This window comes from Paenibacillus sp. GCM10027626 (genome assembly GCF_042676285.1).
Classification (GTDB): domain Bacteria; phylum Bacillota; class Bacilli; order Paenibacillales; family Paenibacillaceae; genus Paenibacillus_Z.
This window is the reverse complement of sequence record NZ_JBHTHC010000025.1, coordinates 1-57,671: the sequence shown is the minus strand read 5'-3', so window position 1 is coordinate 57,671 and position 57,671 is coordinate 1. Positions and strand designations below refer to the sequence as shown.

Annotated in this window: 39 protein-coding genes and 1 pseudogene (1 of these 40 running past the window's edge); 34 read left to right on the top strand and 6 right to left on the bottom strand. The window is 48.1% G+C overall.

Annotated elements, in window-relative coordinates; genetic code table 11:
* From ACFQ0N_RS32135 to ACFQ0N_RS32100, 8 genes are all read left to right on the top strand, one after another.
* Positions 1-572, top strand: the 3' portion of a protein-coding gene (locus ACFQ0N_RS32135; protein WP_379334203.1) for a Gfo/Idh/MocA family protein. 442 nt of this gene lie to the left of the window's left edge; the window shows 572 of its 1,014 coding nt (coding positions 443-1,014); its start codon lies off the left edge, out of view; its stop codon occupies positions 570-572.
* 19 nt (positions 573-591) lie between these two features.
* The gene (locus ACFQ0N_RS32130) at positions 592-3,855 is read left to right on the top strand and encodes an alpha-mannosidase (protein WP_379334202.1); all 3,264 of its coding nucleotides are present in this window, start codon (positions 592-594) and stop codon (positions 3,853-3,855) included.
* 72 nt (positions 3,856-3,927) lie between these two features.
* On the top strand, positions 3,928-4,965 hold the full coding sequence (locus ACFQ0N_RS32125) for a zinc-dependent alcohol dehydrogenase (protein WP_379334201.1): 1,038 nt from the start codon (positions 3,928-3,930) through the stop codon (positions 4,963-4,965).
* 33 nt (positions 4,966-4,998) lie between these two features.
* Positions 4,999-5,991: an ABC transporter permease gene (locus tag ACFQ0N_RS32120; RefSeq protein ID WP_379334200.1), complete on the top strand. Its 993-nt coding sequence runs from the start codon at positions 4,999-5,001 to the stop codon at positions 5,989-5,991.
* A 10-nt stretch (positions 5,992-6,001) separates the two neighbouring features.
* Entirely contained in the window at positions 6,002-6,889 is an 888-nt protein-coding gene (locus ACFQ0N_RS32115) for a carbohydrate ABC transporter permease (protein ID WP_379334199.1), read from the top strand.
* A 110-nt stretch (positions 6,890-6,999) separates the two neighbouring features.
* Positions 7,000-8,625: an extracellular solute-binding protein gene (locus tag ACFQ0N_RS32110; RefSeq protein ID WP_379334198.1), complete on the top strand. Its 1,626-nt coding sequence runs from the start codon at positions 7,000-7,002 to the stop codon at positions 8,623-8,625.
* Positions 8,626-8,742: 117 nt separating this feature from the next.
* Positions 8,743-9,762, top strand: a complete 1,020-nt coding sequence (locus ACFQ0N_RS32105; protein ID WP_379334197.1) for a LacI family DNA-binding transcriptional regulator — start codon at positions 8,743-8,745, stop codon at positions 9,760-9,762.
* Positions 9,763-9,862: 100 nt separating this feature from the next.
* A complete protein-coding gene (locus tag ACFQ0N_RS32100; protein ID WP_379334196.1) occupies positions 9,863-10,885 on the top strand; it encodes a LacI family DNA-binding transcriptional regulator in 1,023 nt (340 codons plus the stop codon).
* A gap of 72 nt (positions 10,886-10,957) precedes the next feature.
* On the opposite strand, the gene ACFQ0N_RS32095 is transcribed toward ACFQ0N_RS32100, so the two are convergent.
* Positions 10,958-12,376 (bottom strand): glycosyl hydrolase family 28-related protein, encoded by a 1,419-nt coding sequence (locus ACFQ0N_RS32095; protein ID WP_379334195.1) that lies wholly within the window; start codon positions 12,374-12,376, stop codon positions 10,958-10,960.
* 340 nt (positions 12,377-12,716) lie between these two features.
* On the opposite strand from ACFQ0N_RS32095, the gene ACFQ0N_RS32090 reads away from it, so the two are divergent.
* The 4 genes from ACFQ0N_RS32090 (at position 12,717) to ACFQ0N_RS32075 (ending at position 17,447) form a co-directional block, all read left to right on the top strand.
* A complete protein-coding gene (locus tag ACFQ0N_RS32090) occupies positions 12,717-14,123 on the top strand; it encodes a sialate O-acetylesterase (RefSeq protein WP_379334194.1) in 1,407 nt (468 codons plus the stop codon).
* Between the two features lie 36 nt (positions 14,124-14,159).
* The gene (locus ACFQ0N_RS32085; protein WP_379334249.1) at positions 14,160-15,650 is read left to right on the top strand and encodes an FGGY-family carbohydrate kinase; all 1,491 of its coding nucleotides are present in this window, start codon (positions 14,160-14,162) and stop codon (positions 15,648-15,650) included.
* A gap of 92 nt (positions 15,651-15,742) precedes the next feature.
* Entirely contained in the window at positions 15,743-16,426 is a 684-nt protein-coding gene (locus tag ACFQ0N_RS32080) for a D-lyxose/D-mannose family sugar isomerase (protein ID WP_379334193.1), read from the top strand.
* Positions 16,427-16,439: 13 nt separating this feature from the next.
* Positions 16,440-17,447, top strand: coding sequence for a class II fructose-bisphosphate aldolase (locus tag ACFQ0N_RS32075; protein WP_379334192.1), 1,008 nt, complete (start codon positions 16,440-16,442; stop codon positions 17,445-17,447).
* Positions 17,448-17,714: 267 nt separating this feature from the next.
* On the opposite strand, the gene ACFQ0N_RS32070 is transcribed toward ACFQ0N_RS32075, so the two are convergent.
* On the bottom strand, positions 17,715-18,293 hold the full coding sequence (locus ACFQ0N_RS32070; protein ID WP_379334191.1) for a TetR/AcrR family transcriptional regulator: 579 nt from the start codon (positions 18,291-18,293) through the stop codon (positions 17,715-17,717).
* A gap of 446 nt (positions 18,294-18,739) precedes the next feature.
* On the opposite strand from ACFQ0N_RS32070, the gene ACFQ0N_RS32065 reads away from it, so the two are divergent.
* From ACFQ0N_RS32065 to ACFQ0N_RS32020, 10 genes are all read left to right on the top strand, one after another.
* Entirely contained in the window at positions 18,740-20,359 is a 1,620-nt protein-coding gene (locus ACFQ0N_RS32065; protein WP_379334190.1) for a response regulator, read from the top strand.
* Positions 20,346-22,199, top strand: coding sequence for a cache domain-containing sensor histidine kinase (locus ACFQ0N_RS32060; protein WP_379334189.1), 1,854 nt, complete (start codon positions 20,346-20,348; stop codon positions 22,197-22,199). Before ACFQ0N_RS32065 ends, ACFQ0N_RS32060 begins: the two co-directional genes overlap by 14 nt.
* Before the next feature lie 183 nt (positions 22,200-22,382).
* On the top strand, positions 22,383-23,324 hold the full coding sequence (locus ACFQ0N_RS32055; RefSeq protein ID WP_379334188.1) for an ABC transporter permease: 942 nt from the start codon (positions 22,383-22,385) through the stop codon (positions 23,322-23,324).
* Positions 23,325-23,354: 30 nt separating this feature from the next.
* Entirely contained in the window at positions 23,355-24,245 is an 891-nt protein-coding gene (locus ACFQ0N_RS32050; protein ID WP_379334187.1) for a carbohydrate ABC transporter permease, read from the top strand.
* Between the two features lie 109 nt (positions 24,246-24,354).
* Positions 24,355-26,133: an extracellular solute-binding protein gene (locus ACFQ0N_RS32045; protein WP_379334186.1), complete on the top strand. Its 1,779-nt coding sequence runs from the start codon at positions 24,355-24,357 to the stop codon at positions 26,131-26,133.
* 103 nt (positions 26,134-26,236) lie between these two features.
* The gene (locus ACFQ0N_RS32040; RefSeq protein ID WP_379334185.1) at positions 26,237-31,732 is read left to right on the top strand and encodes an S-layer homology domain-containing protein; all 5,496 of its coding nucleotides are present in this window, start codon (positions 26,237-26,239) and stop codon (positions 31,730-31,732) included.
* A gap of 107 nt (positions 31,733-31,839) precedes the next feature.
* Positions 31,840-32,430, top strand: a complete 591-nt coding sequence (locus tag ACFQ0N_RS32035) for a glycosyl hydrolase family 28-related protein (protein ID WP_379334184.1) — start codon at positions 31,840-31,842, stop codon at positions 32,428-32,430.
* A 96-nt stretch (positions 32,431-32,526) separates the two neighbouring features.
* Positions 32,527-33,552, top strand: a complete 1,026-nt coding sequence (locus ACFQ0N_RS32030) for a hypothetical protein (RefSeq protein WP_379334183.1) — start codon at positions 32,527-32,529, stop codon at positions 33,550-33,552.
* Between the two features lie 251 nt (positions 33,553-33,803).
* Positions 33,804-36,398: a winged helix-turn-helix domain-containing protein gene (locus ACFQ0N_RS32025; protein ID WP_379334182.1), complete on the top strand. Its 2,595-nt coding sequence runs from the start codon at positions 33,804-33,806 to the stop codon at positions 36,396-36,398.
* A gap of 186 nt (positions 36,399-36,584) precedes the next feature.
* Entirely contained in the window at positions 36,585-39,536 is a 2,952-nt protein-coding gene (locus ACFQ0N_RS32020) for an S-layer homology domain-containing protein (protein ID WP_379334181.1), read from the top strand.
* 409 nt (positions 39,537-39,945) lie between these two features.
* On the opposite strand, the gene ACFQ0N_RS32015 is transcribed toward ACFQ0N_RS32020, so the two are convergent.
* Positions 39,946-40,818, bottom strand: a complete 873-nt coding sequence (locus ACFQ0N_RS32015) for an ImmA/IrrE family metallo-endopeptidase (protein WP_379334180.1) — start codon at positions 40,816-40,818, stop codon at positions 39,946-39,948.
* A pseudogene (locus ACFQ0N_RS32010) lies at positions 40,812-41,135 on the bottom strand (helix-turn-helix domain-containing protein); the annotation flags it as partial. The pseudogene ACFQ0N_RS32010 and the gene ACFQ0N_RS32015, both read right to left, overlap by 7 nt.
* A gap of 151 nt (positions 41,136-41,286) precedes the next feature.
* Between ACFQ0N_RS32010 and ACFQ0N_RS32005 the strand changes: the two are divergent.
* From ACFQ0N_RS32005 to ACFQ0N_RS31980, 6 genes are all read left to right on the top strand, one after another.
* Positions 41,287-43,035: a sensor histidine kinase gene (locus ACFQ0N_RS32005; protein WP_379334179.1), complete on the top strand. Its 1,749-nt coding sequence runs from the start codon at positions 41,287-41,289 to the stop codon at positions 43,033-43,035.
* Positions 43,028-44,710 carry a response regulator gene (locus tag ACFQ0N_RS32000; protein WP_379334178.1) on the top strand — a complete coding sequence of 561 codons (1,683 nt, stop codon included), beginning with the start codon at positions 43,028-43,030 and terminating at the stop codon, positions 44,708-44,710. The genes ACFQ0N_RS32005 and ACFQ0N_RS32000 overlap by 8 nt, the downstream gene beginning before the upstream one ends.
* A 116-nt stretch (positions 44,711-44,826) precedes the next feature.
* Positions 44,827-46,521 carry an extracellular solute-binding protein gene (locus ACFQ0N_RS31995; RefSeq protein WP_379334177.1) on the top strand — a complete coding sequence of 565 codons (1,695 nt, stop codon included), beginning with the start codon at positions 44,827-44,829 and terminating at the stop codon, positions 46,519-46,521.
* An 85-nt stretch (positions 46,522-46,606) separates the two neighbouring features.
* Positions 46,607-47,518 (top strand): ABC transporter permease, encoded by a 912-nt coding sequence (locus ACFQ0N_RS31990; RefSeq protein WP_379334176.1) that lies wholly within the window; start codon positions 46,607-46,609, stop codon positions 47,516-47,518.
* Between the two features lie 20 nt (positions 47,519-47,538).
* The gene (locus tag ACFQ0N_RS31985) at positions 47,539-48,423 is read left to right on the top strand and encodes a carbohydrate ABC transporter permease (RefSeq protein ID WP_379334175.1); all 885 of its coding nucleotides are present in this window, start codon (positions 47,539-47,541) and stop codon (positions 48,421-48,423) included.
* 49 nt (positions 48,424-48,472) lie between these two features.
* Entirely contained in the window at positions 48,473-50,908 is a 2,436-nt protein-coding gene (locus tag ACFQ0N_RS31980; protein WP_379334174.1) for a DUF4832 domain-containing protein, read from the top strand.
* A 44-nt stretch (positions 50,909-50,952) separates the two neighbouring features.
* On the opposite strand, the gene ACFQ0N_RS31975 is transcribed toward ACFQ0N_RS31980, so the two are convergent.
* Entirely contained in the window at positions 50,953-51,654 is a 702-nt protein-coding gene (locus ACFQ0N_RS31975) for a hypothetical protein (protein ID WP_379334173.1), read from the bottom strand.
* 288 nt (positions 51,655-51,942) lie between these two features.
* On the opposite strand from ACFQ0N_RS31975, the gene ACFQ0N_RS31970 reads away from it, so the two are divergent.
* The 3 genes from ACFQ0N_RS31970 (at position 51,943) to ACFQ0N_RS31960 (ending at position 53,896) form a co-directional block, all read left to right on the top strand.
* On the top strand, positions 51,943-52,494 hold the full coding sequence (locus tag ACFQ0N_RS31970) for a class I SAM-dependent methyltransferase (protein ID WP_379334172.1): 552 nt from the start codon (positions 51,943-51,945) through the stop codon (positions 52,492-52,494).
* A gap of 71 nt (positions 52,495-52,565) precedes the next feature.
* Entirely contained in the window at positions 52,566-53,258 is a 693-nt protein-coding gene (locus ACFQ0N_RS31965; protein WP_379334171.1) for a phosphatase PAP2 family protein, read from the top strand.
* Positions 53,255-53,896 carry a phosphatase PAP2 family protein gene (locus tag ACFQ0N_RS31960; protein WP_379334170.1) on the top strand — a complete coding sequence of 214 codons (642 nt, stop codon included), beginning with the start codon at positions 53,255-53,257 and terminating at the stop codon, positions 53,894-53,896. Before ACFQ0N_RS31965 ends, ACFQ0N_RS31960 begins: the two co-directional genes overlap by 4 nt.
* 170 nt (positions 53,897-54,066) lie before the next feature.
* Here the strand turns inward: ACFQ0N_RS31960 and ACFQ0N_RS31955 are convergent, their stop codons facing one another.
* On the bottom strand, positions 54,067-54,354 hold the full coding sequence (locus ACFQ0N_RS31955) for a hypothetical protein (RefSeq protein WP_379334169.1): 288 nt from the start codon (positions 54,352-54,354) through the stop codon (positions 54,067-54,069).
* Positions 54,355-54,738: 384 nt separating this feature from the next.
* Between ACFQ0N_RS31955 and ACFQ0N_RS31950 the strand changes: the two genes are divergently transcribed.
* The 3 genes from ACFQ0N_RS31950 (at position 54,739) to ACFQ0N_RS31940 (ending at position 57,437) form a co-directional block, all read left to right on the top strand.
* A complete protein-coding gene (locus tag ACFQ0N_RS31950) occupies positions 54,739-54,993 on the top strand; it encodes an SGNH/GDSL hydrolase family protein (protein WP_379334168.1) in 255 nt (84 codons plus the stop codon).
* 122 nt (positions 54,994-55,115) lie between these two features.
* Positions 55,116-55,649 (top strand): hypothetical protein, encoded by a 534-nt coding sequence (locus ACFQ0N_RS31945; RefSeq protein ID WP_379334167.1) that lies wholly within the window; start codon positions 55,116-55,118, stop codon positions 55,647-55,649.
* A 363-nt stretch (positions 55,650-56,012) separates the two neighbouring features.
* Positions 56,013-57,437, top strand: coding sequence for an ABC transporter substrate-binding protein (locus ACFQ0N_RS31940; RefSeq protein ID WP_379334166.1), 1,425 nt, complete (start codon positions 56,013-56,015; stop codon positions 57,435-57,437).
* Positions 57,438-57,671: the final 234 nt, after the last annotated feature.

The following is a 57,671-nucleotide window of genomic DNA, read 5'->3' as shown; positions in this document are numbered from 1 at the left end:
CGATGCCGGAATCGAGCTGGCCACTCATTTCTGGTCACTTGAGTCAACATCCAGATGCGCCGATGGATGGTGTGTTCGTCAATTCGGGCAGTCATATGCTGGATTTGCTACTTCAATTCGCAGGTCCGGTCAAAAAGGTGCTTGCTGCGCGAATGCAGTACCGTGAGGGCTGTTACCCGAAAGTGGATCAAATGGCTCATGCACTGTTGGAAATGGAGAACGGAGCCTCGATTATAATTGAGTGTGGCTGGCTTCCGCTGTCTGGAGTGGGAAAACGGGACAATGGCTGGGATGAGCTCATTGAACTTCGGGGAGAGAAGGGATTAGCTACACTACATACGACTTGGTGGGAAAGGCCGCAATTTGAATCGCCGGTAGCTGAACTGTGGGACGAAACGAGCAAAACGAAAGAAAGCTTTAACGCCGGGATGTTTGATAATTTTCAGGAAGAGTACCGGTGGATTGAGAAAGCGCTGTCAGGCGAACAAACTCCACTGGCTGACGTTGCCGAGGCACTGGCAGTCGATCGGCTGATTGACGATATTTTTACTGCTGCAGGCATTCAAGTTTAGCGAAGGGAGTATTGAAGAAATGAGCTTAAATCAGGATGCAGTTAGGAGCGGTTGGAAAGCAGGCCTTGAGCGTACAAGGGAAGCACTGAAAGTCAAATGCGAGTTGCTGACGAATGCCTTCAAGCTCAATGTTTGGCGAACACAAACGGGAGTCATTGCGCCGGAGCAGGCAATTGAGCAGCAGAGCGGCTGGCCGGAGCAGCAGCTTGTCTATACGTGGGCACCTCGTGACGGAGACAGAATGTTTTATCGCCAGATTCAAATTCCTGCTTCTTATATGGGCATATCGCTGCTGGCTTCTGAAGTTACCTTAGAGATCTGGATGAATACCGGGGCAACGGTATATGTCAATGGCAAGACGGCTTATCAGGCTAATTATTGGGCAGATACACAGGTAGTGCCAATCGAGCTGACGAAGTCAGCGGGCGAGGATGAGAGCTTTCACTTCTTTATACAGTGCAGGCAGGGAGATGGCTTTGGCTACTTCCCGCTGGCTGAAGTCCGCATCGCGGCAATCGATGAATGGATTTTTCAGCTGGATACGTTTCATGAAGAACTGGGGTTTATACAGTTTTTGATCGAGAATGGAGATATCAGAGATGAGGCGATTATTTCATCTTTGGATGCAGCCCTTGATGCATTTGATTATGAAGCGCTTGATCGGAATAATTGGGAGAGGGTGCAATACAGCATAGAGCAGGCGCGATCCAAGTTGGCTGTCGTTCAGCCGTATGCGAAAGCTTATCAAATTCACCTTATCGCGCATGCCCATATCGATATGAACTGGCTGTGGCCGTGGAGCGAGACGGTCAGTCTGATCATCCGCGATTTTGAAGCGATGCTGGACATTATGGAGCAATATCCTCAAGTCTGCTTCTCGCATAGCCAGGCGGCGACTTACCGAGTCGTGCAGGAGCTAGTTCCGGATTTATGGGATCGGATGATGCGGCAAGTGAAGCGGGGAGCATGGGAGGTGACCGCTTCCACCTGGGTCGAAGGCGATTTGAACATGTCGGGCTACGAAACGCTTATCCGGCAATTTGTTGAAGGGAAGACGTATGCCCGGCAGCATCTGGGTGTAGACCCGATCGTGTGTTGGGAACCGGATACGTTCGGTCACCCGGCTACAATGCCACATGTGCTGACCCGGGCAGGGATCAAATACTACTATCATACGCGTGGCGGCAGGGGGATGCCGCTTTATTGGTGGGAAGGGGCGGAAGGCTCGCGTGTCCTTGTGTTCAATGATCCAAGTTCGACCGGATACAACGGACGAATTTTCGCCTCGCATATTGTATCCGGCTCGATAGAGATGCGGCGAAGCACCGGCTTGAAGACAAATATGTATGTATACGGTATTGGAGATCATGGGGGCGGAGCGACCCGCCAGGACGTTATTCGCGCCATCCGGCTCGATGAGAGCCCACTGCTGCCCCGGTTTACGTTCAGTAAAGCGGTCGATTTTTTTTGTGAAATCGAGCAATCCGGCTGTGCGTTCCCTGTCTTCTCGGGTGAGCTGAACCCGGTATTTGCAGGCTGCTACACAAGCCATGGAGACATCAAGCGGGCGAACAGGCAGACGGAGCATGCGCTGGTTCGGGCGGAGACTTTAGCTGCCATTGCCGATACTTACAGTCTTGTCCAAGGAAAGACTCTTCAAGGCGGGTGGAACCAGGAACCCGGAGTGCACGCTTTGCGGGAGGCGTGGCGCAGGCAGTGCTTTAACCAGTTTCATGATATCTTGTGCGGCTGCTCCATCAAGTCAACCTATCTGGAGGCGCTGCCTGCGGCAGAAGAAGCGCGCCTCACAGCGGAAGGGATTAGCTCACAAGCAATACGGAGCATGCATCCTGCCGCATCGTCAACTGGGCGCACAGCAGCAACACTGGAGCCTGCCATTGTCGTATACAACACCTTATCCTGGAAGAGGACAGACGTAGTTGTACTCCGAAGGGAAGAATATCCGGAAACGGAGGCTTGGCAGGATGGAGACATGCTTGCGGACCCCGACGGCCGGACCGCCGAAATTCAGTGCACCGGCAATGAGATTATATTCGTGGCCCGGAATGTGCCAGCCTGCGGCTTTGTTGTTTACCGGTATTGCGGACCTGCCGACAGTCCGCAGCCGAAGCAGCCAATTCAATGGTCATTCTATAAAAATCCGGTGCTGGAGATAGGCCGGTACCGGGTAGAGGTCGACCATGAATCCGGGACAATTATTGATTTGACAGACAAGAATCTGAGCAAGCAATATGCCTATCCGAATGAGTGGACAGACAGGTTTCCCAAGGGAAAGCTGAATGTGCTGGAAATATACGATGAAGTGCCGCACGGGATGTCAGCCTGGATCATAGGGACTGTGTCTGCAACCGAACGGCTGATCTCCGGCGCTCAGGTCCGTGTGCTGCACGAGGGACCGGTATTTCAGTCTGTTGAAGTAATCCATCGTTGCAGAGAATCGGAGATTCGGCAGGAAATTCGGGTTTACCGGGAGTTGGACCGTATTGACTTTCCAACTACAGTAGAATGGAACGGGCAAGGTTCGGGAACGAAGCAGGCGCCGATGCTCAAAGTACTATTTACCCCCGCAGTGAGATCTGTGCAGCATACGGCGAATATTCCATTCGGAGCGATTGAACGTCCGGCGGATGGCTCAGAGATGCCGGCCTTGCATTGGATCGACGTATCGGAAGGGAAAGACGGCCGAACCTTTGGAATGTCATTGCTCAATAACAGTAAATACGGGCATTCCATTCAAGGCAATACAATGGCGATAACACTAATTCGCAGCTCCTATGAGCCGGATAATACGCCGGATATCGGTCATCACCAGTTTACTTATTCGGCGTACCCTCACGCCGGAGACTGGAGAGAGGCACATACCGACCGAAGAGGCTGGGAGTTGAATCAGCCGCTTACAGCAGCCGCGGCTATGACGCCGGGCAGTCTGGAGGCAGGGCAAGGATCATTCAGTGCTTTGTGTCTGGAAGAGCTGACTGCTCATGGCTGGGAGGAAGCATCGGGGACTATTGTCACGGCATTCAAGCCTTCCGGGTACAGCGGGAGCGGGGAAGCGGCCACATTGATCCGGCTTGCCCGGATGCACGGCAATGCCGATCGCCTGCGAATTGTTATGCCTGCCCAAATTGCAAGAATAGAAGAAACAGATTTGCTGGAGACCGCATTCCGGACGATCGGCCATGGCGCGGACGGCAGTATAGACATCGGAAGCATGAAGGAAGGCGAAATTCGTTCTTTCCTCGTATATAACAAACCCTTTTAAATAATCAAAGAATGTAATGGTCCAACTGTTTCTCGTAGCAATCGCTAAATTTATGAATAAAGGAGAATCACGATGCAGATTCGAAGCGCATTTCTGAAGTCGCCCTGGAATTGCTCCTTGCGCACGATTGACCTGCCGGATTATGTGCCTGATGAACATGTACTAATACGTGTCGAAGCCTGCGGCATTTGCGGCACGGACCTCAGCAATGCAGAGGATAAGCTGGGGGATTGGCAGCCGTTTGGCCATGAGATTGCGGGTGTGATCGAGCGTCTGGGCGAGCATTGCCCCGGCTTGAACGTGGGCGACAGAGTCGTTCTGGAATCCTCCAGCTACTGTGGACGATGCGATATATGCCGGAGCGGACGGGTGGATTTATGCAATAAAGCACCCCAGTTCTGGATGGCAGGGCCTTCCATGGGCTTCGCTGATTATTTATTTGCCCCTGCTTGCTGTGTAGTCCGCTATGACGGCCTTACGCCGGAAGCGGCGAGTCTTGCAGAGCCGGCAGGTGTAGCTTATGACATGGTGAAGACAGCAGACATTCAGCATGGCAACCGGGTCTGTCTGATCGGTCCCGGGCCGATCGGGTTAATGGCCATTCCGATGGCATTGCGCAGTGGTGCGGACCAGGTCGTGTGCATTGGCAGGAGCAGCACCCGCCCCAGGCTTGAGGCTGCTGCCCAGTTAGGGGCAAAGCCGGTTGCCTGCGATCGGCCGCTAACAGAATATCCGGAGCTTCAGCAACAATTTGACCGGATACTGCTAACAGCCCCGGTGCAGGTGATACCTGAAGCGTTGTCATTGCTTGCCTATGGGGGCATTCTAGCCTACATCGGCATTGGAAGCGGATCTGGCATGATCAGTTTTGATGCCAACGATTTTCACTTCAGGAAGCTGCAGCTGAGGGCAAGCTTTGCAAGCCCAGCTCTGTACTACCCCATTGTGCTGAAGATGCTCAAGAATGGCACGATCCCCGCAGATCTCATCATTTCGCACCGCTTGCCGTTAAGCGGAATTGAAGAAGCGATGACGATGTGCAGAGAAGAGAAAGCCAAGACCATCAAGGTTGTCATTGTGCCGGACGAAGAATCAGGCAAGAATGATTAGAACGAGCTGAACCAAGCAACTGGAATGAATGGAATGGCAACTCATGTTGCAGCGTCGAAAACCGGCGGTTACCGGATCGGGGGGGATCATGTGGCAGGTGCAGTACAGAACGAACGACATCCTGCTTTAAAGCGTCGCAAACTTTGGAAGAATTGGCAATTATATTTGTTTATCGCGCCTACACTGGCCTATTTTATCATTTTTAGCTATTTTCCGATGTACGGGGTGCAAATTGCCTTCAAGAAATTTGTCGCCAGCAAAGGGATTTGGGGAAGTGAATGGGTCGGGCTGGATCATTTCTACCGTTTTTTTAATTCCTATTATTTTTGGGACTTGATTAAGAATACGATGGGCATCAGCTTATATGAGCTGGCTGTCGGGTTTCCCGTACCGATCGTGCTCGCGCTGGCTTTGAATGAATTGAAGAAGTCGTTGTTTAAAAACACGCTGCAGACGATAACCTATGCGCCTTATTTTATTTCGACGGTTGTCATGGGCGGACTTATTATTGCCTTCCTGTCTCCGCAAACCGGAATTATCAACACGATGGTCAAAGCATTTGGAGGCGAGCCGATTGCCTTCCTCTCGGATCCGGCCTGGTTTAAAACCGTTTATGTGCTGTCCGGGGTGTGGCAGGGAATGGGGATGGGAACGATTATTTTCTTGGCTGTCCTCTCCGGCATTGACCCTGGCTTGCATGAAGCGGCTATCATTGACGGGGCGTCCCGCTTTCAGCGGATTCTGTACATTAACCTGCCCGGACTTGCACCGACGATGATCATCATTTTGATTTTGAATATGGGCAATGTTTTATCGGTTGGCTATGAGAAAATATTTCTGCTGCAAAATTCCTTGAACATGGAGTCATCCGATGTCATCTCGACCTATGTGTACCGGAGCGGGCTGCAGCAGGCGCAGTACAGCTTCTCGGCAGCAGTTGGCTTGTTTAATTCCGCCATTAATCTGGTCATTCTGGTGCTTGTCAACTGGATTGCCAGACGAACGCAAAAAGTAAGTCTATGGTAGGGGGAGCGGCATGATCAATAACACGGCTTCGGATAAAGTGTTTATCTCAATCGTGTATCTTTTACTTGGCATCATACTCGTTGTAGTGCTCTACCCGCTTATTTATGTGTTAAGCGCTTCCATTAGCAACCCGATTTATGTGGGCACAGGCGAAATGTGGCTGTGGCCCCGGGATATCACCTTTGCAGGCTATGAGCGGGTGCTGCGCAACATGGACATTTGGACCGGGTTCCGCAATACGCTGATGTATACCGGGCTAGGCACCACGATTAATTTGCTGCTGACGATACCTTGCGCATACGCGCTGAGCCGCAAAGATCTGGCCGGACGAAACATCATTATGGGCGTGCTGGTCTTCACTATGTTTTTCAGCGGGGGGCTGATCCCGACCTATTTGATTATTAAGCAGCTGGGGATGCTCAACACCATCTGGAGTGTCGTGATTGGAGCGTCGGTCTGGAACATTATCATTACCCGCACTTATTTTCAGACGACGATCCCAAGCGAGCTTGTGGAGGCTGCGGAAATTGACGGATGCTCAACCTTCCGGTTATTCCTGCGCATCGTTCTGCCGCTATCGGCACCGATTATTGCGGTGATGGCGCTGTTCTACGGAATTGGCCATTGGAACAGCTACTTCGGCGCCATGATTTACTTGTCGGACCGGGAGCTGTTTCCGCTGCAGCTCATTCTGCGCGAAATACTGGTCATTAATGAAATGAACGATTCAGCGATGATGACCGGGACGGAGATGGAAACCTTGAATGAACAGGCCAAAATTTCCGGCATTATGAAGTATGCGGTAATGGTTGTATCAGCTGCCCCGGTCATCGTCATCTATCCATTTCTGCAAAGATACTTTGTGAAGGGGGTGATGATCGGCTCGTTGAAAGGGTAGGGAAGCTCAGGTGCTTTCGATTCTTGGGATTAGAGGAAGGCTGGTTGTATGATCACAGTTCATGTTTGACGGCCATGTTGCAACAACTTAACACTAAACGGGGGATTCCAATGAAAAAAATAAGTGTAGTGCTGCTCATGATCATTTCAACCGCGGTCCTAGCTTTGTCGGGCTGCAGCGGGGAGAAAGCAACAAATGGAACGAAAGAAGGAAATGGAGCAAATGGGACTACAGAGAAGACGACGTCCGGCAACTTCAATGAGACGGGTTACCCGATCGTGAATGAAGCGATTTCCTTGAAAATTATGGGACCCAAGCATGCTGTTCAGGCTCCGTGGAAGGACATGGTGTTTTTCCAGGAGATGAGCAAGATGACCAATATGAATTTTGAGTTCGACACCCCTACAGGTGAAGCCTATGCCGAGCGGAAAAATTTGGCGTTTGCCAGCGACCAGCTGCCGGACATCTTTTTTGGCTATGCGCTGAACACGGCGGAGGAGGTCAAGTACGGCAGTGAGGGGAAGCTGATCCCGCTTGAAGGGCTGATCGAAAAGTATGCCCCTAATATTCAAGCGATGTTTGAAGCGATGCCTGAAGTCAAGAAATCCATTACGGCGCCTGATGGCCATATTTATTCACTTCCTTCGATTAACAGGGCGCCTGTTGCCATTTACAATCCGGTGTGGGTCAACGGAGATTGGCTGAATAAGCTGGGCATTAAGGAGCTGCCGACGACAACCGAAGGCTTCTATGAACTGCTCAAGAAGTTTAAGGAAGGAAGCCCGGGCGGAGCTGACAGTGTTCCGTTCATGTCCTGGTTAGGCGGGGCCGATCTGGCCTGGTTCCTGATGCCGGCATTCGGACATCTGTCGACCGGTACAGAGGTTGTGGACGGTAAAGTCCAATATGGCGCGTTGAGTGACGGGTACAAGGCGTACTTGAAATTTGTTAACCGGTTGTGGACAGAGAAGCTGATCAACCAGGATATGTATAATATCGGCTTCACCGAGCTGTCTGCAAGAGGCAAGGACAACAAGTTTGGCATGGGCTATATGTGCTGTGCCAATGTGCTGTACAACGTCGTGAAGCCGGAAGATATTTTGAAGCATAAAGTGCTCCCACCACTGACAAGCGAGTTGAATGCAACGCCGATGTATCCGGGAGGAACGGGCATCACGACTGGCGTATTCGCCATTACGAGCAAGAACAAGTATCCGGAGGCGTCCATTCGCTGGGTAGACTATCTGTATTCGCCGGATGGGAGTATTTTTGTCCAGTATGGGCCGGAGGGAACAACGTGGGAGTATGCGGATAAAGAGAAGAAAATCCGTAAAACGATTCCGGTTCCTGAAGGAGAGGATGTATCGCAGCGTCAAGGGAAGCTGACCCCGGATGCTGGCTATCCGGCTCCTAAGTGGACGCGTGACGACACGGAGAAGGACTGGCAGGATGTCATAAACCAGCATCGTTACGCAGAAATTGACGGCAAGCTTACCAAGGCCGCGCAGGCTCCGTATCCGCTTGTTTACAATACCGATGAGGAGCAGGAGAGACTGAGCGCCCTGGGCACGGATATTGGCAAGTACCAAAGCGAGATGGAAGCAAAGTTTATTACCGGCCAGTTGCCGATTGATGAGAACTGGGATAAATTCGTCTCCACGATGAAGAAGATGGGCGCGGACGAGATTGTGGACATTGCGACCCAGGCTTATGACCGCTGGGCTGCATCCAAATAAAAAGGCGCGGATATGGCAATTTCAGAGAGATTTAAGAAGGGAATAAAAGGTTGACATCTGAAAAACCGAGGTCTACACTTGTTTTAATGCGAAAGCTTTAAACAAAGGTGAGATCGAATGTCCATTCATGAAATTGCCAAACGGGCCGGTGTCTCGATTGCTACCGTGTCCTATGCGCTCAATAACAAGAAGAAAATAAGCAAGGAAAAGAAGGAACTGATTCTCCGGATTGCTGAGGAGATGAACTATGTTCCGAATTCGCTGGCGAAGGGGCTTCTGGCTAAACGAACGAGTATTATCGGCTTGATTGTCCCGGATATCTCGATGCCCTATACACTCGCGATCATCCGTCATATGGAGCATTATGCACGCCAAAATGATTTGTTTTTACTGCTCGGTCATACGAATGGTCAAATGAGCACCATGCGAAGCATCGTAGACAGCTTCATCAGCAAAAACGTAGATGGTATGATCCTGGCCACCGGCCTGGGTGCAGCCGATCATAAGGAAATGATCAAGATTGTCTCGCGCATCCAGAAGTACAAGGTGCCGAATATTATTATTTCTCCTATGCAGCCGGTTACGGCGCCTTCCATGAATTACGTGGTGCCGGATCTGGAGGAGGGGGAGTATCAGATTACCCGATATCTGCTCAGCCAGGATATCAAGCGGCTAGTATTCATCGGCGGCCAGGACAGCGATTATGTAGCTGCGATTCGCCGCAATGGCTTCAGACGAGCGCTGGCAGACTACAAGCTCCCCGCCCCTGCAGAGTTGTTCTGTGATTGCGGCTATCAATTTCAAGACGGATATCAAGCCATTCTTCGGCTGCTGGATAGCGGACGCGAGGTCCCGAAGGGAATTGTAGCGATCAATGACTCGGTAGCGTTCGGTATCTTCAAAGGATTGAGGGAGCGCCATTTGCGTGTGCCGGAGGATGTCTCGCTCGTCGGTTATGACGACATCGAGCTGCCAACACTGGATTTTATCCCGCTTACCACAGTCAAAATTCCCGTGGAGGAAATTTGCAGGCTTTCTATTGAGGGGCTAATGAAATGCCGGGAAGGCATCGATATGACCTTCCAGTATTCGCTTAAACCACAAGTGATCTTCCGTGAATCGGTCTTGGCACAATAGGCCGGCTGTGCAGGCTGTCCCGAACGGCGGGGCAGCCTGTCAAATAGCGTGGCTGGACAGTAATTTATTTAAAGCTTTAAACTAAAGGTTGTGTGATTCGATGTCCATACATGAAATTGCCCGCAGAGCGGGTGTATCGATCGCTACTGTCTCCTATGCGTTGAACAACAAAGGTAATGTAAGCAGCCAGAAACGAGAACTGATTGCCAGAATCGCAGAGGAATTGAATTATGTGCCGAACTCGCTGGCCAAAGGGCTGCTCAGCAAGAAAACAAGCATCATTGGCTTGATCGTACCGGATATCTCAATGCCTTATACGTTGGCGCTGATCCGGTATTTGGAGCTGCATGCGAGAGAAAATGAGCTTTTTCTGCTCCTTGGTCATACGGATGGCAATATGAAGACGCTGATGGGAATTGTAGATAGCTTTATTAGCAAAAATGTGGATGCCCTCATCATCGCCACAGGGTCCGATTTCAGTGAGGCCGATATGAGCGAAGCAATCAGCCATATTGAAAAATTCAAGGTGCCTTCGATTCTCATTTCGCCGAGCCATCATTTCCAAGGGATGAAGATGAATTATGTGATTCCGGATTTGGAGGAAGGCGAGTACCAGATTACCCGCTTTTTACTGGCCAACGGTCATCGCCAGCTTCTCTATGTGGGCGGTGAACGTCATAATTTCGTGACAGAAATTAGACGACGAGGATTTGTACGGGCGCTTGAAGCAGCGGGGATTGAGGTGCAAGAGGATCAATACCGGGATTGCGGGTACACGTTCCAGGACGGGTATTGTGAAATCATCCGTTTTTTGGAAAGCGGTTCGCCGCTGCCTTCAGCGTTCGTCGCTATCAACGATTCCGTAGCGCTTGGCATTTATAAGGGCCTCAAGGAACGGGGGATTCGTGTACCAGAGGATGTCTCGCTGGTTGGCTATGATGACATCGAGCTGCCAACACTAGATTTTATCCCGATGACAACCGTGAAAATCCCAGTGGCAGAAATGAGCAGGCTCTGTATGGATGGATTAATGCGGTATTGGGAAGGACAAAACTTCACATTTCAATATTCACTCAAGCCTGAGCTGGTGATCCGTGACTCTGTAAAGATCCTGCCAGAGTAGTTTGGACAGGGGATGGGTATCAAAAAACTCCGGCTCTGAAATTGTTGTAGAGCCGGAGATTTTGGCCTTGTATCATTCCTCACATTCATAGGACCCTGTTAGAACGAGAATCGCCCCGTCAACGCCGGGATAGCTGTTATCGTAGTTTGTAATGTCTAGATTAAGGCTTGCGGCGGAGGTGGCAGCAAGCATCTTGCCGCCTACGGCGATCTCTCTGCCGGAGGCCATAGCATAGGAACGCGGTTTGACCGGGAGCGCAGCAGTAAGTGCCCCTGCACCGGTTCCGTTCGTTGTAATGGTAATCGCTATCTCAAATTGCACCGTATTCCGGTCTTTCCGGTACCGTCCGGTTGCACTCTTCGCGGGAATATGCCCGATTTGCGATGAGACCGCCGGTGTATATCCGACCCATACTCCGTCGCCTGCAATATTTCCATAATTGCCATTCGTATTGTGGAAAGCTTTGGCATAGGAGGAAACCCGGCTCGCAGCTTCAGCGGCATAAATGCCGTAGCCCTCATTATTAAATATGTAGGTGGAGGAGGAAACCTCTACATAAGTCGTCAAGTCTGCAACTTCAATGCCATTGCTTTTGCAATTGAACACTTGGCCGCAGTTGACGGATATACGGCCGTGCGCCCAGTTTTCCACGAAAATGCCATTTGCCGGTGTGCCGCCGAATACCCCTGAGGAGCCAACGAAGCCCCCGATTGTTACAGGCGCATTGGAGGTCAATGTATCATTGAAATGAATGCCGGATTTAAACGCGCCGTCAGAGACAAAATGATCCCCGAAGAAAATTTCCCGATTATGCCGTGCAACAGCTGCATTGTCGATGAGCACGCTGGTGCCGCATCCGAAATTAACCGTGTTGTCTACATAGATGCCTCCGAACCCGCCGGCGACATGAATGCCGACATTACAGCTTACGTTCATGCCCTTGTCGATAAATAAATCCGCGCCATGATCATCGGAAGCGTTACCATTTACTCGTATGCCGATATCCTGGACAAAATTCTGATATTGCGTAAGGTAGCCTTGTTGAACATCGTCAAACCAAAACCCGCCGTGCAGCTTCCTTGTGCCGTCGACCCCATCCATGACGACATTATCGACATAGATACGATCGATGCGCCGGGAGTGGAGAGCAAATCCGACCGTCATCACTGTGTTTGAGGTAAAGCGGAAGTTGGATAAGCTCCATCCATAATGAGGCGTTCCGTCACCGCAAGTCAGCAAGTCGATTGTACTGTCGACGCCGTCATAGAGAAAAACGGTGGAGAAAGGTCCGCTGCCAGAGAGGCTGATGTTGTTAACCGCAGGTATCGTTAACGCGGATGTGAACCGGTATATGCCGTTTGCGGCAATAAGGGCTGCAGGCTCAGCAGGTGAAGCGCCAGCTGCACTGTTTAACCATGCCTGAATCGCTGCTGTATCATCAGAAATGCCGTCTCCAGCTGCGCCGAAGTCTTGAAGTGAAAATTGCGCCATACATATCATCCTCCTGCAATTTTATATAAACCTTTAACCTTTCGAGTTCAATTTAATATAGCGAGGTTCGGGTTGTCAATAGTTAAATTGCAGTTCGTTTAGTTGCAACAGAGAGTGGAGTTATGAAATTGATTTCTTTACTAACAATTAAAAGCTGATTGGCGTAAAACAAACGATGTAACTCGCTATTGACAGCGCTTTATTGAGTGGGTAAGATTTAACTGTTAAGGTTAAAGGTTTAAATAAAGGAATGGTAGGATGCTGATCCGCCAATCGAAAAATAGCTGTAAAGAGGAGCAGAGAGGCTTGTAGGCTTGTATTCGTGGAGGGAGGTATTTGGATGAGACAGCAGATCAAGTGGGTGAGTCCCACACCGCATCAAGTGTTTCAGCGAAATTTGCATGATCAGGCGTCAATAGCCTTTTCTGTTCAAGTTGCCGGCGGTATAAAAAACGGACGGCTAGAGGTGCGAACGTCATGCACCTCCTGGAAGGCGTGTGGGCTGATCGAAGGCCATGAAGAATGTTTGACGGGAACAGTTGAAAATTTGACGACTGGTGAACACACGCTGTATGTCCGAATTGTAGATGGCGAGGGTGCAGAGCTACTGGAGAAATGCAGTCTGGGGCCGATATTTGTCGGAGATCTGTGGATTCTTGCAGGACAATCGAATATGGAGGGCTGTGGCAGATTGATTGATGTTGAGGCTGCTCAGGCAGGAGTGAGCTGCTTCTATCTCGGAGACCGCTGGGATATTGCGGCTGAGCCGCTCCATTGGGCGCTGGAATCACATGATCCCGTACACTGGAAGAATTGGATGCCCTACCGAAGTCGTTCAGAGCTGAATGAAGCTATACGAAGGGACAGGGTGCTGGGGAGCGGTCTCGGAATGGCGTTCGGGAAGGAACTGCTCCTGCATAGCGGTGTGCCTACCGGGCTGGTCATGGCTGCATCCGGCGGAACTTCTATGTCGGAATGGGATCCGGAATTGAAGCATTTGGAAGGCGGCTCTCTGTATGGCGCGATGCTTCGCATCGTTGAGGCCGCTGGCGGTCAGGTGAAGGGCTGTTTATGGTATCAGGGGGAAAGCGATGCGACTGAGGAAGCTGCGGAGAAGTATGCGGAGCGAATGAGACGGTTTGTCAGCTGCTTGCGGCAAGATCTCGGCGATGCCAGCCTGCCGTTCATTTATGTTCAGCTGGGTCCTGTGTATACTCAGCTAGGCTTAGAGCTGGCTTGGCCGGAGGAACGCGCCTGGAACCGGATCCAGAATGAACAGCTGCTGCTTGAAGCCGAGCTGGCGCATGTAGCTCTTGTTCCTGCGATAGATATGCTGCTGGATGACTTTATTCACCTAGGTTCGGCATCGCTTAAAGAGCTTGGCAGGCGAGTGGCTGCCACTGTGTTAAACAAGGTCTATCATTTAACGGCAGGATCATCCGGGCCGCGCCTGTCGGCGGCAGCTTGGACGAACGGCAGCAGAACCGGGCTGAAATTGTCATTTACGGGGCTGAACGGGGGCTTTCAATTGGTCGATCGGCCGTTCGGTTTCTCCTTGATGAGTGAAGGCGTCGCGATTGCACATAAAGCCAAGCTCACGGAAGACAGGAGGGGGATCCTGCTGTGCCTTGCGATAGCGGCCCCGGAAGGCTGCACGCTGTGGCATGGCAAGGGCTTGAATCCGACCGTCAACCTAAAAGATCAATCCGGGTATCCGCTGCCTGTCTGGGGGCCGATTCCGGTATAGACAAGGTACAGATAAGGAGGAGTCATATTGTCGATAATGGGGCTTGATATCGGCACTTCCGGCTGCAAATGTACATGGCTAGATGAGAATGGCGCCGTGCTGGCCGCTGCCAGTTCCACTTATGCGGTGAGCCGATCTCAAGAAAGCTATTGTGAGCTGAATCCATCGGAAGTGTGGTCAGCGGTAAAGAGCACTATTGCAACTGTTTTGAAAAGACCGACATCCGTTCCGGTAAAAGCTATTTCGATCTCATCCTTTGGCGAAGCTGTTATTCCGGTTGGGGTCGACGGTCGCGTGCTAGACAGCAGTATACTCTATACGGATATCAGAGGCCAAGCGGAAGCGGAGTTTCTGTGTAATCAGCTTGGAGCTGAACGTATGATGGAATTGACGGGCCTCCCGGTCCACCCGATGTACTCCATTACCAAAATGATGTGGATCAAGCGGCATCGCCCCGGGCTTTACCGTCGGACCGCGAAATTTATGCAGTTCGGCGATTATATCGCCTACCAGCTTACCGGCTTGGCCTGCATCGATTATTCGCTCGCCTCGCGGACAATGGCGTTCAATATTAGAAGCAAAGCATGGGAGCCTTCTATTTTGGCGGCGGCCGATATCGACGCCAATCTGTTATCCAAGCCGGTTTCTTCCGGCGACATCATCGGGACTGTGCACAGGGAAGCTTCGGAGGAGACAGGGCTGCCAGCAGGGACACTCGTTGTAGCAGGGGGACACGATCAGGCCTGTGCGGCGCTTGGTGCCGGTGTCATCCGCGAAGGTCAAGCAATCGACGGCATCGGGTCTGTGGAGTGCATCACACCGGCATACAAACGCCCGGTTCTGAGCGCGGATATGCTGAAGTATCGGTACAATTGCGCGCCGCATCTTTTCAGCGGCATGTATTTGTCCTATGCCTTCAATTTCACTGGCGGTTCCCTGCTCCAATGGTATAAGGATGGCTTTGGGAAGGCAGAAGCCATCGAGGCGGAGCGCAAGGGCATCAGTCCATTTGAACACTTAAACGACCGTGCGGCCGATGTCCCGACAGATTTGCTCGTCATTCCGCATTTTGCCGGTTCCGGTACCCCAACTATGAACCCGGCTGCAAAAGGCGTGATTCACGGACTGACATTGTCTACTGAGCCAAAGCATATTTACCGCGCACTGATGGAAGGCATTAATTACGATATGCTTTACAATCTGGAATGCTTGAACTGTACCGGAATTCGGGTAGATACGCTGCGGGCAGTCGGTGGCGGGGCCAGATCGGCGCTGTGGATGCAGATGAAGGCGGATATTATGAATCGGCAAGTGGAGACGCTCCATGTCAGCGAAGCCGGCACGCTTGGAGTTGCCATTCAAGCCGGTGTCGCGGCTGGCATCTATCGGTCAGTCGAAGAAGCGGTTCGGCAGCTCGTTCAAGTGAAAGAGACCTTTTATCCGGATCCGGAGCGTGCAGCGATTTATGCGGGGCACTACGAGCGTTATAAAGAACTCATGTCCTTGTTTCAAAATAAGAGTGTATAGGGCTCGATGATAGGGGAAAGGGTGTTAGGGTGATAAGGTGGGAGTGACAGGAACTGAGGATTGTGAAAATAAATCAGCTGGAGGCTGACGCGATGAAACGTTCGGAGCTAAATCAAATCATGAGGGAAGCGGTGCAATTTGTACAAGCGATGAATTACAAGCTTCCCCCTTTTGCTTACTGGAATGCAGAGAAATGGTCCGGTAAAGGCGAGGATTATGCAGAAATTCGGGAGAACATGCTGGGCTGGGATATAACGGACTTCGGAAGCGGAAATTTTATTCAGACAGGTCTGCTCCTATTCACCGTTCGCAACGGTAATTTTCATCAAGACAGCTGCCAAAAAACTTATGCGGAGAAGCTGCTGATTGTAGAAGAGGGACAGGTAACGCCGCTGCATTTTCACTGGAGCAAGATGGAGGATATCATTAATCGCGGTGGCGGAAATTTAATGGTTCAAATGTACTCGTCAACCGAAGATGATCAATTGGCGGATACGCCGATTGAGGTTTCAGTTGATGGAAGGAAGCTTAACCTGCCGGCGGGCAGTACAGTCAGGCTGACTCCGGGCGAGAGCATTACACTACCGCCCAGGCTGTACCATAAGCTGTGGGGGGAAGAAGGGAGCGGAAAGGTGCTCATCACGGAGATATCCTCTGTCAATGATGATCGGATAGATAACCGGTTTCTGGAGCCGATTGGCCGGTTTCCTGCAATTGAAGAGGACGAAGAGCCGCTCTATTTGCTCTACACCGACTATTTGCCGCCGGTAAGCTAGGGAGAACAGGGAAATGGCGATAATTACAGGCAAGCATAACGTGCAGCAGGTTTACCGGGAGGCTCAGGACCGAGGGTGGGTGCTTCCTTGCTTCAATAGCGAAAATTTGACCACGACGGAGGCCATTCTCTCTACGGTTCAGGAGCATGGAGATGAAATCGGTATTCCTAATCTTCCAATTATAATCGGCATTACAGTCTTGTATGACGAGCGGCCGCAGGCGGTGCATTACACGAATACGCACCGTTGGGACACTGGATTGCAGCTGTTTATGGAGGAGCTGCAGGTACTAGCCGGAGCGGGCGGACCCTATGAAAATTTACAGGTACTGATTCATCTGGATCATATAATACATGAGAAGGATTCCGGTCTGCTTCAGTGGGATCTCTCCCGTTTTTCCTCCATCATGTATGATGCATCCAAGCTGCCAATAGAAGAAAATTGTGAGGTCACGGCGCAGTTTGTCCAAAACTACGGGCATCTCCTGCTAGTTGAAGGGGCTTGCGATGAAATCGCAGAATACGGTGACGGCCAGTCCGGCGATCTGACGACGGCTGACCAAGTGGAACGGTATTACCGGACTACCGGCGTGGATATGGTCGTTGCCAATCTGGGGACCGAGCACCGCGCATCGTCAAGCGATTTGAAATACCGGGGTGATTATGCCCGTCAGATTAAGGAGCGAATTGGCCCGAAGCTGGTGCTTCATGGCGGATCTTCGGTTAAGGAAGCGGAAATAAAGCATCTGGCTGATGACGGCATTTGTAAAGTTAACATCTGGACATTGCTGGAACGGGAAGCCTCCACTGTCCTATTTGAGCATATGGTGAGAAATGCCTCAAAGGTCGCAGGTTTCGCTGCCCTTGAACGTCTGCGGCAGGAAGGATATTTGGGTTTTGCCGCAGCAGGCAGCAGCCGCGGACCGGACCTCGATTATTTTACTACTGCAGCCAGACAGCGTCTCGTCTACTGCACTATGAAGCGGATTATTAAAAACTATCTTAAGATGTGGTATATATGAGAGCGGAGTATCCCGCTCTTTTTCAATACTAAGCTTTTCACTGCTAAGGCAACTATTTCAAATAAAAAGAAAAGGCCTGTGGCAAAATCCACAGGCAACAAGAGAGAATATATAATAAAGGGGGGTCATGTTTCTATAATACTATTACAAGATGAAAGGAACATGAAGGAAATATTACAATTACATTACAAAGTGAGATTTTGTAGACTTTTATTGGCTCTAAATCAAAATAATTGCTTGTTGGAAATGGCTTTAGACTTAAGCCATCTATTTCGTCGAAATAAACAGCCCTTCCGTAATCATCGTAAAGAGGAAGCGCTCCAGATCCTCTCGGGAGTAATCAACCTGATGGTTCAAGTAAAAATTGCAGGTGTTTTGCAAAGTGCCGAAAATGCTGGCCGCGGCCAAATGCGAGTCCAAATCGCGCAAAAAATTTTCCTCGCTCTTGCCTTCCTCCAAAATCGCCACGAGAAATTGCAAATGCTCGCTTCTAATCTGCTTTAATTCATCCAGTACGTCCTGCTCGATGCCATTGGACAGCTCATTAAATACGATATGCGAGAAATGGCGCGATTCCAGAAACAGATCCAGATAGTGATTGATGGTGCGGGTTATCTTGTCTTTCAGCGGGATTGGCGCGCATAAGTCGGCGTTAATTTGCTCAGTAATGCGCTGGAAGCCTTGCTTGACAATTGTTTTAAACAACTGGGCTTTCCCCGGAAAGTTGTAGTAAAGAGTACCTTTCGCTACTTGCGCGCGCAGGGCAATCTCATCCATACTCGCCCGATGATAGCCATTTTCCGAAAACACTTCAATAGCGGCTTGAATGATTTTATCCTTGCTCAATTGGGAGACTACCTTTCATATAAATTTGCAGTCTATAAACCGACTAGCCAGTATAAAAACAGGATAACAGAATGGAAATTTATTGGCAAGGTGCTGCAAAAAAATAACCTGCGGACATCCGCAGGCAACAAGAGAGAATATATAATAAAGGGGGGTCATAACTACATCATAAAGCTGCAAGATGAAATGAAGATGAAAAAAAGATGAATGAATTATTACGGTTGTATTACAAAAATGTGGGCGCTTTAATTTGGTGTCTGCCGATTGGTGAGGGGAAATAAAGTTCTGCCGCGGCTTCGAGTGAAACTACCCGTTCATGGCTATTTCAATCATTACGATAGATGGAAATTGCGCAGGAATTTGAAGAAACGTAACGAATCTATGTCTTTAATCAAGCAAGTAAGCAAGTTCTACACGTACGCTTGTCAGAGAAATGGAGGGGTTGCATGTACCGCGTTCTACTCGTAGAAGATGAACTACTTGTCCGGCTCGGACTGAAAAATTCGATCGACTGGAAACGGTTTGAAATGCAGATCGTTGCCGACGTTGCCAACGGTGCGGAAGCATGGACTGTATATGAGAAAATTAGGCCGGAAATCGTCATAACCGACCTGAAGATGCCGATTATGGGAGGGATGGAGCTGATCGCTAAAATCAGAGCCGTCAATCCGAATACCCAGCTGGTCATTCTGACATGCCTTGAAGAATTCGAGCTTGCCCGAAAAGCGATGTCATTAGGCGTCAGCAATTATATCGTGAAGCACAGCGTGTCTACGGAAGAATTGGAGCAAATGCTCGGCAAACTTCAGGCGGAGCTTTCAGGCAGTTCAATCAACCAGACCGTGCCTGAAGCGGATATAGATGTAATCAAGGAAAAGCTGTTTAAAGACTATTTATTTCTTCAGCGTTATACAGCGGAAGAGTTTACGCAGAAAGCGGAACTATTGGACCTATCCCTTACTCCCCGAAATATCGTTGCTTGTGCGATGGAAATCGATTCATTCGAACGATTGCGGGAAAAGTTTAAGGACGATAAAGGCGAGCTTATTCGCGTATCGTTGCTGAACGTTCTGAATGAAGTCATCAAGGTTCATGGCCACTGCGAAGCATTTCAGGACAATGAAAGCCGGTATGTGCTGTTGTTTAGCAGCCCCGAATCGATAAGCGGCAAAGAAATCGAGGAATCGTTGTATCGCATGCTAGGGCATATCCGCAAAGTGATGGTCACGTATTTTAATGTAAGCGTTTCATTTGGAATCAGCAGCAAGCAGGATGGTTTTGTACACCTGAGGCGACAATACACGGAATGTTCGCAAGCGCTGGAGCAATCTTTTGCCGGTGGAATTGGAAACATTTATTTATGGAGCAAAATGGCGGAAGACGGGCGATCAGGGAAGGCGGAAGAGAGGCTGCTCAGTTTGATTGGGTTATGGGAGAAAGTAAGCGTCCGGTTTCAGATGGATTTCGCTGACCAGATGAACCATTTTATTGCTAATAAACACTATCTCACGAAACTCGAATCGCAAAAAGCTTTTATACAATGGCTGCATAAACCTGTTCTATCCTTGCGCCTTACAGGCGAGGACACGGCGGCCCTCTGCTCAACCTATGCTCAGCGGCTTGCTCAAGCGAGAACGCTTGATGCCATGATCGATCTGTATGAGGCGTATGTAGAGGAATTGATCGAAAAAATGATCGTTCGGAAGCGGACAAGCGGTCCGGTTACCCAGGCACTGCGTTTCATCGAAACCCGCTATGCGGAAGACATCTCGCTGCAGCAAATCGCTGAAGCTGTATCTATGAACGCAAACTATTTTAGCACCTTGTTCAAGAAAGAAATGGAAATCAATTTTATTGATTACATTCTGCAATTCCGAGTAGAGAAGGCTAAAGAGCTGTTCCTGCACTCCAATCTGAAATCTTACGAGATCGGGGAATGTGTAGGCTTTGTTAACTACAGCCATTTCAGCCGCGTGTTCAAAAAATATTCGGGTCTGAGTCCGCGGGAATTCCGTAAGCAATGGGGCGTAGAATCGATAGAGGATGGTCAGCATGAAGATCTTTAGCCGGGCTGCCTGGATGGGAAAGAGACGCAGTTTTCGCCTACAGCTTCGAATCTCTTTCATATTGATCAGCTTGATCGCCTTATTGATGAGCGCGATTCTTACCTACTATGGTGTACTGGAAATTCTTGAAAGAAAAACGAATGAATTATCGATGCAATATTTTTTGCAAGCCGATGACTCGATTAATGAATTTCGGCAAGAAATTGACAAAATGACGAGGCAACTGCTGGTTGATCCAAAAATTCAACAATTTTTAGACAACAACGTTACGGAAATACCAGCACAAATTCAATTACACAGAGAAATTATGCAAGAGATGGACGTTTACTTGGGAAATTACGAATATCTGGATTCGATCTTTGTATATGCCGAGGATGGCAGAGCTATTGGCGTTACAGGAATAAAATCGGAACTGCTCAAAGATGATCGGAAGCAGGGACATTTTTATTCCTCTTCTCTGCATCATCAAGTGCTGCAGACCAAGCTGGAAAACGATTATCCGAAAATGGTGTGGGAAGGGGCTCATCGAAAGGAAGATTTCGGGGAAGCTTTATTGGGAGTTAAAGATGGACCGATGAATCTGATTACGGCGGCTCGGGCTGTCAAATCTCTTTATCAGAGCTTGCCTTCGGCGACGTTGATGATCAATATTCGGGAAGATAAACTGTTCTCGTTGTACAACAACCTGAAGTCCAAGCTGAACGGGCAGATTTATATTTGCGACGGTTCGGGTCGAGTCATTTCACATGTCAATAAGCGTTTGCTGGGTAACTCAAGTGAAGTGTGCGCAGAAATTCCCGCCAACTCACCAAGCGGCAGCATTAAGAAGCAGGATGAGCAAATTGTTTATTATCAGGTCAGCGGCTCGGATTGGACTATGGTCAAGGAAGTGCCGATCGGCGAGTTTATTGAAGATATTTTCAATTTGCGCTTTCAGATGCTTTGGATATTTGGAGTTACCTTCGCCGCCGCTCTCATTGCATCCGCAATTTGGATTAAAAAAATTACGAAACCGATGCATAATTTAATGGAAGCGATGGGGAACGTCGAAAAGGGCAACCTCGATTTCACCATTGAAGATAACCAAATGAATGAGTTTAGCCGATTAAGCGGAGGTTTTAATCGGATGTCCAGCGGAATTAGGGAGCTCATCGAGCAAAATCGGAGGGTTGAGAATGAGAAAATTAAGGTTGAAATCCAGATGCTCCAATCTCAAATCAATCCCCATTTCTTATTTAATACCTTGAACACGATTAAGTGGATGGCGGTCGTAAATAAGTCGGATAACATTACAAAAAGCATTACCGCTTTGTGCAACCTGCTGCGGCCGATTTTCAAAAATCCGGCATTATTATGTACGCTTAAGGAAGAGCTGGAGTATGCAGATCATTATATTACAATTCTAAACTACCGGTACGGAGAAGGGATCGAGATTGAATATGCGGTTGCAGAGGATGCATTATCCTGCACGGTCCCGCGGTTCATTTTACAGCCGATCATCGAGAATGCCATTTTACATGGATTCGAGTACAGCGGCTACGCTGGCAAAATTCGAATTGAAGTGGAAGAGCTTCCGCCATTTATCGTTATTTCTGTCATCGACAACGGACGAGGCATGTCTGACGAAAATTTACAACGGGTGAAGGAATGGATGAAATCCCATAAACCTGAGGAGCAGCCGGAGTCAGGCGAAGACGCATACGGAATCGGTCTGGCGAACGTTTATCGCAGAATCCGCTTAAACTTTCCGGAATCACCGGGGCTAGCAATCTCCCAATTGGCGTCAGGGGGGTCTCGCGTCGACTTGTATATTCCGAAAGCTGAAAAGCTGAAAAGCTGAAAATCAGCAATGTTTTTCTGAGAATAAATGATATTTGTACAAGGCAGAACAAAATGACAAACAATCTACCGAAAAAGGAACATCATTTCGGAGATTCCATCATTTTGCCGCTGCCTTTTTCTATTTATGATAAGGACATTAACAATCATCTTACCTGCAAGCAGGAGACTAGGAGGAACAAGGTTGGAGCTACAAGTAGCCACAAAGCGGCTGGCAGTCAAGAAAAAGAAAAAAAAATTCAGCATGACATTGTTGCTTATGGCTCTCCCGTTTATTATTCTCGTTATTGTTTTCAATTACGTTCCACTGTTCGGATGGATTTACGGCTTCTATGATTACAAGCCGGGCATCCCGCTAAAGGACTCGGAGTTTGTCGGACTGAAATTTTTCCGGCTTGCTTTTATGGATCAGGGGACCGATCTGGTTCGCGTATTGAGAAATTCGTTAGTTCTTAGTTTCTTAAGTATTCTTGTTTCACCGCTTTACGTCGCATTTGCCATTTTATTAAACGAGATGAGAGGAAAATGGTTTAAGAAATTCGTACAAGTTACAACAACGCTCCCTAATTTCATCAGCTGGGTACTTGTCTACTCCATATTTTATGTATTCTTTGCTGTATCGGACGGGGTTGTTAATACGTTGTTACTTAAGCTCGAATGGATTCTCTCTCCGTTTAACTTCCTGGGGAACAATGACATCGTTTGGATTTTCCAAACGCTGGTCGGATTATGGAAAGGCTTGGGATGGGGAGCGATCATTTATTTGGCGGCGATTGTAGGGATTGACCCAGAGCTGTATGAAGCAGCCAAATCTGATGGCGCCGGTAGATTTCGCACGATATGGCACATTACGGTTCCTGGCATTATGCCGACCTTTGTCGTGCTGCTCCTGCTTAACGTGAGTAATATGCTGAACAACGGCTTCGAGCAATTTTACGTCTTCTACAACGCATTGGTTGCGGACCGACTAGAAGTGATCGATTATTACGTTTACAGAATCGGTCTGGAATCAAACGATTTTTCATATTCCACTGTGCTCGGCATGTTTAAAACGATCGTCAGTGTTACCATTTTGTTTACGGTAAACTGGATCGCTAAAAAAGTACGAGGGGAAAGCATTATTTAACTTCTCGGCTGGAAAGAGGGTTTAATTTCATTGAGACGAGAGCGGTTTTTTGATATTTCCTTTCATGCCGCAAACTATATCTTTTTTGCTTTGTTTACGCTTTGCTGCATCTATCCATTCTATTATATTCTGATTAATTCCGTCAGCGATCCGGTGTTGGCGGCCAAGGGTGTGTATCTACTCCCAAAGGGATTTAATCTGACCGTCTATCGCGAAATGTTGAGTCGAGAGGCCATCACGATTTCGTTTGGCGTTTCGCTATCGCGTGCTGTCATTGGAACGATCATCACCGTTTTCAGTTGCGCTTTATTTTCCTATATTATCACTAAACGGGAGATGCCGCTGCGCAAGACGGTCTATCGGCTCGTCGTCGTTACTTTATATTTGAACGCTGGTCTTATCCCATGGTATCTTACGATGAGAGAACTTGGTCTTAAAAATAACTTTATGCTCTATATTTTGCCTTCTGTTATCGCCGGTTTTTTCATCATCCTGATGAAAACGTTTATCGAACAAATCCCTCCGGCGCTGGAAGAGGCTGCGGTGATGGAGGGAGCCGGTTATTTTATGATTTTCACCAAAATCATCATTCCAGTATCATTGCCGATTATCGCAACCGTAACGGTGTTTAATGCGGTCAATCAGTGGAATTCATGGATGGACAATCTGTTTTTGGTGAATGATCCGAGATTGCAAACCTTGCAGCTTACGCTCCTCAATTTTTTGAAGCAATCGGAAGCGCTTGCAAATGAGGCGACAAGACAACTAATGGGCAACAACCAGAAAAACCAACAGCTGATCTCTCCACAAAATGTAAAGATGGCGATCACGATGATTGTGACAACGCCGATCCTCTTTATATACCCTTTTATGCAAAAGTACTTTGTAAAAGGAATTATGCTAGGCTCTATTAAAGGCTAGCGGTTGATACAAGGCCGTGGAAGAAACTTGCATTACGCCAAGAACGGCGTTGGTCGTTTCTTCCTAAGCTTTCGTATATATTAAATTACTTTAAGGAGGGGTCAAAACGATGGGAAGAAAAAGATTTAAAAGCTTTACGGCATTATTAGTGGTCGCTTCTCTGGCGACCATGATTGGATGTTCCAATTCCAATACGAAGGAGAATGTGCCATCTCCATCCAATGGAAACACGCCAAAGGGCCAGTCAGAGCCGAGTGACAACAAGGAAAAGACGAGGGAGCCAGTAACGCTGAAATTGACAAGCGACAATACGTTATTTGCAGCGGCGCTATCTGCCGGTGTTCAAAACGATCCGGTCATGCAGGAAATTCAGAAGAAAACCGGTGTTAGGCTTGAACTGGACACCCAAACCGATGACAAGAAGTTTAATTTGATGATGGCAGGTGGGGATCTTCCGGATATTATCGTCCTGCAAAGCTCCGCGAAGTACTTAAAGCAAATTATTGAAGGTAATCAAGTCATTGCAATGGATGATTTAATTGAAGAGCATGGCAAAGATATCATAAAGGATTCGCCTAAAAAAATCGAAATCAGCAAGAAGTTTTTCAGCAATGGTACAGGAAAATTGTACGCGATTCCTGGTATTGCCAGCAATATCGGTCCGATGTACACCTATGCTTCTCCTGCCTATAACATTCGCTGGGATTATTACAAGGAATTAAACTATCCGACAATCAACAATATGGATGATCTTCTGAACATGTTCGCTGAAATGCAGAAAAAACATCCAACCAATGACCAAGGGCAGAAGGTTTACGCTTTGGCTCCGCTGTTCGACTGGGGAATGGTACCTTATGAACTGTTTGATCGCTTCTTTAATCGAATGAACAGAAACAATATGTTCGTATACCTGCAACCAGAAACGTTTATGCCGGCTGGAGGCATTCTGGATCCAGATACGGCCTATTGGAACGGAACGAAATTTTACCGAAAAGCGAACGAAATGGGTCTGCTCGATCCGGATTCGTTCACCCAAAAATTCGAGAATTTCGTAGAAAAGGTGAAGAGTGGTCGCACGCTTTATTCCCCGGTGTCATGGGCGGGAACAGGTGAGGCCAATGTTGCCCTTGCCAAAATTGACCCTAAATCGGGCTGGGTGCCGCTTCCAGTACCTGCTGGGCAAAGCGTTTATATGGGAGAGTTCGGTGAGAACGGCTTCTCCAATCGCTTGTTTATGATTTCGAAAAACTGTAAAAATCCTGAGCGAGCTATGGAGCTCATTAATTATTTGCAATCATTCGAAGGATCGCGGCTGATTCTAAACGGCATTCAAGGCAAGAACTGGGATGTAATCGATGGCAAGCCGCAATGGAAGCAGGAGACGATCGATGCACAGAAGAACGATCCGAATTTCTCGCTAGAAACTGGAATCGGACTTTACTGGAACCTTGCCGGCTTCGTGGACAACTATACCGATCCTCAATATAACATCCCAATGAATTACACCAATAACGAAACGTATTGGAAAACGCAAATGACCGAGCTGGATAAAGATTATTCCGAGCATTATGGAGTCACTTATCCCGGGGAACTGGTGGAGAAGCGCGCGGAGTCAGGCGAGATTTACAAAATTTATTACGATATGGACAATGAGCTGGGAATGAACCTAAGTATGCCGGACGACATTAAGCGGATTGAAACCAAAGTATCGGATTATTTGGTCAGAATGGCGCCGAAGCTGATCTATGCCAAATCGGAAACCGAGTATAACGGTGTTCAGGCAACGATGATGGAGGAATTGAAAACGATGGATGCGCAAAAAGCGATCGATTACTGGATGGTTACTTTGACGGATGCAGCAAAAACGTATGCTGAACTCAAAAAATAGCCAGCAGAAACAGCTGGCCGATTCATCACGCTGACGCATAATGAGGAGAGCAGAAAAGTCTCTCCTCTTCTATTAAGGACTATTTTGAAAGGGGTTACAAGCGGTGAGATTATCTCATTTATCTAAGAAATGGTTAGTCAAGTTTACAATACTAGCTCTTATGATTACAAATGTAAATATATTCGCTCCCTCTAACATTGCTTCTGCGGAGAACAGTACATTTGAATATGTAGGTCAAGATTCATTATTTATCACAACGCCGGAAACAGAGACCGGTATTGACGATCCGACGGCATCGGATGGAAAAACAGCCAGGAAAACCGTTCTAGAGACTAATGGATGGAATTTCCAGTTGCGCATGAATAATGGAATTTTCACCAATGATGCCAATGGCAATACAACAGGAACTTCCCCACTTGCATCATGGAGGCCCTACGAGCTCTACGCGAGAGTGAAGGTGGATTTTAATGAAGAAAATGCTATAGGAGATGCTTTCAAGGCAGGGGTTTATTCGATCACGACAGGCAAATTACGAACTGACGAGCTTAGCGTTCCACTATCATCCCTTCATGCGAATGAGTGGACGGATATTAAGATTGGAACTTATTATCCGTCTTTAGTCGATTACGAGATGGCCTATCTGGCTCCTTCCAACGGGATGAATCACATCATCTCGACGATTTCTGTTGACAAATTCTACTTTAAAGAGGCGCCACTGGGTGAGCCATCCATTACCTTTGATCCGATCTCGCAGAATACGCCTATAGGGGAAAACGGAGGAACATTGACTGCGTCCGTTAAAACCACCTTTATTCCCAATGGCGAGAATTTGGACATCCGGGTTCTCAATAGCAGTAACGAGCCGCAAAGTTTTGTAATCCAATCAGAAGCAGTCGCAAATAACGCGGCTACCATTACGATTCAAGTCCCGCCTTTTACCGCAAGCGGAACGTATACCATTGAGGTCAACTACGAGAATATCACCAAAGCCACCACAACCTTTGACGTAGCGGTACCTGAACTGGCGATTGAAGTTTTTGATGCCTTGTCCATTAATAATACAGATCGTAAAGCAGGCAATCGTCTGAACTATTTAAATACATCCATTGACGGACGTTGGTGGGAAGCAACCAGCGAGCTGGTTTTTGCGGGTGATGAAGCAGACAGCTACATTACGAGCAAAGCTGAAGGTGATACTTATTACCCTCTGGCGCAGGTTTCCTATACACCGACAGAAGCTTTAACAAGTATCGAGTATGACATTCAATTCGGGAATATGTCATCCGGTTGGATCGCGCTCGGATATACGAAAGACTTGAACTATCATTGGTTTACAGGACAACTCTGGGTACTTCTTACACCATCCGGGTTTTATCAAGTCTATACCGATGGTGCCAATAAATTACTTGCCTCAGGGCAAGCACAGATTGATGTCAATAGGTACACGCATGTGAAACTGGACTACGATGCTGCTACGAAGACGTCATCCTTATGGATTGATGGAATTCGTTACCAGAATAAGCTCTCTGTTGGTGATACACCGTTAGAGATTCATGCAGCAGGTTTTATGATGATCGGGCAGAGTGCTTATGGACAGAAAGTGAAAAATTTTACAGTCAGAGGACAATCTGAGGATGTACCTCCACTCTATCCTGACGATATTGTGAAGCCAGAACCAAGCGATTTTCCAATTGGGGTATTCGATGCTGCGCAATTAATGAACGGGAAGAAAACAAAGTTTAAGCAGATCATTATGGATCTGCAGTCCAGAGGGCTGAATGCGATCATGCTGGCTGGCGGTGATGCAGAGAAAGATGATGATTTGTTGGAAGTATCGGATAAGTTCGGTTTGGATGTTATGTACGGTCCACATGTTCAAACTTATCCTTGGCTGTTCGATCGTGAGGCACCGTCAGATAAGGAAACGGCGAAAAGCCTGCTTGCACCGGTCGTGGAGGTGCTTAAGAAGCATCCAAGCGTGAAGGTGATTAATACTTCGGATGAGCCGGAACTATATATGATGGAAAAACATGTGACTGCAGCGGAAGTCATACATGAACTTGCGCCGGGCATGAAGGTTTCTGCGCCGCTAGGGGGATTCGATCGAACCGGACCGATAGCTTCAGCGGTTGATCAGGATATCTTTATCATTGATCCCTATCCGGCAGCGAAGTTTAATCCGCCTGGGGACTTTACAATGAATGGGGTTGGGTACGGCGGCTGGGATTTCGTCAGCTATATACGTGAACAGACGAAGTACAGAACGGAGGATACACCCCTGTGGATCATTATGCAGACCCATGCTTATGATGCTGGACTTTTCTCTACTCGGGAACCTTCGCCAGCTGAAGTTCGTGAACAGCAGTGGCTCGCGATCGGCGAGGGTGCAACCGGTATCTTCTGGTTTATATACTCGACGATGGAGTCTTGGATTGGCTTAAGCGAAAATGAGGTCTTATTCGATGAAGTAGGCCATTTGGCGGGTCGATTGAATCCGATGAGAGAAACGCTGCTTGGTACCAAGAAGGACCAGGATCGTTTTACAGCTAAAGCTACGGGGACTGCTCAACCTTATGTGAGCACGTTGGTAGAGAAGCAGGGTAATAAGCGATATGTCGTTGCAGTGAATACGGACGCCCTGTCGAGCCAGAAACTGACCATTGACTCTAATCAGTTCAAAGGACAATTGAAGGATCTGGAGACAGGTGAGCTGTATACAATCGGTGAATCCGCTATTGGGCTGCGTGCTGGTGATGGGAAAGTATTCGAAGTGATTCCGACAGCGGTTTATAGCGAACCAACGGTTGCTATTACGTCCGTGCATTCAGGTATCACTATTCAAGCAGGCAGCCAGCTTGGGCTGGTTGCAAATGCTGCAGCAAGTGAAGGCATCGCGAAGGTAACATATTACGCGAATGGGCAAGAAATTGCTTCTTCAACGGCAGCACCCTATCCCGTGAATTGGACGGTCAACCGTTCAGGAGGCTTATCGATTACAGCAGTTGCCACCTCGACGAAGGGGGGGGAGACGACCTCATCGCCTGTGGAATTGATGGTGACAGGCCCGGATAATTTAATTCGTAATGCCTCCTTTGAAGGAACAGTAGCGAATGGACTTCCTGCTGACTGGGAGGTAGATGAGCAGGTCACTGCAACGTTGGATAAGACGGTTTACCGTACAGGTGGTACCGCGCTGAAACTTTCCGGCAACGTAACGGATAGGGTGGTTTTAAAGCAGAATGTAGCGCTGCAGCCAAATACCGAATATGAGCTGAATGCATGGATCAAAACAGATGATGTAAAAGGTGCCGGAGCCTTACTACAAGCTGCATTCACAGGTCCCACGAAGTATGAATTTGAAACCATGCCGTTGTATGGAACGTTAGATTGGACTCGAGTGCATGTGAAATTCATGACGCCAGCAACGCTCACGGCAAGCGAGATATTCCTGAAATTGGATGCCAGGATGAACCCAGCGACCGTCTGGATTGATGATGTAAGCCTGGTTCCAACAGGCGCTAAAGAAATCAGTGACAACTTGGCACTTCATTGGTCATTCGATGAGCTTAAGGGGAGTACCGTATACGATTTGTCTGGCAATGAGCGCCATGGAGATATCGTCCGTGCACCGGATACCTTCCATACTTGGTCGAATTCTTTCGATTCCGGTGCGCCGATCGGAGCGGGTGCTCTGATACTGGATGGTGGTGGAAACTATGTGAAAACGAAAAATCCATATCATTTGAATGCTAATGCTTTCTCATTAGCGTTATGGATGAACCTGCGACAACTCAAAGATCAGGTGATATTCAGCAATGAGCAGTTGGTTGTAAAAATCGCGGAGGGACATTTGAATGCGAACATTCAAACAGACCAAGGTCAATGGCAAACGCTGAAGGGTCCTGAAGTGAAATCGTTGGGCTGGCGTCACTTGGCGGTCGTGTGTGATGGAGCAGGCGGTTTCGGGATGTATATAGACGGAGAACAGGTTGTTCATAGGAATGATGCGGGTTCGCTGGCAGCTACAGCAGGTGATACGCTTATTGGCACTATGTTGACCGATAACAGTCTGAATATGCATGGCTATGTGGATGATTTGCGGATCTATGAGCGTACGCTGAGCGGCGATGAGCTGAAGCGACTGGCTTTGAAGCTCGTAGATTCAAGTGAACCGCCAGTTGGTGAACCCATTTCTATTGCGCTCGGTGAACCGACTCCGAAGGTGCTTGTGAAGGGTATTCAAGGAAACGTGACGATTCCAGTGACAACTTCAGGCATATTGGATGGCCAATCGTTGACGGTAACGGTGAAGAACAGCTCCGGCGCCGTGCAAAACTTTGAAGTTGTTGGGAATCCAGTACAGACAAATAAACTGTCTCTCTCGATCGCTGTTCCCACAACAGCCGCAGCGGATACGTATACCGTTGCAGTCAGTTATGGAAGTGTGATGAAATCAGCAACATTTCAAATATCAGAGCCCGAATCCAATCCTTGGCAGTGGATGTATGGAGGCGAAACAACCACCAGCAATTCGACAGTATCCGTATCTCCACAACAGCTGAAAGAGCTGTTGGCAGCAGCCAAACCGGATGCAAACGGGATCGTAAACATCGTGCTCGATTATACGAAAAATAAAGCGATCAATGAAGTTCGGGTCAACTTATCGGATGCAGGTATAGATTCGGCCAAATTCGATGAGCACACTTATTTGGTCATAACAACCGAATTCGGAACCGTCAAAGTCAATGGTCAATCGCTTCAGAAGCTTGCAGCGAGCGCAACCGATCGAATTACGCTCCTCATTCGAAAAGGCAGCCTGATCGTCGAATGTCTGGTTAACGATAAGCCCGTCGATTGGTCGGACGCAGCGCATCCGCTAGTGATTGAGCTGAAACATGACCTAAAATCGGGAGAGAAAGGCGGATATGTCGTTGCCTATCGCGAGAGCGGAGGAACGAAGATGTTCATTCCCCAAAGCGTATATGCGAACGGAAAAGTGACGTTTCAAACCATCCATACGGGAACGTTCGACGTACTTTACAATGAGAAATCGTTCGTGGACACGGCCCTCCATTGGTCCGATCAAGCCGTGAAATATATGGCTGCGCGGGATGTGGTCAAAGGAACGGGGAACAACGCATTTTCACCCGATACAACGGTCACCCGTGCGGATTTTGTAACGATGCTTGTTCGGATGTTGGGGCTGAACAGCGAGGCAAACCATTCCTTCAGCGATGTGAGCAGCAGCGATTATTTCGCCAAAGAGGTCGCAATTGTCAAATCGCTCGGAATCGTGAATGGAACGGGCAACAACGAATTCAGGCCGAAAGAAAAAATATCCCGTCAGGAAATGTTCGTTATTGCCGAACGCGCCATGCGGAAGATCGGAGTGTTGCATGGAGCTGCGGATAATGTGTCCAATCTCGACCGGTTTAAAGACGCCGATGCGATATCCGTTTATGCTCGCGACAGTATCTCGGCATTGTATGCGAAAGGTCTGGTTAGTGGATTTGCCGGCAACATATTGCCCGGCAAGCACTCGAGCCGAGCTGAAGCAGCTCAGTTTCTGATGAATGTGCTTGTGGAAATTAGTCACTAGGGAGTAGAGGCAAAGAGGCAGACCGTAAGGCCGAAAGGACCGAATCATCGAGCTTAACGATTTCGGTCCTTTCGCGACAACAATGTATAGAAGGAGAGGTTTTGCTTATGCCTGGAACATACGAGGTAATCAATGTGAAGGATTTCGGTGCGACCGGGAACGGTGTTACTGACGATACGGCAGCCGTCCAGCAGGCGATTAATAGTGCTGCAAGCAGTCAGACGGTCTATTTTCCAAAAGGAACGTACCTCATTAACGTCGTTATTCCGCAAAATGGTCCCGATCTGAGAGGGGACGGCAATTCCGCCAGCCTGTTATCTTCTTATTCGGAAACCGGGTATGCGGTTGTCATTAACAAACGGCAGCTTGAAGGCATTTTTTGGGCACCGATCACAATCAGCGACCTTTCCTTCGACGGAGATGCTGCAAAGAGGAAAAACGGTGTAAGTTTCGGTTCTAAGGGAGCATATCAGGCCGGTGATGAACTGATTGGCAGGGTATTCTTCGACAACGTCCGATTTCATAATCTCGATCGATGTGTCCACAAGGTTTACGGGAACATCGGAAATTCCTTTAACCAATGCACGTTCCTGGAAGCTAGCTACCATTATTATGTCGAGAAAGACGTTTCCTCCGGACCATATGTCATGCATGGAGGCGCGGATACGATCCATAAGTGTCATTTTGAAGGCGCCTAAATTGCGTCGGTTTATATCGATAGTCCAGAGAACGGTTCCGGCCAAACCGTTATTCGCGACTCCGTATTCGAAGCCAACCCGGGATTCCCGGTCTTCGTGAAGTCATACAATGCTGTGGGCTGGAGTCCGCCGCTTGTATTTGAGAACGTCTGGTTTGAAGCAAACGCTTCAAGCCAATCGGTAACCGTAAACGGAACGAACTATGCACCAAAAGATTTTTATTTGCAGGACTGTAACAGCTGCGTTGTTAATAGATCCGGTCTAGGTAAAATCCAGCTCATCCGTTCCCAAATGTATACGAATGGGTGCAGCACGGGAGCCAATCCGCTGAGTGTGAACAAGGATAGCGCATCCATGCTGCATGTACGCGACTTTAATGTGTATACAAATCCAGATACAGAACTATACATCAGCAATGTGCTCTATTCGGCCGCGCAAGCTGGTAATTATTCCGGTCAGTTTAGCAGTCGCCCTCGTTCTCGTGTCACGATGGGCTACAACGAAAACCGAGTCTTCAACGAATCGTTCGCTACTCGCAACAGTTACACAATGGCGGGGGCAACCTCATTGACCGGTGTCAAGGCGGCGGATGGCATCTTGTTCGACTCTTGCATGGAACTTGCAATGCCTGCAGGGAAGACGAACGTATACGGTGTCGTAACGATTCCTTCCGATAAATATATCGTATGGTCCATCGACGCCAAACGGATAGCCGGAGGTGCCGTTACGATAGCTTTGACATACGGCGGTGCATTGACGAACGGCCTCGTCGTTTCGTCCGCGCAGTGGACTTCTTATCTCGGTTTGACCAATACGATTGGAATGCCGGCATTTACAGCATCGCTGTATATTAGTGGTCCGTCGTCCGGAAGTTCGACCTTCCGGCTATCCGCATACCAGATCATGGCCTTCGATACGCTGGAGCAGGCAGTGAAATATTTGGAATCTGGGCTGTATTGCGCATCGGGGAACCAGCCGGGAATTTATTACGCCGACAGCGCCCCTGCGAGCTCGCTAGGCAGAGACGGTGATATCGTGATTCATACGAATCCAGCATCAGGGGGCAATCACGGTTGGCGCAAAGTGGCGGGGATGTGGCGGGCATTCGGCACGATCACTTGACCAGCAATACCGATCTGGAAGAATTACATGTGGAAAAACGCGAAGAGTCCTTATAGGGATTCTTCGCGTTTTTCGGGTTAGGAAAGCCAAATTAAATAGGGGCCATAATCGGCGATGTTAAAAAAGCAGGCATTTTTCTGTTCTTTGTCGAAATGATTCTAAAGGCATTCCTCTTTATAAAGCGTTATTAGGGGAGTTCATTTTCCTTTTTTTAGATAAATATAAGTGTTCTTTGCGAGGATGAATATCATATGTATCGTGAAAACAATGACATTATTTTATCCAAATTGAACATTCCGCTGTCTATATCGCAAATCGTGCCACGTCCCCGCTTGATTGCCCAAATGAACGAGGGGTTGCAGCGGAAAGCGACATTTATAACGGCGCCTGCCGGCTATGGCAAAACAACGCTGGTCGCTGCTTGGGCAAGGCTGTTACCCGTACCGGTAGCGTGGCTGTCGCTTGACGCGAAAGATAACGATGCGGTTCGATTTTGGCATTATGTAAGCAAAGGCATAGAGCAAGCGCTTGGGGGCATATTCTCTTCAAGTGAGTCTTCGGCCGATACCTTGAGCCCGGGGCATTACGAGACATTTCTCACCGCTTTGATAAATGAATTGAATGGTCTGGAGAGGCAGCTCGTGCTGGTGTTTGACGATTGGCATGAGATTTTGGACAACCATATTTTATCATCCATCTCTTTTTTTCTCGAGTATTTGCCGCCGCGTGTACATATTTGCTTTGTTAGCCGCACAGGGCCCAAATGGGCCAAAGCGAGATGGAGCAGCCGGGACTGGACGAATGAATACCATATCGATCACTTGCGTTTCGATCTTCGGGAAACGATGGATTTTTTCCGAATTTGCACGGATCGCGAAATGCCGAGGGGACAGGTGGAACAAATTTGGGATCGAACGGAAGGGTGGGTCACAGGATTAAGGCTTGCTGCTTTGTCCATGCGGTACCGCGAGAAGAAACCCGATTTCAGCACCAAGCTGTCAGGTGATGCCGGCAAGGTCGAACAATATTTGCTGGAAGAAGTTTTTTCGGCTTTGGATGGCACCACCCAAATATTTCTTATGAACGTCTCTATTCTTAAAAAAATGAACGGGCCGCTTTGCGAAGTATTATCAGGGGAGAAGGACAGCGCGGGGAAACTGGCGGAGCTTTCGAGCGCCAATCTCTTTCTTGTTCCTCTAGATGAACAGGGGGATTGGTATCGGTTCCACCCTTTGTTTGGAGACTTTCTGAAAAAACAGCAAAAACGCCACGATCCGAGCCGAACGAATGATTTGTATCGTGCCGCAGCAAAATGGTACGAGACGCAAGGTTTCGGCGAAGACGCGATCGATTATTATTTAGCGGGGGAGCATTATACGGAAGCATTGGGCTTGCTCGAACAGATGAGAACCTTGATGATTCGCAGGGAATTTTCCACATTGCGAGTATGGCTGTCGGCGATCCCTGAACCGCTTCTTCAAGAGCATCATTACCTGTACTTCACCTACATCTACTCGTTGCTGTGGGACCATGAACCCGATTTGGCTGAAAAACATTTGCAGCTTGCCGAACAATATTATGCATCGTCTTCGGCTGCCTGGGAGCTAGAGGACAAGAATCGTTATTTGGGCGACCTGTATTATGTGAAGAATTTCAAGGCAACCCAGTATGATATGGATATGTTGAAAGCGTTGGAATATATCCGCCTTTCGCTGCAATACAATCCATCCGGTACCGATCTAATATTTGCTTCCCCGCAAATGCCGCTCACTCCATCCATTTACAGATCCTATAACGGCAAACGCGGCAGGCATCTGCCCAGAGATCTGGCGGAATCATTTTTCCTTAACATGATCGAGTTTATGGCAACGATGGGTTTACAGGAACCCGTTATGGTATGCTACGGTGAATTGCTGTATGAACGCAACGAATTGGACAAAGCGATGAAATATTTGCAGGCGGGACTTCCTGAACATATTCGGATCACTTATCAGCCGGAGAAGGTTTACGTTCCGTCCTGCCTGTTCCTTTCGCGAATAAGTAAAGCCAAACAGGATTATGCACAAGCGGAGAAATGGCTGGGGAAGGCAAAACAATATGCTCGGAACGATCAAGTCGAAGCCGCATTCATTCTCCTCGACGCGGAATGGGCTGCATTGCGTCTGGACATGGGTGACGAGGCCGCTGCCAGCGAATGGTTGGCCAAATATCGGGTATCGCCTGATGATCCCGTATCTGTGCATCAATTGTTCATCTACGTTTTTCTCCTAAGAATATTATTGGAGAGTGGAATGTATAAGGAGGCGTGGTCTTTATCGGAGAAATTGCTCGCCATCGCGATCAAAAATCATCGCCCGATGGATGCTCTGGATATCCAGATCCTGCAAGCGATGATCCTTCGACACATGAATAAGCCGGAGCAAGCGGTGCTGAAACTGGAAGACGCCCTTCAGTACGCGGAACCTGACGAGTATATCCGCGTATTCGTAGACAAAGGAAAGCCTGCTGCGGAGTTGTTGAAGGAGTACGTCCATTTGCGTCAGAAAGGAAATATCCGAGACAAGAGCTCACCTTCCCTCTCATACGTACGCCGGGTTTTGTCCTGCTATGGAGGCGGGGCTGTTCCGCCTCTTCCCGGGGAGGTTTTATTGGAAACACTTCTGACCAAGCGGGAGCTGGAAATATACCACTGCATGGAAGAAGGATTGGATAATGTGGCGATCGCGAACGCGCTCGGCATCGGGATGGGAACAGTGAAAACGCATATCAACCATATCTACAGCAAGCTTCAAGTGACCAGCCGGGTAGAAGCGATTCGTCGCGGCAGAGAGTTGCAAAGTCTATAACTCGATCTATAACCCTGGTTGGATTTCAAGCCGCGCGTGTCGTTGTATAATGGCAAACAAAGGGAGCGAGAAGCTCGAAAAAGCATGAACGGAGCGTGCAGCATGCAAGCGGTCAAGTCAGAAAAAAAGCAGTTGAGCCACACAGTGCAGAGATGGATCATTGTCCTCCTGCTAGGAGCCGTCATGATGGCAACGATGAATATGGGGAGGACAGCTTATGCTTCTGAGCGTATGCTTTCCACCGTTCCTATTGAATTGGAAGACGGGCAGGTGTTCAACCAAAGTGGAAGAAGCTACAGTGGTGTAATCAACTCCACTCCAATGGGCAAGGATATCGAAATGACCGCCTATGACAATTGGCCCGAAGGATTTACCAAAGGGCCTCAGGCTTTTTCAGGCGCTGTTTACGATGGAGAAAATATCTGGATGATTCCTTATCGTGCCGACCGCATTATAAGATTCGAGCCGCAGACGGGACAGATGACGGGATATAATGCATGGCCTGAAGGTTATGATCCGGGTCCGGATAGTTTTGCCAACGGGGCTTTTCATGGCGGAGTCTTCGATGGAAAGTCAATCTGGCTCATTCCTTTCGATGCGAATATGGTCGTTCAGCTCAACCCGGAGACGGGGGAAATGAGGGGCTATAATACCTGGCCTGAGGGGGTCAACACAGCGGATTATAAGTTTTCGGGGGGATATTTTGACGGAGAGTCAATCATTCTTGTTCCTGAGAAGGCGGAAGCACTTGTCGAACTGAATCCCACTACAGGAGAAATGAAGGGTTACAGCGGCTGGCCTGAAGGTTTGCGGCGGGGAGCAAACAGACTGGCATTTGAATCAAGTGTGTTTGACGGAAAGAACGTCTGGATGCTTCCTTATGAAGCCAATCAAGTTGTCAAGTTTAATACCGTGACCAAAGAAATGACGGGTTACGATGATGCGCCGGAAGGTGTAAACCTGAATACGACAACATTTATTGGGGGGGCCTATGACGGAAAACGCATTTGGATGGCGCCTCTTACAACAGAGTATGTCATCGCGATTGATTCCTCGACCGGGCAAATGTCAAAATATGAGATCTGGCCGGAAGGGGTTCAACCGTTCCCTTCTTCATACAATTCCATGTTCTATGACGGAAAAGCGGTTTGGTTGATTCCATACAATGAGAATGCATTTATGCGTATAGATCCAAATACAGGTGAAGCAACGTTGCATGGGAATTGGCCGGAGGGATTTAACAAGGGTCTTAGTTCCTTTTTTACGAGTGTTTCAGACGGAGAATATGTTTGGGCGATCCCGTTTTCAGCGGATCAAATCATCCGAATAAGCGGCAGTGAAAGACCGAGTCCGCCTGCTCCCGGCAATCTGCAAGCCATCTCGGGAGACGGGGAAGTAACCTTAACGTGGTCTGAGGTGGAGAGTGCTCTCTATTCGGTATATCGATATGAAGGGAATGGGGCGCCTGAAGATCTGAACGATTGGCAGAAAGTTGCAGAGGGAGTCTCGGCTGCCACTTACACGGTCTCAGGGTTAACAAACGGAGTCGATTATACTTTTGCTGTAACGGCGATTATTGATGGAGTGGAAAGCGATTTTTCCGCAGCGGTCACGGTCAAGCCGCAAGCATCGCCAAAACCGGACACGGAAGCGCCGCAATGGCCGGAAGGCAGCGAGCTGACCGTGTCGGATGTAGGGCAGACGAAAGTGAAGCTATCGTGGCCAAGTGCGACAGATAACGCCGGGGTAGCGGGTTATCGGATTTACGTCGACGGCATCGAGCGCGAAACGGTAGGCAGCGACGTAAATGATGTTACCATCGCGGGCTTGACCGCGGACACACGCTATAGGTTCAAAGTTACAGCCTATGATGAGGCGGGTAACGAGAGCGAGCCAGGATTGATCGCGGAGGCGACCACGTTGCCCGAGCCGACTGATCCTGACAGCGAAGCGCCAGAATGGCCAGAAGGCAGTGAACTGACCGTCTCGGAGATCACGCAGACAAGCATGAAGCTATCCTGGCCAAGCGCCACGGATAATGTAGGTGTGACCGGCTACCGGATTTACGTCGACGGCATCAATCGCGAAACGGTAGGCGGTGACGTAAATGAAGCTATCGTCGAGGGCTTGTCCGCAGACACCACCTATACGTTCAAAGTCACGGCTTATGATGAGGCGGGGAACGAAAGTGCAGTCGGATTAACAAAAACGGCCTCAACGCGCTCGCGTCCTTCCTCTGGCGGCAATGATTCAGGCGGAAGCTCGGGGGGCGGCTGGTATTTGTCCAGCAATACCAATCTGAAAGCACTGGAAATCTGGACGGCAGGTAAACGTGTTTCCCTTACGCCGTCGTTTTCGGCAAACATCTACGCGTATAAGGCTGAGACGGAAGCGAAACAAATTGAAGTGAAAGTGATTGCGGATCATGCGGCTTCCAAAGTGACATGGCACGGGAAGGCGCTGGGTGACGGCATCCAGATTGACTTGCAGGAAGGAGCGAATATCATTCCGCTGATCGTTCAGGCGGAAGACGGCTCCCGGGAAACATATACGCTCTCTATTGACCTAGTAACGCCTAAACCGGAAGAACCTGAACCACCGATGATCTCGTTTACTGATATCGCCGGACACTGGGCAGAAATCGACATCAAGCACGCCGCGGCGAAAGGTATCGTCAGCGGTAATCCGAACGGAGCATTCAAACCGAATAATCCCGTCACGCGCGCCGAGTTTACGGTCATGCTGGCAGGCGCTTTGAAATTGGAGGAGCCAGGTGCCGCGTTGACGTTCACCGATCAGAATCAAATCGGCGCATGGGCAAAGCAAGCCGTTGCGCAGGCGGTACAATTGGGGATTGTAAACGGATATACAGATGGCAGTTTCCGTCCGAATGCTCACATTACCCGTTCGGAGATGGCAGTCATGATCGCCAGAGCGCTCAAGCTGCAGATTAACGCCAAGGCTCCGACCGGCTTTGCCGATGACGAAGCGATTCCGCAATGGGCGAGAGGCGCGGCGGGAGCGATTCGCGAGCTTGGCATTGTGGATGGCCGCGGCCAGAACCGTTTTGTACCGAATGAAACGGCGGTGCGAGCGGAAGCGACGGTCATGCTGTTACGAATGCACTCACTACGTTGACGAGTGGGGCTTAACGAACCTGAGACACGCTATTGGCCAATAAATCGGCTTGCTCAGCGTGTAACGAATCAGACACACCTTATTTGGAGGGAAAAAGGCGGAAAAGCGGCCGATTTCGGTGAATAACGATCGGTAGATTCGTTACGCCACACAAGGCCCCATTTTGAGCCGAATAAGGGTTTTCGGGTTCAAATCTTATTAGATTGAAGATGTTGCCAAACAAGCGGACAGCAAAATCGCAAGATTAATCAAAGAGCAACTCCAACAATGATTCGCAGGTTTACCCAGTTTCTTAAACCGCGACAGCGCCCTTTTAGATGGGGCGCTGTTGAGGTTACATTCTTGGATAGATGGATAGCTAAAAAAGCAAGGGATCAAAGGGTACAGGCCCGGGTTGATGCCGCTAGTATCAACTTTCACCTTCATCCCCCTCGTACAAGAGGGATAAATCATTCTCGTCCAAGGCATTTTCTTCGATCAGTTTGTAATCCTCAAGCGATTTTTCGAACAGATGCAAATCTTCGGAAAGCTCCTGCAACGAAATGAAACCATCCTCATAATTGTCAATCAGCTTTCCCAGGTTCTCGCCTTCCACTCCGAACGTTCTCGTCCTGCTGTTGAGTTGAGCAAATATCCCTGGACTGATGTTGGTTCCTATTGTCCAATACAAACCGTCGGGATCTCGGGCATCCATGTGAAGGAGCATCTGAAGCAAGCCGCTGCTGAGCGCTTGGATTTCATGAAGTCTACGAACGATGGCTTTGTAGGGTAGCCGGTAATCGCAATGCAGCTCGGCAACAAAGCGAAGCAAGCTGGTTTGTGACCAAGTATCGAGCTTGAGTTTGCCCCTGTTTTTTTCTTTTACCTCATGAATCAAGCGTTCTGTGGGGAGTAAGAACTCAGCGGCAAACCGATTGGCTTTAAGTTCCCGGATTTCGCTGGTGTTATCAAGTCCTCTGCATAATACAAACCGATCAGAAGATTCATAATGATGATACAGCTCATGCGCCAATGCAAAAAGCTGTTTATCCCAGTATTCGGTCGTGTTGATTCCGATATAACAAATGGCATGCTCTTTTTCTTTGGAGGACAAATATAAGGCGGCGAACGGGTCAATGTCATTTCCTTGCTCGTCTGAAATCGGAACCCGGACGAGCTGAATGCCGAGCGAACGAATGACTTTAAACATATTATCGCCGAGCGGACCCATTCCCAGATCATAGGCGCGACGCTTGTCTTTCGCCAATTCCTCTATTTTATAAAGATCTTGTTCGGTTAACACAACGCACCCTCATCTTTCTTTTTTCTTAACCGGTCATGTTTTCTCAGGCAGAGCATCATGGAGATCATCTGATCGAATCCTGCCCGCTCGGCTTCAGTTCGTGCGCTGCCCATCAAGGCCACAAATACCTTATTTTCCTCTTCCTCTTCGGCAATATCGGCGACCTGAAACTGTAGGGCGCGCATTAACTCATTCAGTTGATTGATGGAAGGGAAGAACGTCCCTCGCTCCAGCCTGCTTATCAAATCTTTGTTAATGCTCGTTTGTTCTCCGAGTGTTTCCTGGGTGAAGCCTAGTTCTTTTCGTTTTTGGCTTACGAGATGAGCAAGCTTTCCAAGGGATACAACCTAGCTGTCAACCCTCTTTTTTAAACAATATTTATTTTCACACCGATTCCTCATTTTTGTGCTATGATGGCAACGATGCAGCAGTTGCGGCCAAAGATCCAGGACAGGGGTGGAATAAAACGTGCGTATCAGTTTCCGGCATTCTAAAAAGCTCTTTGTTTACCATAAAATTATTCTAGTCTTTTTTGTTCTCATTGTTCCGGTCTATGCGATAAATGTAGGCATTAATTATGTCAGTTTTTCGCATGCCAAAAAGCAAATTGTTGACTCAATCCTCGCGAATGCCGCTTTCTATGCCAAGCAATTGGACAACCAGTTTGAATTTATCCGGACCCGCCAGCTCGAATTGCTGAATGACTCGGATTTGCAGAAGCTCGGTTTTCAATCGGATTCACTGGAAACATTTGAAGAGATTCAAATTGTGAAAAAAATAAACGAGAATTTGCTTACCGTTCAAAATGCCAGCCCGTTAATCGTCAATGCCGGTGTATACATAAAATCTTATGGCAAAACGATTTCAACCGGCAATAATGTCAGCAGGCTTCCCAATCGGGAATGGGATGAAGTCTTGACTATGATGGGCGGGAATAAGAGTAAAGCCGTCTATTATTCACAGGATAAGCTGATATTGCTCAAATCAGCAAATAATGGAAACCTGATCTCCTATATTGAGCTGTCCGCCGGCCGTTTTAAACAAATGCTTCAGCAGCTCGTGCAGCAAAACAACAAGACGGGTACGGCAATTATTGCCGGTGAAGCTCCAAGCCGCCCGGTCGTCTATGAAAAGGCGGACGCCGCTTTAATCCAGTCGGTATCAGATAAGCTGAAAACTTTTGATGCGAACGAAATTCCCGGTTACATATCGCTCGAAATGGACGGCCAGCCATATTTGTTAACGGTTACACCGCTGCAAGCGTTTGGCTGGAAGCTGTGCACGTATATTTCTGAAGCGGAATTGACAGGGCCGCTAAAAAAGTATAACGCCTGGTATGTCATCTTATCCGCGGTATCGATTGTCGTTATCGTCATTTTTGCCTTTTCGGTCAATCGGATGATTCATGTCCCGCTTAACAAATTGAAGCAATCGTTCAGAAAGACGGAAATCGATTATCTTCACCTCTCCCTTCCATCCAGAAACGAAAACGAGTTTGATTATCTTTATGAAAGCTATGGCAAAATGCTGGAGAAATTGAAAACTTCCATCCAGCAAAACTACGAGCAGCGAATCGCTCTGCAGGAGTCGGAGCTTAAACAGCTGCAGTCGCAAATCAATCCTCATTTTTTATATAACGGTTTTTATAATATTTACCGGTTAAGCAAGTCCGGCCACCATGACAATGCGGCAACGCTGGCTCAGAAATTGGCGAGCTATTACCGTTTTATTACGAGGAACGGCTCCGATCAGGTCCAGCTGCATATGGAATATCGGAATGCCCTTGATTATTGCGCGATACAGCGCATTCGTTTTTCGAACCGGATTGATGTTCAATATGAGGAGCTTCCGGAGCAGCTGCGGTATTTTATGGTTCCGCGCCTGATCATTCAGCCGATCATTGAAAACGCATTCGAGCATGCTTTTGAGCATAGTTCCAAGGGCGGTACACTGTGTATCGGAGTCTGGCTCGACAGCCGGCTCCATATAACGGTAGAGGATAGCGGAGCCGGATTGGCAGACGAGCAAATCGCCCAGTTGCAGGAACGATTGATGAACCCGTTTGGCCTAACGGAAACAACCGGAATTTTAAATGTTAATCGCCGAATCCGGCTTAAATATGGCAGCGAAAGCGGCATAACCGTATCCCGAAGCTTGCTTGGCGGGCTGCGCGCGGAATTGATCATTGATATTAACGGGAGGGAGTCAGATGTATAGACTGCTTATTATCGACGATGAACCGGCAATTGTAGAGGGACTGGCGCAGTTATTCACGGAATGCGAGCGGCTGGAGCTGGATGTCTGGCAGGCGACTTGCGCCGATGAAGCGATAGCAGCAGCGAAAAAAATGAAGCTGGATATAGTGCTCAGCGATATTCGCATGCCGGAGAAAAACGGGTTTCAACTGATCGACGAGCTGTTAGTTTTTTGGCCGGCTTGCAAAATTATTTTTTTGACGGGATACAGCGAGTTTGATTACGCCTACAGCGCTTTTCAGAAAAATGTAGAAAATTATTTGCTGAAGGATGAGGAGGATGAGGTGTTAATCGCGGCGGTGGAGACCGTTGTCCGCAAGCTGGACGAGGAAAAAAGCAAGCTACAGCTGCTGGAAGAAGCGGCGAGCAAGGTGTCGGCTTATCAGCCTTATCTGCGCAAACAATATTTCGAAGGAATTTTGGCGGGGGAACGGACAGAAGGGCTGATACTCCATGCGCAGCTTGATGAGCAAAAGATGCAAATCAATATGCGGGAGCCGGTTTTACTACTCACCGGTTATGTCCGGAATTTTGCGCGGGAATTGACGTATGAGCATAAGCTGGAGCTCCATTATGCGGTGCAAAATGTGTTCCGGTCGGCGCTCACGCCGCTATTGGCAGCCGAGGAGGTCGTCTATGAGCGCTCGCAGCTCGTCTGGTTTATTCAGCCTGCCGCTACCGCGGAGCGGTTAATGCGGGAAGGAAAAATGACGGACTGGAAAGCAACGGCGGAATATTTGAAAGGCATGCTTGAGTTCGTGCAGAACATCTGTCAGGAAAAACTGGGGGCCGATCTGACTTTCCTGCTGTCCAGAGGCCCGGTCGCTTGGCAAGATGCGCACAGCGAATTTGAATTTATGCGTTCTTACATGGAAATGCGAAATTGGCTCGCCCCGAACATGACGCTTATCGATTTAAGCATTGCCGCAGACCCGCATCTGTTCAACCCGACCTTAAAGCGGTTGTCCGATAATGAGCATTATGAGCGGCTGCTTGAGCATTTGGAGCGCGCTTTGCGGGATGGCAGCGGCGAGCAGGCGCAGCAGGCTTGCGGTCAAATGTTCCGGTTTATCAAACAGGATGCTGCGGCCAGCTACGCGGACGGCATGCGCAAATATTTGAAGCTGCTTTTGCTTTATATGTCCTTAGCTCTTGAGCTGGAGCTTACGCTGAAAGGGGACGGGGGCATGGATTTAACTCGGTTGTTCCATTTGGACATGCCTGCCGATTGGGAGGGCGAGGAGCGGTATTTCCTGTCATTGGGGCAAGCGATTTGCGTTCAAAACGATAAAAAACAGGAGAAAGGGATGCATGAGCTGATCGAAAAAGTTCATCAGTTCATCGATGCCCATCTGAGCGAGGACTTGTCATTGATTAAAATTGCGGATGTCGTCTACATGAATCCGTCTTATTTTTCCCGTTTCTATAAGCAGCAGACAGGACGCAACGTCTCCGGCTACATTCACGATTCCAAGTTGAAGGCGGCCCGGACGATGCTTGGAAATGCCAGGATGAAAATTCAAGACATTGCGAGTGCGCTCGGCTTTACATCCCCGTCTTACTTTACGATCTTTTTTAAAAAAATGACCGGCATGACGCCGCAGGAGTTCAGGGAGCGGTCTGTAAACGGCGGATAAGTAAACCAAGTAAAAGAATGTAAAGATAAAGAGATAGTAAGCGCTTTTATGAGCAATTAGAATTAATGGTGAAGAGCGGGAGTAACAGCTGCAACTCAACAAAAGGGGGCTACAGAATGAAACGAAAATTCGGAACGATGCTGCTTATGTCTTGTTGTTCAATGAGCATTATGCTTGCTGCGGCTTGCTCCAGTCAGAATCAGCAGAACACACCGAGCGAACCGGCGCCGGCAGAGCAGAACAACCAGACAGCGGAAACGGGAACGCAAAATGAAGCGGCCGATCCGCTCAGCAAATATCCGGAGACGATTACCGTAACGCAGGTAATTGGCACCTCTCCTCCCCAGGATCCGAAGACGCCGGCCAGCACGACACCGGAAACGAACAGCTATGTTACAAAACTAAAAGAAATGCTGAACATTGAGCTGAAATATTTATGGAGCGTGCCGGCGGATCAATTTGCGCAAAAGTTTTCGCTTTCCGTCGCGTCGGGAGACTTGCCTGACGTTATGGCGGTCAGCGCCAGCGATTTTGAGAAGTTTAAGGAAGACGGCCTGCTTGCCGATCTGACGGACGCTTACAACCGCTATGCTTCCCCGACCTTGAAGCAATATGTGGAGCAGGACGGCGGCGCTACGCTAAGCATGTTCAAAGACGAGGACGGCAAAATTCGCGGGCTGCCGGGCTTTGAGGACCCGTATTTATCGACGCAAATATTATGGATCCGCAACGATTGGCTGAAGAACCTGAATTTGGAGGTTCCGACGACGTTGGAGGAGCTGGAAAAGGTCGCGGAGGCATTCGTCAAGCAGGATCCGGACAAGAATGGCAAGAACGATACGTTCGGAATTGCCATGAACAAAGAGCTGATTAGCTGGGGCTTTGATGCGCGAGGGCTGTTCCATACGATGGGCGCCTATCCGAAGGCATGGATAAAAGATAAGGACGGCAAGCTGGCGGCGGGCGAGATTCAGCCGGAAACGAAGCAGGCGCTTGAAAAGCTGCAATCATGGTACAACAATGGAATTTTGGACAAGGAGTTCGCTTTTAAAGATATTAATAAAGTGGTGGAGGACGTAGTGGCCGGCAAGGTGGGCATCGCCTTTGGCGAATGGTGGTATCCCGAATGGCCGCTTAACTTAAATCGCGACAAAGAGCCCGAAGCGGATTGGAAACCGTATGTGCTGCCTTCATTTGAAGGCAAGCAAGGCGTTCCGCTGGTGCCAAAGTTAAGGCTCAGCAAGGTGATCGTGGCCAATAAAGAGATGAAAAATCCGGAAGCTTTGGTGAAAATGGCGAATTTCTATTTGGAGCTGGAGGAACCGAAATATCGAGACGTCAATAAGCCGGAGAACGGATTTGTGTACAACTGGTATGAGCCCCGGTTCTACAATCCGACGGATATTGCCGACGGGTATGCGGCGGTCAATGCCGCTTTAAAGGCCGGGAATGCGGACAATCTCGATCCTAAATTGCAAGGCCTCTACGACAAAGCCAAAAAATATTTGGACGGCGACCAAAGTTTTTGGGGGCCGTATACGAGCCGGGTTGATGAAAACGGCGGCTGGGGACTGACGCAGAAAATTAAAGAAATGCCGGTCGTGTTCAATGAATATGCGGGCCCGCCAACGCCGACCCAGGTGGAAAAGGGCGCTTCACTGGAAAAATTGACGGATGAAACGTTTATGAAAATTATTGTCGGTTCCCCAATCAGTGAATTCGATAAATATGTGGAAAGCTGGAAAAAGCTTGGTGGAGACGATATTTCGGATGAAGTCAACGAGTGGTATGAGAAGCTTGCTGCGAAATAAGTCATGCCAGGGCGGGGGAGGCTTTAAAGCCTTTCCCGTCTCCTCTTAGCCGGCTGACTCATCCCTAAAGCGGAGGAACAATTCCATGCATAAAAAAATATTGAAGCTCGGACAGGCAAAAGCGGAACTCCCCATGCATCTTATGCTTATTCCGGGCATGATCGTAACGCTTGTTTACGCTTACGGTCCTATGGCCGGCATCGTGATGGCGTTTCAGAAGTTTAAGCCGACGTTAGGTTTCATCAAGTCGAAATGGATCGGCTTCGATAATTTTCACTTTGTATTCAATCTTCCCGATACGCTGCAGGTCATATGGAACACGCTCATCATTGCCGTATTAAAAATTATTTTCGGGCTGATCGTTCCTTTAATGCTAGCATTGCTTGTAAATGAAGTGCGTAAATCATGGTTTCAGCGGACGATGCAAACGAGCGTCTTTTTGCCCTTTTTCTTGTCCTGGACTGTACTGGGCGGCGTACTGTTCGAAATTTTCTCGCTTAAAGGACCGGTCAACAGCCTGATTGGCGCCTTCGGCTTTGAGCCGGTCATGTTTATGGGCAGCAACGGCTGGTTTCGGGCGATATTGGTCGGCTCCGACGTCTGGAAGGGCATGGGCTACAATATGATAATTTTTTTGGCTGCCATAACGGCCATTAACCCCAATCTGTATGAAGCGGCCGAAGTGGACGGGGCGGGCAAATGGAAGCAAATGCTGCATATTACGCTACCCGGCATGGTGCCGATTATTATTTTGCTGACGACTTTAAGTTTGGGCGGTTTATTGAATGCCGGGTTTGAGCAGATTTTGATTTTATACAATCCGACGGTTTATCAAAGTGCCGACGTTATCGATACCTTCGTCTACCGAATGGGCATATTCGATCAGCAATATGGGCCGGCTGCGGCCATCGGGCTGTTCAAATCCGTTATTTCCACTCTGCTCGTCGGTGTATCGTATTGGACCGCTTACCGGTTCAGCAACTACCGGATATTTTAATAGAATTAGGGTGATGCGGCTTGGTTTACAAAGAATCGTTTCCTAGAAGAGCCTTTATAGCAGGCAATTACTTGCTGTTATCGGCCGTTACACTGCTCGGGATCATCCCGTTTATCCATCTGTTGGCGGTTTCGTTAAGCTCCAATACGGCGGTGCTGGCCGGCGAAGTAACGCTGTGGCCCCGAGGCTTTACGCTTGAAGCCTACCGCTTTCTTGGGCAAAAGGTTGATTTCATCCGCTCTTTGGGCGTCTCGCTGGAGCGGGTCGTGCTCGGCACGGTCATAAATATGCTGCTGGCGGTACTGACGGCTTATCCGCTGTCAAAGGAGGTCAGGCAATTTCGTTTTCGCACCTTTTATGTATGGTTTTTTGCCATTACGATGTTTTTCGGCGGCGGCTTGATTCCGACCTATATCGTCGTCAAAGAAACAGGGCTGATGAATACGATTTGGGCTCTGGTTGTACCGGGAGCTTTGAACGTATGGAACATGATCATGCTGCTTAATTTTTTCAGGGGCATTTCCAAGGATTTGCAGGAGGCGGCCTTAATGGACGGCGCCGGTCATTGGAAGCTTCTATGGAGCATTTACTTGCCGGTCTCCAAGCCGGCCATCGCGACTATTCTGCTGTTTACGATTGTCGGGCATTGGAACTCATGGTTTGACGGTATTTTGTACCTCAACGCGCCGGAGCACTATCCGCTGCAAACTTATTTGTCGACACTTGTCACCTCGATGAACAAATCGATGATTGGCATTGACGATTTGAATGTGCTGCAAAATTTGAGTGAACAGACATTGCGCACGGCGCAAATATTTTTGGGCGCGCTGCCGATTATGCTGGTTTATCCGTTTTTGCAGAAGCATTTTACCAAAGGAATTACGATTGGCAGTGTGAAGGAGTAGTGTTAAGAAATCGAGCAGCTGTTTATTTATGAAGGGAAGGGATGTCAAAGTGAAGAAATTCGTTTCCGGATTAATAGTTTGCGCCATGTTGTTTACGTGCTTGCTGAACAGCCCGGCTCTCGCCGCGTCTGGCGGGGCGGAAGAGGATTCGAATGTTGCGCTGCAAGCGAAAGCAAGCACGACTTCGGTGACGGGGCAAAACGATATCCTCAATATTATTGACGGCAACGATACATTCGGCTGGGCGACCGGCAATCACGAGCTGCCTCAAGATATTGTGCTCGATTGGGGCAACAAAAAAGTGAGGACGAGCAAGCTGACGCTGCTCACCAACTACGGTCCCGGCCAAGGCATTACCAAAATGGACATTGAGTATTTTGACGGAATGAAGTGGCAAACAGCTCGGTCAGACGTTGCGATTGACTGGAAGATGAACGAGCAAACTGCTGAGGCGGTCGATATTGTCATTCCCGAGATTGAAGCGGCAAAAATTCGGCTGCATATAAAGGAAGCGAATCTGGTATGGGAGGGGTTTGCGATCATTGAGCTGAAAGTTTGGGGCGTATTGCTGTGGACGTCCGAGGCGGCTGCGCAAGCGATTGTTTCGCTCGAGCAGCCGGCCAGAGGGCAAACACAGCTGAAGCTGCCCGTGCATGACGGGTTTGATATACGGATTCACTCTACCGATCAAGAGGAGCGAATTTCCCTTGACGGAACGATTTCGCCCAGGCAGGATGCGGCGACCGTTACGCTCATTCTTGAGGTCGTGAGCAGAGCCGATCAATCGAGGGCGCTCACTTCTCCTTTGCAGGTTACGGTTCCCGGCGTGCCACCAGCTGAGTACGCTTTGTTTGCTCCTGTGGAAGATAAGACGGGCATCATTAAAAATCCGGCGATGGGGTGGGCGATGTATGTCGAGGAATTTTCCGGACCGCTGATCGACGCCGATACGTACTGGCAGGCGGTTGATCCTTACAGGGACGCGGCAAGCATCCTCTATATCCGGGTGCCCTGGTCCCGCATGGAACCGGCAGAAGGAGCTTATGCATGGAATGTGGATGAAAATTATAAAAAGCTGGTAGACATGGCCTTGGAGCGCAAGCTGAAGCTGGCGTTTCGCATCGTGGTCGACAGTCAAGACGTCCATATGCAGGCGACGCCGCAGTTTGTGTTCGATGCCGGAGCAGAAGGAGTAGCCGCTGCATCCAATCCTAACTTCAAGACGCCGTATGTAACGGATCCGGTGTTCAGACAGAAGTTTGAAAATTTCGTTGCCGCATTCGCCAAGCAGTATGATAATCCGGATGTCGTTGATTATATTGACGGAGGCAGTCTCGGCTGGTGGGGGGAAATGTACACCTTTAACCAAAAGATGAGCGCAGAGGAAAAGGAGGATACGTTCAAGTGGATCAGCAATTTGTACGCCGGCGAGTTCAAGCATGTATTGCTGGGCATGCAGTACGGCAATTCCTTTGAGCTGCGGCTGCAGGATTGGGCGCTGGATGAGCAGGGCTTCATGATCCGCAGAGACAGCTACGGCAGCCCTGTTTATTTTCCACGGGCGGCGCAGGATCTGATCAATACCCATTGGCCGAAGGTTCCTGTATTTGCCGAAAATTGCTACCAGAGCTTCGTCTCATGGCCAGAATCCTGCGACGGGAACACGAGGCCGATTCATGACATGCTGGCGCGGGTCGTGGATGATGCGCTTTACACGCATGCCAATACATTGGATTTGCGGCATCCGGAGGATGTCAAGGAATGGGTAACGAATCATCCCGATTTAGTTGAGCAGTTTGCGCTGCAGGGAGGCTATCGCCTGGTCTTGGACGATGTTGCTTACCCGGCTGCGATGCTTTCCGGACAGTCGTATCCGCTGTACCATTCATGGAAAAATGCCGCAGCAGGCAAGCTGCCTAACGATGTGCCGAATTGGGGCCATAAATATAAAGTAGCCTTTGCCCTGCTGGATCGAATGACAGGCAGCCCCGTCTATATGTCAATCGATGAGGCCGAGCCTGCCGATTGGATAAAAGGGCAAAATTACAACTATACCGGTAAGCTGGACTTGAATGGGATCCCTGGTGGCACCTATGAATTGGCCGTCGCGATTGTCGACAGCAGCAAACAAAATAAGCCGGCCATCCGTTTGGCCGTAAAAGACATCATGACAGAAGACGGATGGTATAAATTAGGTGCTATCCGTGTCGTGCCTGCGCTTGGCCAGCTGGATAAAATCGTGACTAGCGGCTGGCAGGAAGGCTTGATCAAAAATAACGGCATAGCAAGCAGCCTGCTGGCGAAAATATCATCAGCGCAAAAGGCAGAGCCAAAACAAGCCGTGAAAAAGTTGAACGGCCTGACCGAGTTTATTATGACGCACTCCGGCAAACATATCGATTCTTCTTTTGCCAATTTGCTAGTTTCGGACATTGCTTTTCTTCTGCAAGCGCAAGCGTTTCAACAAAGCCAACAGGATAGCTGAAACAGCAGCCCCTGATTCGCCGCGGCGAATCAGGGGCATTGTCATCACTCTTTCAACTGAACCTGTACATTATCGATGCGATAGGGCTGTAAAGTTCCCCGGGTCCCGATTTTACCGGAGGTGAAGGAACTGTCCGAAGCGGCTCCCAAATATTGATAGGTCGCGCCGCCATCCGACAAAATATAGGCGGTAATCGAACTCCCGGCCAAGACCATTTTTAAGTAGTAGTAATAATTAGTTGAGTAGTTGAAGGGACCGGAAGCAAGCTCAGACCATACGCCGCCATCATTTTTATTCAAATGCCATGTTTTAGTCCCGTTATAATTGTAGATTTCCAGCTGATAGAAATGATTGTTGTCAACGACGCGGCCAAGAATTCCGGCGCCTGCGCCCTGAGTGTCACTGGTCAGCAGGATGGCCGCTTGGACGAGATAGTCCGTCCAGTTGCCGCCGGCGGCCGACAGGTTGTAGCCATTTGAGAGCATCGCGTATTCATAGGAATGGCCGACAGGTTTAATGACTGCCCATGAATCGCCGTCCGTCGTCCATCCATTGGCATTGCCATCCTCGAAGCTATCGAAAAACACCGTCCTGCCTTCCTCTCCTGAAGGGAGGCTCTGAAGGACGCCGGACGGGATCGGGTGGCCGAAGCTTGGAAAACCGCTGCTATCCCAGGTGAATTTCTGTATGCACAGCTCACGGTCAAAAAGCGAATATGCCGGATAACGGCTGACAAGAACAGTCACGATAGGCGTGCCGACGGCAACCGAAAGGCAAACCCGGATACAAGCGCACCTGCCGACGAGATTGTTATTTCCAAATCGGATGCAACTTCGGATAGCAATCCGACAATAACAAATTCGCTTGTTCCCGTGACGAATGTCCAAGCCTGATAATTCAGATATTATTTCAGATAAAACCTAACTAATATTTCAGATAAAACCTAACTAATATTTCAGAAAAACCTAACTCATATTTCAGATTTTTTTCTTATAATCATTACTACCATAATGAAAAGGGGAAGAGTCAGACAAATGAGTCTCCAAAAATTGCAATTTTTTTATCAGTTCATAAAATATCCGCGTGTCATCGGGAGTATTACGCCAAGTTCAATTTTTTTAGCCAAAGCTATGGTTGCTCCAGTGCATTGGGATGATGCCGAGGTCATCGTTGAACTTGGCGCCGGTACAGGAGTATTTACGAAATGTATTAAACAAAAAATGAAAAAGGGGAGTCGGGCGTATATATTTGAGAAAAATTTACATTTGAGTAATCAACTTTTACAGCAATATCCAGCCTTTTCTCACCACACGAGGGCTGAACATCTATCGTCTTCCTTGTACGAAGCGGGAGAGAAATATGCTGATGTTATCATTTCCGGTCTTCCTTTTACCGTATTCCCCAAATCATTAACAATACAGATTACAAATGAGGTTCTCAAAAGTTTGAAACCCGGTGGACTTTTTATTACTTTTCAATTTTCACTGAATATGAAAAAGCAGCTGCAATCTCATTTTTCTAAGGTAGACATTAAATTTGTTCCGCTAAATATCTTTCCGGCCTTTGTTTTTATTTGCTACAAATAATGAAGTCGAAAAAAAATATTCCGATGGCATTCCACCATCTTTGAGGTGTATATCGGAAAAAGGAGAAAGGCATGAGAAATACAAATACAGGTTATAAGCCCTTGTTATGGATACTGGTTATTCCTGTCTTAAATATTTTTTATGGAATATTGAATCATGGCGGACCTAACGTCGTTAGTTTAACGACAGATCTGGATGAACGAATTCCTTTTGTTCCTGCTTTTATTATTCCTTATTTGATTTGGTACCCTTTTATTTTAGCTATGCTTATTGTTTTTTTTATAAAAATGAGGAGGGTATATTATCAAACGTTGATCACTCTTTGTCTGGGCCTTGTCGCGTGTTATATAACTTATTATTTTTATCAAACTGTGATCATTCGCCCGACAATTACCGGCGATGGGTTTATTAATTGGCTCGTCAGTCTGGTTTACAGCGATAATCCTTATAATTGTTTTCCAAGTATTCATGTCCTAACCAGTTATTTGATGCTGAAGGGGATGTCAGATTGCACAACTCTGTCGAAAACTTCGCGATTACTGATATTTATAACTTCGTGGACCATTATTATTTCAACCTTATTTGTGAAACAGCATTTTTTGTTAGACATTGCTGGAGCCATTTTATTAGCAGAGGTGCTGTATTTCGTCGTTGGTAAATTATTGCCTGTGCAAGCGGAAAGCAAACAATCCGTTGTTACCGATCGCGAAGAAAATTCAATGATAGGGGATGTGATCGAGATAAAAGGAGATAAAGTGGTATGAGAAGTAAAATTTCAGAGTATATGCCGTTGTTGTGGTTAATGGTGATTCCCGTCTTCAACCTTTTTTATGGAATATTGAATCATGGCGGACCAAATGTCTCCAGTTTAATGACAGATCTGGATGAACGAATTCCTTTTGTTCCTGCTTTTGTTATTCCTTATTTGATTTGGTACCCTTTTATTTTCGCTATGCTTGTCGTATTTTTCGTCAAAACAAGAAGAGCATATTATCAAACTCTGATCACTTTATGTCTTGGCCTGGCCGTTTGTTGTATAACGTATTCCTTTTTTCAAACGCAGATCACTCGCCCGCTGATTACCGATCATGGGCTACTATATTCGCTTGTCAGTTTAGTCTACCAAAACGACAATCCTTATAATTGTTTTCCTAGTACTCATGTCCTAACCAGCTATTTAATATTGAAGGGGATGTCAGACTGTACAAATTTGTCAAAATTTTCGCGAATGTTAATATTTGTAACTTCGTGGGCCATTATTGCATCAACCGTACTAGTGAAACAGCATGTAGTGTTAGACGTTGCCGGAGCCATTTTATTGGCAGAAATGCTATACTCCGTCGTTGGTAAATTGCTGCCCGTACAAACGGAGAGCAAAGTATCGGTTGCATCCGTTAGATGATAACGGCGCTTGCATTACAGCCAATCCAAACATACGGGCTGAAATTCTAGCGAGTTGCTTGTTGCGCCATCACCATCGATTGATGTGCGACAATTGTGAAAAGACGCAAACGCTTACCAATTGTCCGGTGGATCAGGCACTGCAACTGCTCGGTTCTTGCAAAATCATCATCAATTATCGTTTCGAAGTATACAGCATTTGCTAACGATGTCAGGAGAAAACCTCGGCTCATGAATAATGTCCGCTCTTGCTGAAGAACGACCTAATCTTCTTCCGTCAGCTGAAACGGCTTTAGATTGAGCGGAGCGTTTTTTTCGTTCAGACGCCCGGCCACGCAATCCGCGTACAGCCTTTTTCACCCAGTTCAGCTCGGTCAACATATATTCGTAACCGACCCACATCATATGCAGCGTGGCGCGGGAAACGATAGGAATATGCTCCACGTACATCGCTTTCATTCTTTCGACTTCTTGCTCCCAACGTATGATCTTGCGCTCCAAAATATCTGCGATTTTGTCCTGATCTCCGTACTGGGCAAATATCATCGATGCAAAAAACGGATGATTTAGATGGGGTTCTTCCTGTATTTTTTCCAGCAGCAGCTTCTGAAACAGAGCTCGACCGGTATCGGTAATCCGATAAATGGTTCTTACCGGCCGGTTCCCGTCGCTGACGACATCTACCGCTTCGATATAACCGTCCTTTTCAATTGATCGATCGCTTAATAAAAAGTGTCGTAGTGCATTTTAATATAAACGTGCATTTCCCGTTCTTTCATTTCTTGCATCATTTCATAGGGGTAGCTGTCGCCCTCCATCAGCAAGCCGAGAATAATCGCAGGAATGGCGAATGAAGGCAGGCTCTACATCGCTACATTAATTCCGATCAATGGGCTGGAAGAAGAGGTTAATGCCTTTAATAGCAGGTTGAAAGCGGTCATCGAGGCAAGGAATGAAACAAGATTTCAGCTAGTCAATCTTCACGATGCGCTGGAGCTAAGCGACTTGCGGGACGGAGTGCACCCAACCGACGAAGGCTATGATAAGATGGCGGAGGCGTGGTATAAGGCTATCAGCGAAAGCTTTTTGAAAGGATGAAAAGGTGATTTTTGTAATTTTTCTAAAAAAAGGGTAGGAATTGATGACGCGCTATGTTAAAATGGGAATTGTCGGGAATATCAACCCGCATATTCCATATTTTACATTTTGAGGTGTTGTGAATGTTGAACCGAACTTTTAAACTCTCATCCCTTTTGGCCTTAGTTTTTTTGCTTTCTATGGTTTTTTCTGCTTCTGCTTTTGCTGATCCAACCAACAGTAATAAAGATATTACAAGCGGCTGTGGTTGTGCTGGGAATAGCGGAGATACCCTTCCGCAATTATCTCAAACTGAAAAAGACGCGGCAATTGCTACAGCATTGGCAGACCAAAATACTATGGATTACATCAACTCTGCTATTACTGCTGGATATCAATTAAAACCGGAAGAGACGGTTGTAAGAGAAAATTCCTCTGGTCAGATCAATGTAGTTTTTCTGTTGTATAAATCCGATACAGACTATAAAGCCGTTATGCATAATTCAACGGGATTTACTGATGTAGTTGTTGTTAAAGATGGAAACTACCATTTTGGGGATGGGGATGTTCAGCCAAGAGTATACTGTTGGCTCTGTGTCACGACTTGTGCCGGATTAATTGAAATACCTCCTGCATTCCTCTCTTGTGTAGCTTTATGTACCGCAATGTGTGCATAAAGATATCTCTAAAATAAAAAGCGATCGAGTATTTTTCGATCGCTTTTAGTCATTTAGTAAAGGGAGTGACCAAGTGATGAATAAAAGAAAAAAAGTACTGTTCAAGTTCATCCTCTTATGCATAGTAGTTTTACTTATTGGGCTCATTATTTTATTTAATTTTAGTTCATTGGTGGACTTTTTTGCTGGTCTGTCATTTTGGGGATGGATTTTATTCATTCTGATCGTTCTTTTATTTCTTGTATTTTTTCGCTATGGACTCGTTTAAAGACAATCTTCCAAATAGTAGGAAATAGTAGATTCCATATGGTACAATAATAACCATGGAAAAAATTACTTCTTACTGGAAAGGAAGAGGATGAGTTGAAAGGTTTTGGACGTATTGGCTTGATTGGCGCTTTAACGATGTCAGTTGTATTGTCGGGCTGCAGCCTGGGGGGAGCCGGTTCACCGAAAGAGGCGGAAAGCACGTCGCTAAAGGTGATGTATTACGATGAAAGATCTTTTTTCAGCCAGTTAGGGATGGTCTATTCAGCGGTTCATCCAGAAGTGGACATTACCGTCGTGACCCAGCAGCGTCAAATGGGGCCTTCTGATGAAGAGATCGATTGGAAAGCGGAGTTCGATAAATTTGTTGCGGAGGAGCAGCCGGATATTTTGATGCTCTCCCCGGACCAGGTGACCCAATATGCCGAGGACGGTAAGCTGCTAGAATTGGATGCGTTGACGGAAGATAAAGCTTACAAAAAAGAAACGCTTATTCCAGGTCTGCTCGATTATGCCAGAGAGCTGGGGGGCGGAAAGGTGTATGGACTTCCCACCAATTTCTACAGTCAGGTTATTTACTACAACAAGGACTTATTCAATCAACATGGCATACCGCTGCCCGAAGATCGGATGAGCTGGGAAAAGGTGTTTGAACTCGCACAGCGCTTTCCGACAGACGGGGCGAAGGATAAACGGGTATATGGCTTGAGTCTCGGCTACAACAGCGAGTTTTTCCAATTGGGAATGATGCTTGGATCGTCACAGAATCTGAATATGTTCAACCCTACAAGCAAGCAGGTTACAGTCGATACGGCCGCATGGAAAAAAGTTTTTCAGACCGCTTTGTCGGGATTGAAATCCGGAGCGCTCTATACGGATGATCCGTATTCCTCCAGTTCAGGCCGTCAGACTTACGAGGATCACCTGCTGCGGGATCCGTTCGTTGCCGGAAAAATAGGAATGAAGCTTGAGGGCTCATTTCTGATGGAGCAAATCAAGGAAGCGCAGAAGATGGTGCCGGACAGGGCCATTCAAAACTGGGATATGGTCACCGTGCCCGTCAATCCGGAAAGTCCGGATGAGAGCAATAATATATCGTTTAACCAAATTTTCGCAATCAATTCCAAGTCTGTTAACATCGAGGCGGCTAAAGATTTTATTAGCTATATTACAGGAGAGGATTATGCCAGGGTCGTGTCAAAGATTCAAAATGGCGGCTTCCCGATTCGCACAAATTACTTGAAGGATGACAGCGAGCGTAATATGAAAGCCTTCTATAGCCTGAAGCCGGCGCAATCCAACATGTATAAGGATTACGACAAGCTGCCTCAGGATTTCTACATGAACTTCATGACGATCGCCCAGGAGGAACTCAAGAGCGTGTACGATGATAAAAAATCGCTTGATGAGGCGCTTGCTTCACTGCAAACTAGAGGGCAGCAAGCGATGGAACAGGCGCCGAAGCCGAAAGAGAAGAAGGAAGCAGGGGTAGCAGGGGGATCAGGGGTAGTAAACCCTTAGCCTTAGCTAAAGTAATAGCGCCTCAGATTCGCCGCGGCGAATCTGAGGTGTTTTTTTGCAGATTCGTGACCACCCCGGGGTTTGTGATAGCCTCCCGGCGCATGAGCGACGGATGTCACGGCCGCTATTTTCGAAATTTTGACCGATCTGAAATTGTAACGGATCTGTGCGCCGTTATTTGATGATCAGGAGCACGATTTCGTCAGAAAACGTCCAATTAAGATCGCTCAGATC

Bases quoted from the DNA above. Each gene is read 5' to 3' on its own strand.
- ACFQ0N_RS31970 (WP_379334172.1), top strand. From the start codon at position 51,943: ATGAGTCTCCAAAAATTGCAATTTTTTTATCAGTTCATAAAATATCCG.
- ACFQ0N_RS32060 (WP_379334189.1), top strand. From the start codon at position 20,346: ATGAAGATCTTTAGCCGGGCTGCCTGGATGGGAAAGAGACGCAGTTTT.
- ACFQ0N_RS32100 (WP_379334196.1), top strand. From the start codon at position 9,863: ATGTCCATACATGAAATTGCCCGCAGAGCGGGTGTATCGATCGCTACT.
- ACFQ0N_RS31945 (WP_379334167.1), top strand. From the start codon at position 55,116: ATGTTGAACCGAACTTTTAAACTCTCATCCCTTTTGGCCTTAGTTTTT.
- ACFQ0N_RS32125 (WP_379334201.1), top strand. From the start codon at position 3,928: ATGCAGATTCGAAGCGCATTTCTGAAGTCGCCCTGGAATTGCTCCTTG.
- ACFQ0N_RS31965 (WP_379334171.1), top strand. From the start codon at position 52,566: ATGAGAAATACAAATACAGGTTATAAGCCCTTGTTATGGATACTGGTT.
- ACFQ0N_RS32000 (WP_379334178.1), top strand. From the start codon at position 43,028: ATGTATAGACTGCTTATTATCGACGATGAACCGGCAATTGTAGAGGGA.
- ACFQ0N_RS31960 (WP_379334170.1), top strand. From the start codon at position 53,255: ATGAGAAGTAAAATTTCAGAGTATATGCCGTTGTTGTGGTTAATGGTG.
- ACFQ0N_RS32105 (WP_379334197.1), top strand. From the start codon at position 8,743: ATGTCCATTCATGAAATTGCCAAACGGGCCGGTGTCTCGATTGCTACC.
- ACFQ0N_RS32085 (WP_379334249.1), top strand. From the start codon at position 14,160: ATGGGGCTTGATATCGGCACTTCCGGCTGCAAATGTACATGGCTAGAT.
- ACFQ0N_RS31950 (WP_379334168.1), top strand. From the start codon at position 54,739: ATGGCGAATGAAGGCAGGCTCTACATCGCTACATTAATTCCGATCAAT.
- ACFQ0N_RS32080 (WP_379334193.1), top strand. From the start codon at position 15,743: ATGAAACGTTCGGAGCTAAATCAAATCATGAGGGAAGCGGTGCAATTT.
- ACFQ0N_RS32075 (WP_379334192.1), top strand. From the start codon at position 16,440: ATGGCGATAATTACAGGCAAGCATAACGTGCAGCAGGTTTACCGGGAG.
- ACFQ0N_RS32035 (WP_379334184.1), top strand. From the start codon at position 31,840: ATGCCTGGAACATACGAGGTAATCAATGTGAAGGATTTCGGTGCGACC.
- ACFQ0N_RS32045 (WP_379334186.1), top strand. From the start codon at position 24,355: ATGGGAAGAAAAAGATTTAAAAGCTTTACGGCATTATTAGTGGTCGCT.
- ACFQ0N_RS32120 (WP_379334200.1), top strand. From the start codon at position 4,999: ATGGCAACTCATGTTGCAGCGTCGAAAACCGGCGGTTACCGGATCGGG.
- ACFQ0N_RS32090 (WP_379334194.1), top strand. From the start codon at position 12,717: ATGAGACAGCAGATCAAGTGGGTGAGTCCCACACCGCATCAAGTGTTT.
- ACFQ0N_RS32115 (WP_379334199.1), top strand. From the start codon at position 6,002: ATGATCAATAACACGGCTTCGGATAAAGTGTTTATCTCAATCGTGTAT.
- ACFQ0N_RS32130 (WP_379334202.1), top strand. From the start codon at position 592: ATGAGCTTAAATCAGGATGCAGTTAGGAGCGGTTGGAAAGCAGGCCTT.
- ACFQ0N_RS32095 (WP_379334195.1), bottom strand. From the start codon at position 12,376: ATGGCGCAATTTTCACTTCAAGACTTCGGCGCAGCTGGAGACGGCATT.
- ACFQ0N_RS31955 (WP_379334169.1), bottom strand. From the start codon at position 54,354: ATGAAAGCGATGTACGTGGAGCATATTCCTATCGTTTCCCGCGCCACG.
- ACFQ0N_RS32025 (WP_379334182.1), top strand. From the start codon at position 33,804: ATGTATCGTGAAAACAATGACATTATTTTATCCAAATTGAACATTCCG.
- ACFQ0N_RS32110 (WP_379334198.1), top strand. From the start codon at position 7,000: ATGAAAAAAATAAGTGTAGTGCTGCTCATGATCATTTCAACCGCGGTC.
- ACFQ0N_RS31990 (WP_379334176.1), top strand. From the start codon at position 46,607: ATGCATAAAAAAATATTGAAGCTCGGACAGGCAAAAGCGGAACTCCCC.
- ACFQ0N_RS32065 (WP_379334190.1), top strand. From the start codon at position 18,740: ATGTACCGCGTTCTACTCGTAGAAGATGAACTACTTGTCCGGCTCGGA.
- ACFQ0N_RS31995 (WP_379334177.1), top strand. From the start codon at position 44,827: ATGAAACGAAAATTCGGAACGATGCTGCTTATGTCTTGTTGTTCAATG.
- ACFQ0N_RS32020 (WP_379334181.1), top strand. From the start codon at position 36,585: ATGGCAACGATGAATATGGGGAGGACAGCTTATGCTTCTGAGCGTATG.